Annotated in this window: 44 protein-coding genes and 2 tRNA genes (1 of these 46 running past the window's edge); 20 read left to right on the forward strand and 26 right to left on the reverse strand. The window is 46.3% G+C overall.

What is annotated here, in order from left to right:
- The first annotated feature begins 205 nt into the window (after positions 1-205).
- From QUA97_RS09195 to QUA97_RS09220, 6 genes are all read left to right on the forward strand, one after another.
- The gene (locus tag QUA97_RS09195) at positions 206-1372 is read left to right on the forward strand and encodes a pentapeptide repeat-containing protein (RefSeq protein ID WP_194065774.1); all 1167 of its coding nucleotides are present in this window, start codon (positions 206-208) and stop codon (positions 1370-1372) included.
- Between the two features lie 39 nt (positions 1373-1411).
- Positions 1412-1987: a Uma2 family endonuclease gene (locus QUA97_RS09200; RefSeq protein WP_194065773.1), complete on the forward strand. Its 576-nt coding sequence runs from the start codon at positions 1412-1414 to the stop codon at positions 1985-1987.
- Between the two features lie 81 nt (positions 1988-2068).
- Positions 2069-2707 (forward strand): Uma2 family endonuclease, encoded by a 639-nt coding sequence (locus QUA97_RS09205; protein ID WP_194065772.1) that lies wholly within the window; start codon positions 2069-2071, stop codon positions 2705-2707.
- A 128-nt stretch (positions 2708-2835) separates the two neighbouring features.
- Positions 2836-4029, forward strand: coding sequence for a pentapeptide repeat-containing protein (locus QUA97_RS09210; protein ID WP_194065771.1), 1194 nt, complete (start codon positions 2836-2838; stop codon positions 4027-4029).
- A 194-nt stretch (positions 4030-4223) separates the two neighbouring features.
- The gene (locus QUA97_RS09215; protein ID WP_333086890.1) at positions 4224-4427 is read left to right on the forward strand and encodes a hypothetical protein; all 204 of its coding nucleotides are present in this window, start codon (positions 4224-4226) and stop codon (positions 4425-4427) included.
- A 119-nt stretch (positions 4428-4546) separates the two neighbouring features.
- A complete protein-coding gene (locus QUA97_RS09220) occupies positions 4547-4789 on the forward strand; it encodes a type II toxin-antitoxin system RelE family toxin (RefSeq protein WP_333086889.1) in 243 nt (80 codons plus the stop codon).
- Positions 4790-4924: 135 nt separating this feature from the next.
- On the opposite strand, the gene dpdE is transcribed toward QUA97_RS09220, so the two are convergent.
- The 7 genes from dpdE to QUA97_RS09255 form a co-directional block, all read right to left on the reverse strand.
- On the reverse strand, positions 4925-8260 hold the full coding sequence (gene dpdE, locus QUA97_RS09225) for a protein DpdE (RefSeq protein ID WP_333194444.1): 3336 nt from the start codon (positions 8258-8260) through the stop codon (positions 4925-4927).
- A 138-nt stretch (positions 8261-8398) separates the two neighbouring features.
- Positions 8399-9055 (reverse strand): glutathione S-transferase, encoded by a 657-nt coding sequence (locus QUA97_RS09230; RefSeq protein ID WP_333194446.1) that lies wholly within the window; start codon positions 9053-9055, stop codon positions 8399-8401.
- A 502-nt stretch (positions 9056-9557) separates the two neighbouring features.
- Positions 9558-10502, reverse strand: a complete 945-nt coding sequence (gene trhO, locus QUA97_RS09235; protein ID WP_333194448.1) for an oxygen-dependent tRNA uridine(34) hydroxylase TrhO — start codon at positions 10500-10502, stop codon at positions 9558-9560.
- Between the two features lie 54 nt (positions 10503-10556).
- A tRNA-Gly gene (locus QUA97_RS09240) sits at positions 10557-10628 on the reverse strand.
- A gap of 269 nt (positions 10629-10897) precedes the next feature.
- Positions 10898-14245, reverse strand: a complete 3348-nt coding sequence (locus QUA97_RS09245) for a beta strand repeat-containing protein (RefSeq protein ID WP_333194450.1) — start codon at positions 14243-14245, stop codon at positions 10898-10900.
- 715 nt (positions 14246-14960) lie between these two features.
- Positions 14961-15257, reverse strand: coding sequence for a DUF2442 domain-containing protein (locus tag QUA97_RS09250; protein WP_194065764.1), 297 nt, complete (start codon positions 15255-15257; stop codon positions 14961-14963).
- A 16-nt stretch (positions 15258-15273) separates the two neighbouring features.
- Positions 15274-15522 carry a DUF4160 domain-containing protein gene (locus QUA97_RS09255; protein WP_194065763.1) on the reverse strand — a complete coding sequence of 83 codons (249 nt, stop codon included), beginning with the start codon at positions 15520-15522 and terminating at the stop codon, positions 15274-15276.
- 66 nt (positions 15523-15588) lie between these two features.
- Between QUA97_RS09255 and QUA97_RS09260 the strand changes: the two genes are divergently transcribed.
- Positions 15589-15720: a hypothetical protein gene (locus QUA97_RS09260; protein WP_255515782.1), complete on the forward strand. Its 132-nt coding sequence runs from the start codon at positions 15589-15591 to the stop codon at positions 15718-15720.
- Positions 15721-16103: 383 nt separating this feature from the next.
- Here QUA97_RS09260 and QUA97_RS09265 read toward each other — a convergent pair whose 3' ends face one another.
- Complete coding sequence (locus QUA97_RS09265; RefSeq protein WP_333194451.1) at positions 16104-19214, reverse strand: efflux RND transporter permease subunit; 3111 nt, start codon at positions 19212-19214, stop codon at positions 16104-16106.
- A 605-nt stretch (positions 19215-19819) separates the two neighbouring features.
- Positions 19820-21613, reverse strand: a complete 1794-nt coding sequence (locus tag QUA97_RS09270; RefSeq protein WP_194065761.1) for an efflux RND transporter periplasmic adaptor subunit — start codon at positions 21611-21613, stop codon at positions 19820-19822.
- A gap of 378 nt (positions 21614-21991) precedes the next feature.
- Here QUA97_RS09270 and QUA97_RS09275 point away from each other — a divergent pair, with 378 nt between their 5' ends.
- Positions 21992-23125 carry an AI-2E family transporter gene (locus QUA97_RS09275; protein ID WP_194065759.1) on the forward strand — a complete coding sequence of 378 codons (1134 nt, stop codon included), beginning with the start codon at positions 21992-21994 and terminating at the stop codon, positions 23123-23125.
- Between the two features lie 367 nt (positions 23126-23492).
- The gene (locus QUA97_RS09280; protein ID WP_194065758.1) at positions 23493-24560 is read left to right on the forward strand and encodes an ABC transporter permease; all 1068 of its coding nucleotides are present in this window, start codon (positions 23493-23495) and stop codon (positions 24558-24560) included.
- Between the two features lie 355 nt (positions 24561-24915).
- Here QUA97_RS09280 and QUA97_RS09285 read toward each other — a convergent pair whose 3' ends face one another.
- Positions 24916-28302, reverse strand: a complete 3387-nt coding sequence (locus QUA97_RS09285; RefSeq protein ID WP_370588906.1) for a PAS domain S-box protein — start codon at positions 28300-28302, stop codon at positions 24916-24918.
- 651 nt (positions 28303-28953) lie between these two features.
- Between QUA97_RS09285 and QUA97_RS09290 the strand changes: the two genes are divergently transcribed.
- From QUA97_RS09290 to QUA97_RS09315, 6 genes are all read left to right on the forward strand, one after another.
- Positions 28954-29298 carry a hypothetical protein gene (locus QUA97_RS09290; RefSeq protein ID WP_194010863.1) on the forward strand — a complete coding sequence of 115 codons (345 nt, stop codon included), beginning with the start codon at positions 28954-28956 and terminating at the stop codon, positions 29296-29298.
- Between the two features lie 411 nt (positions 29299-29709).
- A complete protein-coding gene (locus QUA97_RS09295) occupies positions 29710-30735 on the forward strand; it encodes an ABC transporter permease (protein ID WP_194065756.1) in 1026 nt (341 codons plus the stop codon).
- Between the two features lie 390 nt (positions 30736-31125).
- Positions 31126-31920: a hypothetical protein gene (locus tag QUA97_RS09300; protein ID WP_333194454.1), complete on the forward strand. Its 795-nt coding sequence runs from the start codon at positions 31126-31128 to the stop codon at positions 31918-31920.
- A gap of 107 nt (positions 31921-32027) precedes the next feature.
- Entirely contained in the window at positions 32028-33071 is a 1044-nt protein-coding gene (locus QUA97_RS09305) for a hypothetical protein (protein ID WP_194065754.1), read from the forward strand.
- 405 nt (positions 33072-33476) lie between these two features.
- On the forward strand, positions 33477-34250 hold the full coding sequence (locus QUA97_RS09310; RefSeq protein WP_194065753.1) for an ABC transporter permease: 774 nt from the start codon (positions 33477-33479) through the stop codon (positions 34248-34250).
- Between the two features lie 125 nt (positions 34251-34375).
- Positions 34376-35275: an ABC transporter ATP-binding protein gene (locus QUA97_RS09315; RefSeq protein WP_194065752.1), complete on the forward strand. Its 900-nt coding sequence runs from the start codon at positions 34376-34378 to the stop codon at positions 35273-35275.
- 238 nt (positions 35276-35513) lie between these two features.
- Here QUA97_RS09315 and QUA97_RS09320 read toward each other — a convergent pair whose 3' ends face one another.
- A complete protein-coding gene (locus QUA97_RS09320; protein WP_333194455.1) occupies positions 35514-36473 on the reverse strand; it encodes a GNAT family N-acetyltransferase in 960 nt (319 codons plus the stop codon).
- Between the two features lie 796 nt (positions 36474-37269).
- Between QUA97_RS09320 and pap the strand changes: the two genes are divergently transcribed.
- Both pap and QUA97_RS09330 read left to right on the forward strand, forming a co-directional pair.
- Positions 37270-38757, forward strand: coding sequence for a polyphosphate:AMP phosphotransferase (gene pap, locus QUA97_RS09325; protein WP_333194456.1), 1488 nt, complete (start codon positions 37270-37272; stop codon positions 38755-38757).
- 431 nt (positions 38758-39188) lie between these two features.
- Entirely contained in the window at positions 39189-40232 is a 1044-nt protein-coding gene (locus QUA97_RS09330) for a YdcF family protein (protein ID WP_228049704.1), read from the forward strand.
- On the opposite strand, the gene QUA97_RS09335 is transcribed toward QUA97_RS09330, so the two are convergent.
- Positions 40229-40576 (reverse strand): hypothetical protein, encoded by a 348-nt coding sequence (locus tag QUA97_RS09335; RefSeq protein WP_194065749.1) that lies wholly within the window; start codon positions 40574-40576, stop codon positions 40229-40231. The two genes, QUA97_RS09330 and QUA97_RS09335, sit on opposite strands and share 4 nt — an antisense overlap.
- A 669-nt stretch (positions 40577-41245) precedes the next feature.
- Here QUA97_RS09335 and QUA97_RS09340 point away from each other — a divergent pair.
- Complete coding sequence (locus QUA97_RS09340; RefSeq protein WP_333194457.1) at positions 41246-41884, forward strand: glutaminase; 639 nt, start codon at positions 41246-41248, stop codon at positions 41882-41884.
- Positions 41856-42170 carry a glutaminase gene (locus QUA97_RS09345; protein ID WP_333194458.1) on the forward strand — a complete coding sequence of 105 codons (315 nt, stop codon included), beginning with the start codon at positions 41856-41858 and terminating at the stop codon, positions 42168-42170. Before QUA97_RS09340 ends, QUA97_RS09345 begins: the two co-directional genes overlap by 29 nt.
- A 180-nt stretch (positions 42171-42350) precedes the next feature.
- On the opposite strand, the gene moeB is transcribed toward QUA97_RS09345, so the two are convergent.
- The 8 genes from moeB to QUA97_RS09385 form a co-directional block, all read right to left on the reverse strand.
- Entirely contained in the window at positions 42351-43523 is a 1173-nt protein-coding gene (gene moeB / locus QUA97_RS09350; protein WP_194065748.1) for a molybdopterin-synthase adenylyltransferase MoeB, read from the reverse strand.
- Positions 43524-43602: 79 nt separating this feature from the next.
- Positions 43603-44082, reverse strand: coding sequence for a M67 family metallopeptidase (locus tag QUA97_RS09355; RefSeq protein ID WP_194065747.1), 480 nt, complete (start codon positions 44080-44082; stop codon positions 43603-43605).
- Positions 44083-44401: 319 nt separating this feature from the next.
- The gene (locus tag QUA97_RS09360; RefSeq protein ID WP_194010874.1) at positions 44402-44629 is read right to left on the reverse strand and encodes an indolepyruvate ferredoxin oxidoreductase subunit alpha; all 228 of its coding nucleotides are present in this window, start codon (positions 44627-44629) and stop codon (positions 44402-44404) included.
- 265 nt (positions 44630-44894) lie between these two features.
- Positions 44895-46130 carry an ATP phosphoribosyltransferase regulatory subunit gene (locus tag QUA97_RS09365; RefSeq protein ID WP_194065746.1) on the reverse strand — a complete coding sequence of 412 codons (1236 nt, stop codon included), beginning with the start codon at positions 46128-46130 and terminating at the stop codon, positions 44895-44897.
- Positions 46131-46512: 382 nt separating this feature from the next.
- Complete coding sequence (locus QUA97_RS09370; RefSeq protein WP_194065745.1) at positions 46513-47490, reverse strand: J domain-containing protein; 978 nt, start codon at positions 47488-47490, stop codon at positions 46513-46515.
- 102 nt (positions 47491-47592) lie between these two features.
- Positions 47593-48408 carry an inositol monophosphatase family protein gene (locus QUA97_RS09375; protein ID WP_194065744.1) on the reverse strand — a complete coding sequence of 272 codons (816 nt, stop codon included), beginning with the start codon at positions 48406-48408 and terminating at the stop codon, positions 47593-47595.
- 406 nt (positions 48409-48814) lie between these two features.
- Positions 48815-49495: a thermonuclease family protein gene (locus QUA97_RS09380; RefSeq protein ID WP_333194459.1), complete on the reverse strand. Its 681-nt coding sequence runs from the start codon at positions 49493-49495 to the stop codon at positions 48815-48817.
- On the reverse strand, positions 49492-49860 hold the full coding sequence (locus tag QUA97_RS09385; protein WP_194012927.1) for a 2Fe-2S iron-sulfur cluster-binding protein: 369 nt from the start codon (positions 49858-49860) through the stop codon (positions 49492-49494). Before QUA97_RS09385 ends, QUA97_RS09380 begins: the two co-directional genes overlap by 4 nt.
- A gap of 214 nt (positions 49861-50074) precedes the next feature.
- On the opposite strand from QUA97_RS09385, the gene QUA97_RS09390 reads away from it, so the two are divergent.
- Positions 50075-50159, forward strand: a tRNA-Ser gene (locus tag QUA97_RS09390).
- Positions 50160-50356: 197 nt separating this feature from the next.
- Here the strand turns inward: QUA97_RS09390 and QUA97_RS09395 are convergent.
- The 6 genes from QUA97_RS09395 to QUA97_RS09420 form a co-directional block, all read right to left on the reverse strand.
- Complete coding sequence (locus QUA97_RS09395; RefSeq protein WP_333194460.1) at positions 50357-51586, reverse strand: HhoA/HhoB/HtrA family serine endopeptidase; 1230 nt, start codon at positions 51584-51586, stop codon at positions 50357-50359.
- 730 nt (positions 51587-52316) lie between these two features.
- Positions 52317-53399, reverse strand: coding sequence for an AI-2E family transporter (locus tag QUA97_RS09400; RefSeq protein ID WP_333194461.1), 1083 nt, complete (start codon positions 53397-53399; stop codon positions 52317-52319).
- Between the two features lie 263 nt (positions 53400-53662).
- On the reverse strand, positions 53663-54754 hold the full coding sequence (locus QUA97_RS09405; RefSeq protein ID WP_333194462.1) for a D-alanine--D-alanine ligase family protein: 1092 nt from the start codon (positions 54752-54754) through the stop codon (positions 53663-53665).
- Between the two features lie 120 nt (positions 54755-54874).
- The gene (locus QUA97_RS09410; RefSeq protein ID WP_333117442.1) at positions 54875-55276 is read right to left on the reverse strand and encodes a hypothetical protein; all 402 of its coding nucleotides are present in this window, start codon (positions 55274-55276) and stop codon (positions 54875-54877) included.
- A gap of 197 nt (positions 55277-55473) precedes the next feature.
- Positions 55474-56814, reverse strand: a complete 1341-nt coding sequence (miaB, locus tag QUA97_RS09415) for a tRNA (N6-isopentenyl adenosine(37)-C2)-methylthiotransferase MiaB (RefSeq protein WP_333194463.1) — start codon at positions 56812-56814, stop codon at positions 55474-55476.
- Between the two features lie 190 nt (positions 56815-57004).
- Positions 57005-57671, reverse strand: partial view of a DNA cytosine methyltransferase gene (locus tag QUA97_RS09420; protein ID WP_333194464.1) — the 3' portion only. Its footprint extends 476 nt past the window's final position; the window shows 667 of its 1143 coding nt (coding positions 477-1143); its start codon lies off the right edge, out of view; its stop codon occupies positions 57005-57007.

The following is a 57671-nucleotide window of genomic DNA, read 5'->3' on the forward strand; positions in this document are numbered from 1 at the left end:
TTATCATTATTACCCAATTATATTTATGCACAAAGGGGTATTGACAAAATCTACTCCTTTCTAACTTGTTACCAATGGGCAGAGCCTGGTAACGAGTAAATTCGGGCCAACTGTCAACTGTGGAACGCTTCAAGTAGATTAATATCAATTTGAGTAGGGACACGGCACTGCCGTGTCCCTACAGAAAATCATTTAGGATTGCTATATGAGCGAACAAGCTAGCGAGTTAATCAAGCAGGGGATTTCGCAGTATCAGGCGCGCCAATTTGAGGCGGCGCTGGATTCTTGGCAGGAAGCGCTGGCGCTGTATCGGGAAATTGACGATAAGCGGCGATCGGGTGCGGCGCTCGGTAATATGGGCGTAGCTTACGAAGCGCTCTTGAATTACGATCGGGCGATCGACTGTTACCAGCAGCATTTGGTGTTGGCGCGGGAAATTGGCGATCGCCGGGGCGAGGCGAATGCTTTGGGAAATTTGGGGAATGCTTGCTGTGCTTGCTCAGATTTTTTGGGTGCTATTGATTACCAGAAACAGCGTTTGGCGATCGCGCGGGAAACGGACGACTTTCGATCTGAGTTGGAAGCTTTGGAAAATTGGGCGCTGGCTTGTGATGCTAATGGCGATTTACCTGGTGCGATCGAATGTTATCAGCAGCAGTTGTCGATCGCGCGCGCCCACAGCGACGATCGCGTTGAGCGCAGCGCTCTCAAGAATTTGAAGATTGCTTACAAGTATTTAGCAAATTACGAGAAAGCCGACGAGTACCGACAGCAGCAATTGGCGATCGTGCGCGCACTGTTTTTAACCGATAAAAATAAGAGTTTTCTACAACTTGCAGAAACAGTTGGTTTGAATCCCATCGAGGATTTTGCCGGAGCTGATTTAAGCGGTTTTGACTTCCACTACGCTGATTTGAACGGCGCGGATTTGCGCGAAACCAACCTCCAAGGCGCAGATTTAACCTTAGCGGATCTCAGCGGTGCATTGCTGAGCGCTGCACTTTTAATTGATGCTAATTTGTGCAATGCTAATTTGCGGGATGCTGAACTCAGCAGCGCGAATTTAAGCCGTGCAGATTTGCGGACAAAGCTACCTAGGGCGAATTTGAGCGGTGCAAATTTAGTCGGCGCTAATTTGAGCAGCGCTTATTTACCGAATGCGATTTTAGTAAATGCAAATTTAACTGATGCTAATTTAAAAAATTCTGATTTGAGCGGCGTAGATTTGAGCGGTGCTGATTTAAAAGGTGCGGATTTGAGCCGCGCTGAATTAAAAAATGCGGTAGTAAAAAACACGAGGTTTTCTGGTTGTTTGGGGCTTTCGGAAGCCGTGAAAGTTGAGTTGAGAACCAGGGGCGGAATTTTCGAGTAAAATGGGAATGTTGGTAATTGTAGAGGGTAATTAAAAGCTATGAATGCCGTAACTGCAAAACGATTCTCCATCGCCGAATATCACCGTTTGGCAGAACTGGGTTTTTTTGAGTCTGATAACCGATTTGAATTGATTCGCGGAGAAATTATTAAAAAAGCTAAAAAAACTACGTTTCACTCGGCTTGTAACTCGCTATTTCTGGGAGAGTTGTGCCTGATGATGGCAAAAAGTGCCTGCGTGCGCGGTCAAGAACCGATTATCTTGTCTGATGATAGCGAACCGGAACCTGATATGGTGATTGCTCGAAATTGTTCTGATAATTATTTATCTTCTCACCCAAAAAGTGCTGATATTTTGTTGGTGGTTGAGGTTTCTGATTCGACTTTGAAGTACGATCGCAGAACTAAGCTATCTCTCTACGCTGAATCGGGAATTTCTGATTATTGGATATTTAATTTGGTAGATATTCAACTGGAAACCTACAGCGAACCTTATCAGAAACAAACAGGTAGTTTCGATTATCGAGTCAAACGAGTGGTTTTACCGAATGAGTTTGTGGTAATTCCCGGTTTTCCAGAGTTGTCTCTGGATTTATCTGCGGTATTTCCCGGCTAGGCTTCCTGCGATGATATAATGCAAAAGTGCGATGGCTGCTTCCTTAGCTTGCGCCTGCGAACTCTTCACCAAAGTAGCACTATGACCGCTCAAACTCTCGCCCCGCCCCAACAAATTGTCCAGCTATCGGGTATCAGTTGGCAAACCTACGAAAATTTGCTTGCCGAAATTGGCGATCGGCAAATTCGACTGACATACAATCGCGGCAATCTTGAAATTATGGTACCATCCCCAGAGCACGAACGTTTCAAAGAAGTATTGGGTCGATTTGTGGAGATCTTAGCTGAAGAATTAGATGTAAAAATTGAACCTCTTGGTTCTACCACATTTAAGCGTCCTGAACTTAGCGGTGCAGAACCGGATAAATGTTTTTACATCCAAAATCTGAGTGCAATTAAAGGCAAAAAAAGAATCGACATGGATCGAGATCCGCCACCGGATTTAGTGGTGGAAATTGATATTACCAGCCGTTCGGAAAATAGCTTGCAGGTTTATGCGGATTTGGGAGTGCCGGAAGTTTGGATTTATAATGGAACGCGGCTCAGAATCAACAGATTTGAAAATGGAGAATACGTTGATTGCGAGATCAGTTTAGCATTTCCCAGCTTGCCGATATTAGAGATAGTGAGATTTTTGGAACAAGCAGAAACAATGGATTATTTGGAATTAATTAAAGCATTTCGGACTTGGGTAAAAAGCCAAATTCAGGCAAACCAATGACTTGCCGATCGAATCAAACAAAATTTACAATTTAAACCCGCGAGAAAAATCTGTGTTGCGATCGATTAGAGATGATAAACTAATTTAAATATCAATTACAATCTGGCAGAGCCAGCACTTTTCCCGATATGCGATCGCTAGAGTCTCACAACAAATATCCAGATTGTTTGTGGATGCAATTAGAAGCAATTCCCGTGCGCTCCCTTGCAGCCCAAACCGAGCAGCTCCACATTCACTTGAGCCTCAATTTTAACGAACATTGGGAACCCCTGCTAGGCGGTCGCGTCAAATTTGGCTTGCAAAGCGGAACCCTCAAGCTCAATCTGGAAAACTGCGAAATTCCCGTAGCATCGCGTCAGTTAGTCGGTGATTTCATGCTGTCGCCAATTCAAAGCAGCACGCAAGTTTTATTTACGGAAAGTCCCGCGGTAGTTCTAGAAAGCGAAACTGCGGAAAAAACCAAAGAAAATCCTGGCACTTTGTGTCACGTTTCCACCCTAGGCGACGATACAACGCCTACTTGGATTTTTGCATTGGAGCGCGCTGATTCTGTATTAAAAGGTTTGCTAAAAAGTGTTAGAATAGCAGAATTGACAGCCCAACCATTGCGAATTGCTGCGACTTTTGAAGTGGCCAAAGAAGATATTTATATCACAGATGCGGAGGGTTTGTGGCCCCACGATATTACGCCAAATCAACATTCGGTTTTAGAAAGAATCTTGACTATATATTTGCAAGCAAATAAACTCCAACCTGCTCTGAGTTGGGCGCTATTGTCCTACAATTTGCCTGCGGTAGAACAGCCCGAGGTGGAAATTTTCCCGGAAGCTGAAGCTAAATTGCAAGAAATGGTCGATCGCATCATCTCTGCTGAAACCGACAATTTTACAGAGTTGGCAAAAATCGCCAATCTCAATCCAGCACGAGATTTCGCGGGCGCTAACTTGCGCGGAACTACTTTGAATACAGTTGATTTTAGCAGTGCAAAGCTCCAGGGAACAAACTTCCGAGGTGCAAACCTCAGCGATGCCGATTTCAGCGATGCCAACCTGCAAAATGCCAAATTCGGCGGTGCAGATTTGAGCGGCGCTTTCTTAGGAAATGCCGATTTGAGCCGCGCCGATTTGTACCGCGCCAGTCTGGCTTTAGCAAACCTCAGCGGTGCCGATTTGAGCCGCGCCAATTTGCTCGAAGTGAACTTAACAAATACTAATTTCAGCGGTACGAATGTCGAGTCAGCAAGGTTTGGGAATAACTCAGGACTTGCGGAGGATGTGAAGTTGAATTTACAGCAGGGGGGAGCGATTTTTGAGGATGTTTAGTTCCTAAGTGCGAGAAGCCTTTCATCCATCCGCATCCCTCGTGGCACGGGCATCCCGCCTGTGCGATGGCTTCAAAAAAATCCCGTGAAGCGTAGCTATCCCGTAGGGAATCGACCATCATCAAACCTTGTAAAAAAAATCCCAGTTAAAATAGAACCATCATTTCCTATCAACTCATCTCCACATAAAAGTATATGAAGATAGAAGATTATCCACTTGCCCAAAAATTGATATTAGATGCTGAAGGCAACATTAGTCAAGTCATTCTAGATTATACCGACTATAAGTATTTATTAGAAGCTATCGAAGATAGAGGACTTCTGTTAGCTATGCGGGAAGTAAAAAATGAAAAGCCGTTAAATTTAGGGGAAGCACTTGCAGAACTGGAAACAGAATGAAAGTAGAATATCTGCCCAGTTTTTTGAAGGATTTATATCATTTCCGGTAACACCGGAATGATGTTGACTGTTGACTGTTGACTGTTGACTCGAATTTATTATTCCGATAAAGAGAGGATTTGATTTTAAAAGCTCTTAAAAGTACGCCTGCTTTTGTGCAAATCAAGGAATTTGCTTTTGTGGAAATTGCCAATGTTAATGATTTACAGACAATAGTTAACTTAAAAAAATTGAAAGGCGATGATAATGCGGATCGGTTTCGGGTTGGCGACTATCGAATAGGTTTTTATTTTGATGGCGAAACAGTTACTTTTGTAAGAGTTCTTCACCAGAAAGATATTTATCGCTACTTTCCACCCTAAAGCTGTTTTCAAGAAACAATTTGATTCAATAAAGATCGATCGCCCTTTTATCCCTATCCGTCCATCCTAGCACGGGCAAGATACCCGTGCTTCCGAATCAGGTCAAAAAGAGCGATCGCACTCCACCCAAACAAGCTATCCTTCTTCCTTCTCCTTAACAGGCGCGCGCCCAGAAATTACAATAAATCCCACCGACTCAAGGGTCATCTGCGGGCGGCGAATTCCCGCTAAAACCGCTTCACTCAACGCACTTTCGGTACTGATTTCATCACCCAAAACCGATTCTAAAAGTTGTTCCGATTTAGAAAGTCGATTCAATCGCAATTGCAATTGATTCACCCGGTTTTTGAGTTGGATTGCAGCACTGACAGCAGAATTATTGCACATTTTCACAAAAGCCTCGCGCCCTCGCAGCAATTCCTCGGATACCACCCGGCTTTTTTGACAAAAATCATCCCATTCCAACGGATCGACAAAACTGTCAATCAGCGAAGTACGATTTTTAGACAAATTATAATCCCGATCCGGGCCGCCTTTGCCTTTATAACCCCGCTGCAAAATCTGCAGAACTTCCGCATCTTCCACCAGAGACATCTGCTCGCTGCGAGCGTCTACAAACACAGTTTCAAAAGTTGGGATAAACAGAGCATCAGCGCGCCGCTGCAAAGCTTTCAAGTTGTAATTGTCGATGCTTTGTGCTTGCAAAACTAGAGCCGCAGGTTCCACATCAGTCTGGATAGAATAATTAAATTGGAAGCCGAACCACTCCATCCCTTCCGCAGCATCCCAACTTTGATCGTGCCGCCACATCGCAAAAGCTTGACCCCGATCGTCCCAGCGAATGTAAGAGCCAAGCGCATCGATCAATCCTTCTCCGATGCGGTAAAGAACGACATCGTTATTTTGATGAGCAATGCGGCGATTGTAACTACCGTACTGCTGACAATAAGGAATCAATCGAGTTCTCAAATCATTTGAAGGAATCAAGGTTTTTTGAGTGGGTTGATAGCGCATCAACCCTGATACTGTCGGATGTTCGATTTGTTTGAAGTGGAGAGCTTGACAAAGCCAACCTTCCGTCGCCCGCTGCATTTCTTTATGGCGGTCGTCGCAGTTTTCGAGGGATTCAAAATACTGAGATGCGCTGTCTTCTAGAGTGTCAATTTCATCGAGAACGTACTGTTCGTCGATTTTTGTTTTCTCTTGGGCGATTTGATTTTTGATTGATTCAATTTCGCTTGACAAGCCCTTTGCTCCCTCAGCAAACAACTTTGCTTCAAGTTCTAGCTGTTTTTGTTTGGCATAAAACTGAAGGCTGGCGATCGATTTGTTGAAGATATCGAAGCCGTCTTTTAAGACTTGAAACCAAGCTTCGTGGGGACTTTCTGGCAGATCCGGGCCTGCAAACAAACAAAATTGTACTCCCATTTTGCTGCCAATGCGATCGACTCTGCCGAGTCTTTGTTCTAGCTGGTTGGGAAACCACGGTAAATCGAAGTGAATTAACCAATCGGTTATTTGCAGGTTTACGCCTGTTTCTGCCGATCGATCGCAGACTAAGATAAAACAATGCGGCTCAGTCTTAAACCGATGCAGACTAGCCTCAACATCATCCGCAGACTTGCCGCTATCGTGGCTGGCGATCGCCTTTTTACCAAATATTTTACCTAAGTTTTCCGCAATCTCTTGACAAGTTGCCGTAAAACTGGTAAAAATTACAATCTTCGGGAAACGCTCGCCCGGAATTGGCCGTTTAATTTGCTGTTGAATTCTCGATAGCAAATCGCGAGAATTGTTGTGATACTCGCGCGGAACCTTCAAAGCAACTGCCAGAAATCGGAGAATGGCGATTCGTAACAAACTGAGTCGATCGAGTCCTTCCTGGGGCTTTTCCAGGGTATTGAGCAAGGTTTCCAGCATTTCCCTTTCTTCGGGAAACAGCGCTGTTTTGGTCAAAATTGCCGTGTCATTTTGTCCGAAGTCGCGATCGAGTTCTGGAGTCGATTTTTTCTGCAAACGAGCTTTGACAACCCGTTCTAAAACACTCAGCCAAGTACCAGAAGCGCGGAAAAACAGCAGAAAAATTCTCTGATATTCGCTCGACTTGGGAGCGACTGTGCGCCATTTATCGAGTACGGTTTGAATTTCCGACCACTGTTCATCATTCAGATCGTACTCAGTTTTGGGGACAGCATCTCGATCGAAAATCACATCTTCCACCGCATCCCGGCGGTTGCGAAGGATGCGGCGGTGGAGGCGGTAGGTATTGCTAACGTGAGTGCGAATAGTTCGGACAAGGCGAGATTGTTCGGCTGTTTCTGCGGTTTTCAAACAAGTTTCTAACTCGTTTACCAATCCCAGCAAATAATCATCTTTCGCAAACAGAGTGCGGAGTTGAGCTATTTTTGTTTGCAAAACAGCAGGCTTGGCTGTTTCTCGGAAATCTAGCAAGGCGCGACCGATTTCCTGACGGTTCTCCACTCTTTCTTTGAAACTCTCTAGGTCATCTAGACGGTAAGTAGTCGGGTCTAGCAAGTGCAGCATCGTGAGAAAATCTTGCTCGTGACCGATAACTGGCGTTGCAGATAATAACAATAAGTTATGGCTTTTTTGAGCGAGTTGCTGACATAGTTCAAAGGATTGTTGCTGATTGCGATCGCCCGAATTAGCCATTGCGGCCAGTTCCTGCGCTTCATCCACAATCAGAAAATCCAGGTTGGCGTTGCGGCTAATTTGATTGATTTCGCTAATAGCAACAAGCTGCACTCGGTCAGCAAAATGAGACAAATAGAATTTATTTTCTAACTCTTGTCGCCACTGTTCGAGCAAATATTTGGGAACCAGCACTACAGCGCGTCCGTTGGGATCGTCGAGTAGGAATTGGCGGAGAATTGTCCCGGCTTCTACGGTTTTCCCGAGTCCTGCTTCGTCTGCTAACAAATAGCGCACGATCGGGTCTTCTAGGACGCGCCGGACGACTTCAACTTGGTGCGGATAGAGCTCTATGTTAGCAGAAATTAATCCGGTCATGCCGCGGCTGACGGCGCGCTGTTCGATCGCAGATTGCACAAATGCCAATCGGCGATCGTGAAAATACGGTGTTTCTTGGCCTTTGACTGCTAAAATATCGATCGGATCGGCGATCGGGATATTGCAGCGGACGTAAAGTTCGGTTTCGACAGCTTGCAAACTTTGGCTGTCGGGGAGGTCAATTTCGTATTCTAATTTATCTTCATCCCAATCATAAATTCGCCCGATTATCCACCTTTCCTGAGTGTTACTCCAGAGGTAGCAGCGGGTTTGTCGCTGAAGTCTAGCTTCTTGTAGCAAACCCAACGCTATAGTTTTGCGGAAGCGGTTTTTTACTGAGCAAAAATATTCAATTACGGCATCGGTAGACGATACCTCGACAACTTTTCCGATTCCCAAATCGTTTTTGGGCGATCGAACTAACGAACCAACATCAATCATAATTTCAGCCTGACAATACTCACTAGAATACACTAACGCCTGAGCGACAAAAATAACATTAGTTTAGGTTCGCAGTCAGGACTTTAGTCCTCTCTTGGATGCGGACTAAAGTCCTCACTACAAACGGTTGATAGGTAATTACGATCGCCCAAAAACAACGCCGGCATTGCCAGATTCCCATTTCGGGTATTTGTGCATAATACTAGCGTAGATTTCCGAGTCTGTAAAGGCGGCTAACCAAGCTTCTAGCTGATACCAAGGCTGTTCGTTGAACCAATTTTTATCGGTATGAGCGAATTGACGAACAAAAGGTGCGATCGCGCGATCGGCCAATGCTACATTATTACCATACAAATATTCAGTTGCGTTTAACTTTGCATTGAGTTTTTCCAGATATACAGCAGCTTCATCTCGATGTACTTTAGCCTCAACATCAGCATAACGTTCCGGGTATTTATAACGGTCGAGATGATATTTAAAACCACTATCAAATTCAGCAATTAATGCTAGCATTTCTGCAACAGTACCTTGTTCTGGAATCAACCATTTTTCAGGATCGTGTTGTTCTAATGCCCACAACATGATATCAATACTTTCATCCAGTACCCGCCCGTCAACATCAATCAATATCGGTACAGTACCCTTGGGCGATACATCTAACATTTCTTGTGGCTTGTCTCGCAAAACAACTTCCCGCAACTCGCACACCCGATTGCTAACCATCAGCGCCAAGCGCGCGCGCATAGCATAGGGACAGCGGCGGAAAGAATACAAAATTGGGTAGTCAGTAGTCATTAGTCAGTAGTCATTAGTCAGTAGTCAGTAGTCAGTAGTCAGTAGTCATTAGTCAGTAGTCAGTAGTCAGTAGTCAGTAGTCAGTAGTCATTAGTCATTAGTCATTAGTCATTAGTCATTAGTCATTAGTCATTAGTCATTAGTCAGTAGTCATTAGTCATTAGTCATTAGTCATTAGTCATTAGTCTTCAGGAAGAATGAAGGCTTTAGAGTCATAAATCGGGTTTCTTGCTATATTTTACCGCCCAACCAGAGTTTTCAGAGAAACCCGGTTTCTTTCATAAACGCGCTAATACTAATTGAGTCAGAAACCGGGTTTCTTTCGAGATTTTACGCCGCCCAACCAGAGTTTTCAGAGAAACCCGGTTTCTTTCAGCTTAGTGTTAATACTAATTAATCTATAGCGGTTCAATCGCGTGGTGAGGTATGCCCTATGCCCTATGCCCCATGCCCCATGCCCTATGCCCTATCCCGGATAGTACCTCATCTTTCGCTAGAAAATCTATATCCCATTATCAACTTTTTCCTTAACATCATAGCGCGCGCCAATATGTGTTTGATTGCGGCTTTTAGCAAGCTCAATCTGACGCTGCCGTTCAGATAAGCCTTGTTTTTTGGTTTCAGTTTTCGAGTCATGACAATGAGGACAACTTACACCAACTACAAATAATTCAGAAGCTTTATCTTCCTGACTAATCGGGTGACGACAACCGCGACAAAGTTCGTAGTTACCAGGCTTTAACTCATGAACAACAGAAACCCGTTCATCAAAGACAAAACATTCACCTTCCCAACGACTTTCTGCTGCAGGCACCGTTTCCAAATATTTTAAAATTCCGCCTTCGAGATGATAGACTTCATTAAAACCTTGAGAACGCAAAAAAGCAGTAGATTTTTCGCAGCGAATACCGCCTGTGCAAAACATTGCTACCTTGGGTTTTTCGCGCAAAGCAGCTTCTTTGAGCGCCCATTCGGGCAAGTCGGAAAAGCTTTTTGTTTGGGGATTAATAGCGCCTGCAAAAGTACCCATAGATACCTCGAAGTCGTTGCGTACATCAACCACCACAACATCAGGATCGTCAAGTAGCTGATTCCACTCATCGGGTTTGACATATTTGCCAGCCATGAGAGATGGATTAATATCAGGTATTCCCATCGTGACGATTTCGCGTTTTAAGCGGATTTTTAGGCGGTAAAACGGGGCTTTTTCGGAAAAAGATTCTTTGTGAACCAAATCAGCAAAACGCGCGTCACAGCGCAAGAATGCGAGGACTGCGCGCACGCCTTCTGACGAACCGGCGATCGTCCCGTTGATGCCTTCTGCAGCCAACAAGATAGTGCCTTTGACGTTGTGGTTGTTGCAACAATCGAGTAGCGGTGCTTTGAGGTCGGCAAAATCCGACAGTTCAACGAACTTATATAATGCAGCGGTTAAGAATTTAGCCATAAATTGAATCGATCGCACTAATTAATTTTCATAGAACTATGAAAATTCAGTTAAAGCGGGCGGTGGGGCTCGAACCCACGACGTCCAGCATGGGAAGCTGACATTCTACCACTGAATTACGCCCGCGCTTAGTCTATTGTACCTGCTTTTACTTTTGAGTTATTGCGGTCAAAAATGACTAGAGAAACATTATACAACAATTTTGCGATTCTGAGTCAACTATTTTGAGAATTAAGTTTCGGTGCCCGATCGCCCATCCAAACAAAAAAAGTCCTGCACCAAGGGCAGGACTTATACTTCTAGTTTTGAACCCGCGCCAGCGGACATTGTATAAACGCGGTTTCAACCGCCGGGGCTATTGGACAATCGATCGCCCGATCGATCGCCCTCAACCGTTAAACAAAGCGCAAAGAACTGCTGTCAAGGCCAAAGCCAGAAACAGGTTGGACGATCGCGATTAACTCATCCGCACCCCCAGTCTTCTTGAAAATAGCAGCACCCTCGGGCAATCCAGCCGGAGAAGCGCCGATCCTGTAGGTGCTGGGAGCGCCTTGAAGTTGGATGATATCGTTACTGGGGTTGTAGCCGACAATCAAAGCGTAGTCGCCAGCGCCAGTGCTGCTATCGATGCCGTCGCTGTAGTAGAACTCTGTGGCATTTCCCAGCAAGAAAGTATCGCTACCTTCAGCGCCAATCAGCGTATCGACTTCGCCGCGTCCGGGATTAGCACCGGTATAGTCAACACCAACCAAGATGTCGTTACCTTTTGTGCTGTAGAGGAAATCGTTGCCGCTACCGCCAAACAAGACATCATTATTTTCACCGCCGTACAGAGTATCGCTACCCTCGCCGCCGAGTAAAGTATTGTTGCCGAGTTCGCCGCCGAGGACATCGTTACCAGCGCCGCCAAATATCAAATCGTCAGATTTGCCGCCCAATGCGGTATCTGCACCGTCGCCACCGACAAGGGTGTCGTTGCCGAGGTTGCCAAACAAGAGGTCGTTGCCAGCATCGCCGAATAAGCCGTCATCGCCTTTGCCGCCAAATACGATGTCGTCGCCGCCATTGCCTCCTACGGTGTCATTTCCAGCGTTGCCATACAAGATATTGTTGGCTTCGCTGCCACCGATCGCGTCGTTGCCGCTGGTGCCCAAAACCTGTGGCAATTCGCTTGGTGCGGGCCTGTTGGTGAATGTGGGTGCGATCGGCTGTGCGATCGACAGTGCAGTCGCGGGCGTGAAAGGTGGAGGTGTTGGTGTGGGTGTGTTTGTGCCCGGTGTGGGTGTGTTTGTGCCCGGTGTTGGTGTGGCTGCCGGTGTTGGTCTTATAGGAATAGGAATAGGCGTTGTCCCTGGAGTTGGGGTTGTCGCTGGTGTGGGCGTTGTCGCTGGTGTGGGCGTTGTCGCTGGAGTTGGGGTTGTCGCTGGTGTGGGCGTCGTCGCTGGTGTTGGGGTTGTCGCGGCCAGGATATCGGCACCCGATAAATTACCCACAGTTTCGATGAAGCCAGCACCTTGGACAGTCGGCGATGCACCGAAGAAGTCTAAAATCACAACGTCCTTAGCAGGGTCAGCGATTCCGTCTTGGTTGATGTCGATCAGCAAGCTAGTACCTTGTCGGCCCAAGCCTGTACTTCCCGATGACGGCGACAGCGACAGCGTAGTGCTGGTACTGATCTCGTCGTTAAAATTCACAAAGTCTAAGCGATTGCTCCCGCCAGTATCCTGAATTTGAAGTTGACTCTGCCCGTTCGCCCGCAACAAATAGCGATCGTTACCTGCACCGCCTCGCAGCACACTCCCACTGATAAATCCAGCGAGCGTATCATCGCCCGCACCGCCTTCTAAGGTGCTATTAAAACCACCACTGAGATAGTCATTGCCCGCACCGCCATCCAAGGTGCTAGGCCCAGAGCTGAAAAGGGTGTCGTCTCCCTCGCCGCCGGCCAGGCTACCGATTGCATCCAGAAAATCATTGCCCGCACCGCCATCGAGGGTGTCAGTGCCATTGAAGCCACCAATCAGGGAATCATTGCCCGCACCTCCACTGAGGCTGTCATTTCCATCACCGCCTAGCAAAGTATCGTTGCCTTCTAAGCCCGCGATGGTGTCGTTGCCTGCTAAGCCTGAGATGTTGTCATCGGCTGAAGTGCCTGTCAGGTTGTCATCGTTTGGTGTTCCGGTGAGCGCATTAGTTCCGGGTGCCGCCGTAGCCTCCGTTAAATTAGCAGCCAGGATATCGGCACCCGATAAATTACCCACAGTTTCAATGAAGCCAGCACCCGCGACAGTCGGCGATGCGCCGAAAAAGTCTAAAATCACAACGTCATCGGTAGCCCTGATGATGCCGTCTTTGTTGGTGTCGATGGCTAAACTCGTGCCTTGGCGGCTCAATCCCAAAGTGCCCGATGAAAGCGACAGCGACAGCGCAGTGCTGGTGTTGATCTCGCTGTCAAAATCAGTAAAGTCTAGGCGATTGCTCCCGCCAGTATCCTGAATTTGAAGTTGACTCTGCCCGTTCGCCCGCAACAAATAGCGATCGTTACCTGCACCGCCTCGCAGCACACTCCCACTGATAAATCCAGCGAGCGTATCATCGCCCGCACCGCCTTCTAAGGTGCTATTAAAACCACCACTGAGATAGTCATTGCCCGCACCGCCATCGACCGTGCTAAACCCAGAGTCGAACAGGGTGTCGTCTCCATCGCCGCCGGCCAGGCTACCGCCACCATTCAGAAAGTCATTGCCCGCACCGCCATCAAGGGTGTCAGTGCCACTGAAGCCACCAATCAGGGAATCATTTCCGCCACCTCCACTGAGGCTGTCATTTCCATCACCGCCTAGCAAAGTATCGTTGCCTTCTAAGCCCGCGATGGTGTCGTTGCCTGCTAAGCCTGAGATGTTGTCATCGGCTGAGGTGCCTGTCAGGTTGTCATCGTTTGGTGTTCCGGTGAGCGCATTAGTTCCGGGTGCCGCCGTAGCCTCAGTGAGATTAGCAGCCAGAATATCGGCACCAGTGAGGTTGCCCACAGTTTCAATGAAGCCAGCACCCGCGACAGTTGGGGATGCGCCGAAAAAGTCTAAAATCACAACGTCATCGGTAGCCCTGATGATGCCGTCTTTGTTGGTGTCGATGGCTAAACTCGTGCCTTGGCGGCTCAATCCCAAAGTGCCCGATGACAGCGACAGCGACAGCGCAGTGCTGGTGTTGATCTCGCTGTCAAAATCAGTAAAGTCTAGGCGATTGCTCCCGCCAGTATCCTGAATTTGAAGTTGACTCTGCCCGTTCGCCCGCAACAAATAGCGATCGTTACCTGCACCGCCTCGCAGCACACTCCCACTGATAAATCCAGCGAGCGTATCATCGCCCGCACCGCCTTCTAAGGTGCTATTAAAACCACCACTGAGATAGTCATTGCCCGCACCGCCATCGACCGTGCTAAACCCAGAGTCGAACAGGGTGTCGTCTCCATCGCCGCCGGCCAGGCTACCGCTTGCATCTAGAAAGTCATTGCCCGCACCGCCATCGATGGTGTCAGTGCCACTGCTACCAGTGCCACTGCCACCAAGGAGGGAGTCATTGCCCGCACCTCCACTGAGGTTGTCGTCTCCTCCACCGCCAGACAAAGTATCATTGCCGTCTAAGCCCGCGATGGTGTCGTTGCCTTCTAAGCCTGTGATGTTGTCATCATCTGGGGTGCCTGTCAGGTTGTCGTTTGAGGATGTACCAGTTAATACTGCCAATGTTTTTTTCCTGCTTACGATAAACAGGTGGGGGCTAATTTTGAGATTAAGCGCCACACCTTACTTATCTATCAGGGGTTTTCCTCAAAAATTATGCAAATTGTCAAAGTTTTTTTTGCGAGATTTTTTTTATTTTATTTGCGCCAAAAGATGTTATAGTTACTACCTTCATATTTGAGCGATCGCCAAAATCTGTATCTACGCACCGATCGATTAACTGAATTAAACAACGAAATGCCGCTCGCGACACCGCAGTCGGACACCGCAGTGCTTTTTCCATACCGGGAGGATATTGTAGGTTATTGTGGCCATACGCAGGGCGATTCCCTACGGGATAACTTCGCTTCACGGCTTTTTGGTATAGTAGAATTGTGACTGTAATGTCGATCGCAATCTCACAGAAACCGACACCAAACAACTGATATCGCCGACAGAATACTTTCTCAATTTTGCCACAGATAATATTGATTCTCTGCCTTCACAATCTGGTTAAATGATAGGGAGTAGGTTTTAAGGATCGAAAACTTCATAACTTAAACACCTCCTAAAGTCCTCTCTCCTGTAAGTTACGATATCAAAGGAAGCACAGCCTCGCCTATCTGCATTACCAGGCTCTTCCTGGTAACGAGCAATCGCTTAAGTTATTAAATTTTCATTCCTGATATCGAGATGTGCGCGATCGAAAATTCGATCGCCCAACATCAGGCATTGTTTCTCAGTGAGCAACACTATGTATAGATTCAATATATTGCTCAATTTCCTCATCCGTCAAACTAATTCCATTCTGCCAAAGTTCATATTCACTGAGATCGATGTCCTCATTCCAAACCAGCCCATAACCACCAGGTTCAATTCTAAAGTTTCTGAAAAACCCAGGATTGCGTAAGTCCGAAAACATTGGATTATCTAATAATTTAGAAATGTCATATTTTCTGATTTCTGAATTGGTAAATTTAACAATCAAGGTGCTATCATCAATAGCTTTAGCCGAAACAATGCGCTCAGGTTTCATAAAAAAAAAATCACAGTTATTTTAACGGTGGAAGTTTACTAAATTCTTGGCTGTTCCACATATCCAGCAGTTCTTTTTGGTACAGCGCAGCCCATTCTAATACCAGCTTTTGGGCCCGATTCGGTAAATCTCCTTCAATAATCTCTAAAGACTCAATGGCTATCAAAGCATTGTACTCACCGTAAACTGCGTGAAAATGAGGAGGTGCGTGATCCCCAAAGAAAATTTTGATGATGATTCCGTAAAATCGTGCAACTTCTGGCATAAAGCTTCTCTAAACGACTAGATAAGGATTATTGTAACCAAGTTCAGGGCCCAATGAGATTTGAGATTGAAGGAATTTCTAGCGAATGTCGATCGCAATATCACAGAAACCGACGCCAAACAACTGATATCGCCGACAGAATACTTTCTCAATTTTGCCACAGATCATATTGATTCTCTGGCTCCACAATCTGGTTAAATGATAGGGAGTAGGTTTTAAGGATCGAAAACTTCATAACTTAAACACCTCCTAAAGTCCTCTCTCTTTTAACTTGTCAGATCAAAGGAGACTCTTCCTGGTAACGAACAAATTGCTGAGGCTCGATCGGCTTTAGAACATAGAGCCTCCGACTCTGCATTACCAGGCAGAACCTGGTAACGAACACAACGAGCAAAACCAGTCTTTTGTCCCTTAACATGAGCCTCTCGATACCCCCTAACCCGACTTAAGAAAGCGGGAAAAGAGTCTTGTCAAAGTCCCCCGACTATCCGGGGAATTTAGGGGAATTTGGCTACTGCTAAAAGCGAAATTTCTCAGGGATTTAAGGCTTAAATTCACAGCTTCTAGGCTGTACCATTTCCCTAGCCAGAGAACTTCGATCGCCCTTGACGTTTTTTCTTCCCCCGCACCAAATTAAAAATCCAGATTTGCACACCATCCATATAAGTAAACACCACCGGAATCACCACCAAAGTCAACAGCGTGGAAGTCATCAAACCGCCAATTACCGCCATCGCCATCGGGCTGCGAACCTGAGAACCAGCGCCAATTCCCAGCGCAATCGGTACCATCCCAGCAATCATCGCAATAGTTGTCATCAAAATCGGCCGCAACCGCGCTATTCCAGAATCCAGCGTCGCCTCATACGTCGGTTCGCCTTCCTTCTGATTCATAATCGCGTAATCCACTAACAAAATCGAATTCTTCGTCACAATTCCCATCAGCAACACCACCCCAATCAAAGCGTACAAACCGAGGGATTTTTGTCCCACCAAAAGTCCCAGCAGCGCGCCACCGAGAGACAAAGGTAAGGCCGCCATAATTGTGATCGGATGCAGGAAATTTGCAAACAGCAACACCAACACACCATAAATAAACAATACCGCCGTTCCCAGAGCCCCCGCAAAACCGCTGAAAATATCCTGCATCACCTTGGCATCACCCGAAGATTCCTGTTCCACACCGGGAGGTAAAGGATTCATTGCAGGCAGTTTCTTTACCGCCGCCGAAGCTTCTCCTAAAGTCGTACCCTGCAACAAATTGCCCTCTACAGATACTTGACGGGCTCTGTCGTAGCGATCGATCTGAGAAGGCCCGCTACCCAAAGCAATATCCGCCACCGCCCTCAACGGCACCAAAGTATTATTTTTTCCCGGTACTTGCAGGTTCTTAATTGTTTCGATATCGCTGCGAAACTGCGGCGCTAACATCACATGAATTGGAATTTGTCTGTCAGCTAAATCAAATTTAGCCAGATTTGAATCAACATCTCCAATTGTTGCCAGAGATGCAGTGCGAGCAATTTGTTGCACCGATACACCCTGATCCGCCGCCCTAATTGGATCGGGTTTTACCAAAATCTCCGGCTTCACTAAACTCGCGCTCGATTCTACCTCAATCAGCCCTGGAACTTGCTTCATTTGTTGCGTCAGAGATGCCGCAGTTTTGGTTAAAGCTTCCGCATTTTCGCTCTTGAGGACGATCGACATTTGCTTCCTACCGCCCACACGTCCTTGAGCAAAACTCAGCCGCACGCCCGGAACATCCCGCAGTTTCGGCCGCATTTCCTCCTCAAACTTCTGTTGTCCGATCCGTTGATCTGCCGGCTTTAATTTCACGTACAGACTGGCTGAATTTACGCCACCCGCGCCCCCTCCGCCGCCACCCGCGCCCCCGGAGACAGTCGGAGCGCCTTCAGTCTCCAAAACGCTATCTACGGCTGGGTGGGCGAGCAATAATTTAGTTGCTTCCTGCACTGCTAAATCTGTCTGCTGCAAGGTGGAACCGGGGGGTAATTCGATCGAGACAGTAGAAAGTCCGGTATCATCGCGATCGATAAACCCTGTCGGAATGAAAGGTATTAATTGAACGCTGCCGAAAAACAAAGCAATTCCTAAAATTAGGACGATCGCCCGATGCTTCAGCGCCCAAGTCAAAAGCCGGCGGTACTGATAAGAAAGTTGGTCTTTTTTGAGTTCCTCATGATGCCCTTTCTCCTTAAACAAATAAGCCGCCATCATCGGAGTCACGGTTCTAGCTACTAACAGCGAAAATAACACCGATGCCGAAACCGTCACCCCAAAAGGCCGAAAAAACTGACCCGGAATTCCCGGCATAAAAGCCACCGGTGCAAATACCGAAACAATTGTCATCGTCGTAGCAACGACAGCTAAACCAATTTCAGCCGAAGCATCCAAAGCAGCTTGATAAGCCGTTTTCCCCATCCCGACGTGCCGTTCGATATTTTCAATTTCGACGATCGCATCATCAACTAATATGCCAACCACCAGCGACAGCGCCAACAAAGTCATGCTGTTAAGCGTATATCCCACCATCCTCAGCACAGCAAAAGTAGGAATTACCGACAGCGGCAAAGCCACAGCAGCAATCAAAGTTGCCCGCCAATCCCGCAGAAAAATAAAAATAGTAATAATCGCTAAAGCCGCCCCCAAAATTAAAGCATCCACAGAAGCTTGATAAGAATCTCGGATGTGATCTGCTAAGGTATAAATAAGTTCCAGCTTCACATCCGGCGGCAAAGTTGTTTCCATTGTCTTGACAGCTTCCCGCACTGCTTCTTCCACAGTCACGAGAGTGCTGCCGGTGCTGCGGAGGATAGAAAAAGCCACCACGGGTTTGTTGTTTAGCCGCGCGCCCTGACGCGCTTCTGCATAGCCTTCGTCAACTTTTCCCAAACTAGAAAGCGGCACAAAACCGCCTTTGGGCAAAGTAATTTGATAAGCTTTCAACTGTTCGATAGTTTTGGCACTGCCGAGGGTGCGGACTGTTTGCTCGGAATTGCCGATTTCAGTTCTACCACCGGGAAGATTGATATTGAAATTGCGAATTTGGTCGTTAACTTGGGTAGCTGTAATGCCGAGACTTTGCAGTAATTCCGGGTTCAAATCAACTCGAACATCCTTGTCTCTGCCTCCGATTCGCTGCACTTGAGCGACACCTTTAACGGATAGGAGGACGCGGCTGATGTTTTGGTCGATTAATTCGCTTAACTGTTCTACGGTTTGGCGATCGGAAACCACGGCGTAGGACATAATGGAACTACCCGCAAATTCCACCCGCTTGACAACGGGATCATTAATATCTTGCGGCAAGTTTTGGCGAATTTGGGCGATCGCATTTCGGACATCATTCGTAGCGCGATCGCTATTTGTACCCAACAAAAAGTTAACTGTCGTATTAGAAGAACCATCATTAACAGTAGAAATAATGTGGTCAATATTCCCCAAGCCCGCCACAGCATCTTCTACTTTTTTCGTAACTTGAGATTCAAGTTCTGCTGGATCTGCCCCCGGTTGGCTGACAGATATCGAAACAGAAGGGATATCGATATTAGGTGAATCATCAATGCCTAAAACGGGAAATGATACCAAACCCCCGATTGTCAGAATTAAGAATAGAACAATCGTGGGGACTGGCTGTTTGATCGACCAAGCCGAAATATTGAAAGACATAATGGGAAGAAGGGAAGAAGGGAAGAAGTCAGTAGTCAGTAGTCAGTAGTTGTTAGTTATTGGTTATTGGTTGTTGGTTGTTGGTTGTTGGTTGTTGGTTGTTGGTTGTTGGTTATTGGTTGTTGGTTGTTGGTTATTGGTTATTAGTTATTGGTTATTAGTTATTGGTTATTAGTTATTGGTTATTAGTTATTGGTTATTAGGTGTTTAATGTTGGTTATTTAATGTTAGTTGTTGGTTGTTGGTTATTGGTTGTTGGTTATTGGTTATTAGTTATTAGTTATTGGTTATTAGTTGTTGGTTATTGGTTATTAGTGCTGTCCCTTCCCCCGAGCTTTCTGTCCAACGTCATCAGGAAGAAGGAATAATTCCCTTCGGCGAAGCTGAGCGGGTGAAAAGAAGGAATAAGGAATAAGGAAGAAAGAAGAAACTAATTAACTAATCGTAGGGTGCGTCAGGGATAAAGTTAATCAGCAATCTCTGAGAAAACATTTAGCCTTGATGCACCCTACAACCACTCACTAATAACGTTCGCGATCGCACTAATGACTAATGACTAATGACTACTGACTAATGACTACTGACAACTGACTACTGACAACTGACTACTGACTAACAACTTTTACCCGATCGCCATCCTTCAGATAACCAGCCCCAGCAATAACCACGCGATCGCCCGCTTTCAACCCTTTTTTAATCTCAACCTGAGCTTTCGTCAAATCGCCAACCGCCCCTCCAGTAATCTCCCCAACTACCACTTTCTGAGCCTGCACCTTGTCCTCGCCCACAAGTTTGTAAACAATAGAACTGCCGTCAGACTGCGGTAAAATAGCCTTAGCAGGAACTTTCAAACCTTGCTCCGTCGCCGTCGAAATCGAAGCGCGCAAAAACATTCCCGATCGCAAAAAATCGCTTGGCGGCAAATCAATTTTCACCGTAGCTTGGCGATTTTGCGGGTCAACTAACGGCGAAATCTCTCGCACAATTCCCGACAACTTAATCCGCTTGTCAGAATCTGAAGTAATCTGCACGGCTGTTCCCGGCTGCACTTGCGAAATCTGAGTTTCCGGCACTTTCAATTGCAGTTCTAGCTTGTTTCCGCGAATAATCGAAAATAGTTTTTGACTCCCCGAAGAAACATCCCCAACACGACCAATTCTTTCAGCAACAATACCGCTGTCCGGTGCTCGGACGATCGTTTGTGAAAGTTGAGTTTCTAACTGTTGGATTTGGGCATCATTGCTGCGGACACTTGCTGCGTTGTTCCCCACATTTGCTCTAGCGCTGCTGACAGTTGCGGCCGCCGTATTCACCTTAGCGCGGGCACTGCTGAGGGCCGCTTGCGCCGTACTGATATTAGCTTCGCCATTAGCTACTTTAGCTTTAGCCGATCGCACTTCTTCCGCTGCTTTGTTCTGTTCTTCCAAAGCTTTATTCAAATCAGCCTTAGCTTTGTTCACATCTTGAAGAGCAGTTTCTTGCTGGGTTTTGCGCTGTTCCAAATCTTGTTGGCTGATTACTCCCTGCGCCGCCAAATTGGAAAAACGCTCTACATCTCTTTGAGCTTGAGTTAATTTAGCCTCGGCCGAAGCAATTCCCGCTTTAGCTTGATTCACGCCAGCTTTAGCTTGTTCGACACCTGCTTGGGCTTGGCCGACACCGGTTTTAACTTGCGCTAAGTCAGCAACGGCTTTTTCCACGCCAGCTTGAGCCTGTTCGACACCGGCTTGGGCTTCTTTTTGGCTTGATTGAGCTTGCTGCACCTGAGCTTGCGCTTGGTCTACTGTAGAATCGGCCGATTGTCCTTTAGCCACCGCTGCGGCAATTTGCGATCGCACCACCGAATCATCCAAAATCGCCATTACCTGATTTTTTTCTACCGCATCCCCTTCCTTCACCAAAACCTGTTGGATTTGCAAGCCGTTGGCTTGCGGCAATACCGGCAGCAAATCGTAGGGGGCCACAGTCCCCGTCGCTTCGAGAGTTTTAGCCACATCGGCCGATTTCACAGGCGCGACTGTCACCGTTTGGGCCGCCGTCTGTTGAGCAGCCGCTGGGGCTGTAGCGGCCGGTTTCGCGCTCTTCTGGCCAGCAGTCAAGTGTACCGCTAGCAGAGTTGCAGCTACGCCAATCCCCGCGCCCGCCAACACCGTCGGCCACCTGATTTTTTTGCTGGGCCCAATTTCCGGCTCTTCTGGTTCCTCAAGTTCTGATTGTTCCCCATCTTCTGGAACTTCTAGGGATCTTTCTCGTTCATCTTCCTCACCAGAAAAGTGCCAGCTAGATCGGTCTGAAACTCCACTTTCAGGCCCATCGGCTATTGAATTTTTGTCGCGCCCGCTTTGCACGGGGAGAAGCGGTTGCTTTTCTTCCGCTTCTGAAAAAACTTGATTGGTCACTTTAGTTCCTCCCGCCGGTTTGAGCCCTTGATTTTTTCAATTGTAAAGAAAGATTGCAATTTTTATATTTAGTTTATTTTAGCCGAGGGCGCTAGTAATGTCGCGTCCTCCTTTTGGGTGAGTGTGAGGCGATTTCACTTGACGGCTGGCCGATCGCCGGAGAGTTGCGATCGACATTTAATTCGCCCAGGGTTCCTCGCCGAGTATTATTAGCGTGATTTGGAGCCTGCGGGCGATCGGGCCAGCCCTGTCTGTAGCAAAACAATTTTCTCGTCACCAACTGATCCTCACAGAATTAAGCCTAATTTTGAACGAATTATTGCTAAAATCAGGCACATCGGCTAAAAAGTTGTACCAGTTTAATTGACAAAAATCATAATGAACAGTGTTTTTTCTCCCGTCCAACAGTTGCTAATTACTTGGTTGCTAGTGCTAGTAACGGGATGGTTTACCCTAACTGCGATCAGTTATGTTGGGGAACTGGTCAGCATTTTAGTGACAGCCGGACTGATTGCATTCTTATTAAATTATGCAGTAGCAAGACTTCAAGTATTTTTGCCGCGGGGAGTAGCTGCTGCGCTCGTTTATTTAGTTGCGGGTTTGCTAGTATTAGTAATTGGTTTAACTATTGTACCGCCTGTGTTCACCCAAGCGAGTCAGTTAGGGGTAAGGTTCCCGGACTTGCTGGAGTCGGCGCGGCAGCAGTTAGGTGAATTTCAAACATGGAGTGCCGATCGCAATTTGCCCTTCGACGTGCAAATATTGGAGCAGCAGTTATCGGCGAAAGTACAGGAGCAAGTACAGGCGATCGCAAGTACAAGTTTAGGTTTAGTCGTAGGTACTTTTAACTGGTTTATCGACTTAATCTTTATCCTGGTAATTTCATTTTATATGCTCTTAGACGGTAAAAGAGTGTGGCAGGGTTTGACCAGTATTTTTTCCCCAGATATTCGCTATGTGTTAACCGAAACTTTGCAGCGAAACCTCCAACGATTTGTATCGGGACAGTTGCTGCTGGGACTATTTATGGCGATCGGACTAACTCTCGCTTTTTCGTGGCTGCAAGTTCCGTTTTTTCTGTTGTTTGCCGTGTTTATCGGATTGATGGAAATAATTCCGTTTATCGGAGCGACGCTTGGAATTGGAGCGGTTACTATAATTGTAGCATTTATCGATTGGTGGCTGGCGCTGCAAGTGTTGGCAGTGGCGATCGGTCTCCAGCAAATCAAAGACAATTTAGTCGCCCCCCGAATCATGGGGAATCTCACCGGATTGAGCCCAGTAATTATTTTCACAGCTTTACTCTTAGGAGGTAGAGTAGGAGGATTGTTAGGAGTTATCCTGGCCATTCCCCTAACTGGCGTTGTCAAAAGTATAGTAGAAATCTTACTCAATCCCAAATTGCCTCCGCAAACAGGCTCGTTTTTCTACAACCCTTTTAACGGCGAGGAATTGAGTCAAACAACGGATCGTGAAACTCAACTAATTTTGGTTCCAGATGAAGAAAAATAGTCTAAGGTTCGCAGTAAAAAATTCTGTCCGTAAAGTTTTTATCAGTCACGAATTCAGCCCTTGCTACTGATTTATTTAAGAAGGACTTGCATTCCGAACGATCGAACCTTTTAAGCAAAACTTGCTCGTTACCAGGCTCTACCTGGTAATGCAGATTCGGAGGCTCTGCATCTCTTTCTCTTTACCTCCCTGCTTCTGAAAACATAGGATTTGGGCAGATGTTTAAGTTATAAAATCTTCGTTTCTTAAGAAGCACTAAAGTCCTGACTACGAACTTTTCAATAAGCCCTAAAATCCTGACTACGAACCTTTTAAAAGGACTAAAGTCCTCACTACGAACCAACTTAAAATCTCAAACCTAAAACTTATGAAATGGTGGCAAAATCTTAGGCAAAATCCTCTGGCTCGACTGGGAGCAGTGGTATTGTTGTTTTTTTATACAGTCGCATTTTTTGCCGAATTTGTGGCCCCCTACGACCCCTACGACTCTCAATTAAACGGTTCATTGTTGCCGCCGACTCAGATTCATTTAAGCACCAAAGACGGGCGATTTATCGGGCCTCACGTTTATCCGACCACTCAGGGCCCAGTAGACGTGAATACGGGCGCTCGCGAGCTAATTGTAGACTGGCAAAAACCCTCTGCTGTCGGTTTGTTTGTCAAAGGTTCTCCCTATAAGTTTTTAGGGATTTTACCTTTAAATATCCACTTGTTTGGAACTACCGGCCAAGCCAAAATCAATATTTTAGGCACAGATGAACAAGCTCGCGATCAATTCAGCCGCCTAGTACACGGTAGCCGAATTAGCCTCAGCATCGGTTTAGTTGGTATAGCAATTTCTTTCCCCTTGGGATTGTTAATCGGAGGAATATCCGGTTATTTCGGCAGTTGGATTGACAGTATTTTAATGCGATTCGCCGAAGTATTGATGACGATTCCCGGACTTTATTTATTAGTAGCCCTAGCAGCAGTCCTCCCTCCCGGATTAACAAGTGCTCAGCGATTTATATTGATTGTGCTGATTACTTCATTTATCAGTTGGGCGAGTTTAGCACGGGTAATTCGCGGTCAGGTACTGTCAATAAAACAGCGAGAATTCGTACAGGCGGCGCGGGCTATGGGTGCGAATCCAATTTATATTATTGTCCGCCACGTTTTGCCACAAACTGCAACCTATGTTATTATTTCTGCTACTTTGTCGGTTCCGGGTTTTATTGTGGCGGAGTCGGTTTTGAGTTTAATTGGTTTGGGAATTCAACAACCCGATCCTTCTTGGGGAAATTTGCTATCTCTGTCTACAAATGCCTCAATTTTAGTGTTGCAGCCTTGGTTAGTTTGGCCTCCGGCGACACTGATTATTTTGACAGTTTTGGCGTTCAATTTATTGGGGGATGGGTTGCGGGATGCTCTCGATCCGAGAAGCATTCAAAGGTAATGGGTAATGGGTAATGGGTAATTAAGAATTAACCTATTTGTAGGGCGAGCTCACCAAAATTTATATCATCAAATCCCAGAACTGAAAAACCCACCTCCGCCCCAAGAATGAATCGAAATAATCTCAATTCTCAAGGTTGATGTAGATAATTCGCGGTGTGGGGGCGGGTTTATTAATATTTGGGATGTGAAGGAAAGATTGTTGGTGAACGCGCCCTACGGAATTATATTAATGACCACTAACCACTAACCACTAACCAATAACCACTAACCACTAACCAATAACCAATAACCAATAACCAATAACCAATAACCAATAACCAATAACCAATAACCAATAACCAATAACCAATTATTTAAGTATTGAGAGGTAAGCGGATGGTAAAAGTAGAACCAACGCCGACTTGACTGTTTACTGAAATATTGCCGCCCATCATTAAGCAAAAACGCTGGCTGATTGCTAGTCCCAAACCTGTACCGCCGTACTTGCGTGTGGTAGAAGCGTCTGCTTGGGTAAAGGGTTGGAAAATGTGCTGCAATTGGTCTTGATTCATTCCAATTCCTGTATCTGTACAATTAAAAACTAAAAATTCTTTAGAGGAGTTTGATTGGGCAGAATTTTCTGCCGTTTCAGAACGGTTTTCTGCTATCGCTTCGCTGTTGTTGCGGGCGTTTTCTCGGCTGGCGGTGAGGGTAATTGTACCGTTTTGAGTGAATTTGGCAGCATTGCTTAGCAAATTTAATAAAATCTGCCGCACTTTGGTAATGTCACCGTACATACTGCCAAGATTGGTAATTTCTTGTAAGTTTAAAGTGTTATTATTTTTTTCGATTAGTGGGGTGGCGGTGTCGGCTACTTCTTCGATCAAGGCGGCGATGTCGAAGGTTTCTAAGTAAAGATCCATGCGGCCGGCTTCGATTTTAGAAATATCGAGAATGTCGTTAATTAGTGACAGCAAGTGTCGGCCGGATGTGCGGATTTTGTCTAAATCTGGGGTTATTTCGTCATAGCCCAATTCTTCGGTTTCTTCTTGCAGCATTTCGCTATATCCGATGATGGCATTGAGGGGTGTTCGCAGTTCGTGGCTCATGTTTGCTAAAAATGCGCTTTTTGCGGTGGAGGCGGCTTCGGCTGCTTCTAGGGCGACTTGCAAGGCGTTTTCAAAGACTTTGCGATCGCTAATATCCTCGACGCTGCCTTCGTAGTAGAGTACCTCACCGTCGGCGCTGCACACTGCGCGGGCGCTTTCAGAAATCCAAATTATGCTGCCGTCAACGCGGTAAACTTCTGACTCAAATCCTGATATTTGTCCGCATTCTTGCATCACTTGCATAAACTTCTGGCGCTGCTTAGGATTGACGTAAGCTTGCTGTCTGATGTTTGTGAGATTTGATGTCAATTCTTCGGGAGTTGCGTAGCCGTAGATGCGGGCTAAAGCTGGGTTGACGCTCAAGAATCGGCCTTCTGGGGTTGTTTGAAAAATGCCTTCGACTGCGTTTTCAAAGATGCTGCGGTATTTTTGTTCTGCTTGACGCAGTGCGTTTTGTGTTCGATCGCGATCGCTAGCTTCGATCGCCAATGATACCAAATCTGCCAGGGAAGCAGCAAAATTTTGCTCTTCTACTGTCCAGTGGCGAACACTTCCCACCTGTTCGATACAGATAACTCCGACTGTTTGGCCTCCCAGTCGCACTGGCGCATCTAAGGTGGATGTGATGCCGTTTTCGGCAAAGTAAGATGTCGCTAATTCTCTAGTTCTGATATCTGAGAGAGCGTTGTCGGCTGCGATCGTCCGGTCTTCTTCCAAAGCTTTAAAATAAGCTGGATAGTCTGCTGCAGCGATTTCCACACCCTGGGAGTGCTGCTGGTTGCTGCACCAAAATTGGTCGAGACATTGCAGTTTCGAGCGGCCCTCATCGTACAACCAAGCTCCTGCTCCTTCTGCATTTAAGGTACGAGCCGCAGCTTCAGTGATTTGCCTCAAAGCTACTTGCAAATTGCCTCGATATAGCACTTTATTTCTGGCTAATTCTACCAAAACTGTATTTTGTGTGAGCAATTGTTTTTGTCTCATCCGCCGCAGCGATTCGGCTCGCTTCTTTTCGGTAATGTCGCGGGCTACCAAAATTACGGATGTTTCTGACAGCGGCGAAATGCTGGCGGCAAAACAAACTTCGCGTTCATCAATGGTTAAATCGTACTCGATACTGATAGTTTGCTGAGTCTCTAAAGCTGCTCGGATATGGCTGGTAAAATTGTCGGCTGTAGCTTGCGGAAACATTTCTCCGATAGTTTTGCCCACTAATTCTTCGGCTGGTTTGTATAGCAGAGACATATTTGTGGGCGCGATTTTCAAGTAGCGGCCGGTGGAGTCCAAAACTATAATTAATTCGTTCATGGCTGCAAACAAAGCCCGCAATTCTGCTTCGGTGGCTTCGAGCTCGGCAGTCCGCTCTGCTACTCGCTGTTCTAAATTGGAGTTGGTTTGTTCTAGGGCGACAAAAGACGATCGCAATTGTCTGGCCATCTGGTTGAAAGACTGAGCTAAAAGACCGAGTTCGTTGATGCCTTTGACTTCGACTTCGCCGTCTAATTCCGAGGATGTGAAGTCGGAGGATTCGGACATTTTTGTTAATGCTTTGGAAGCTTCTAGCAATCGGGTAATCGGTTGGACAACCCAGCGAGAGGTGAAGATTCCCAGGGCGATCGCCAATATGAAGGCAAAAAAGCACAATAAGATAGTTGTGCGAGTGTTGGCGTTAATTTGCTCCATAAAGTCTGCTTCCGGGATGACCACTACGATCAGCCAATCGAGGCCGCGGCCGTCTTGCAGGGGAGCGACCGTAATGAATTGACGTTTGCCGTCTAAATCGAAGGTAAACTGTCCTTGGCTGCTAATTTGTGTAAAACTGCCAAATTGTTTTTGCAAGTATGTGGATGCCGATCGAATGAGCAAATTTTTGCTTTGTGTCGCCAACAGCCGTTTTTGTCCGTCTTTGGTTGTGACAAAGGGCAGTTCGTCCGTGGAACTGGCGACTATTTCCCCGCTGCGTTCGATCGCAAAAACTTGTCCCGACGGGCTAATTTTGATTCTTTTGAGAAAATCGCTGATTTGAGAAAGAGTCAAGTCAATTGCCAGAACCCCTTGCAGGCTGCCCGTTTGGTTGTAGATGGGCATCACCGGCGTAATCCCCAGAACTGGCGCTGCAGTGAAGACGTAGATCGGAGACCAACTGGCTTTTCCTGACTGTTTGGCAGCTTGATACCACGGTCTTGTACGGGGGTCGTAGGGGGCGGTTTTAATTAGCTCTGTGCGATTTCCCTGGCTGTCGAGGCGATAAATTTGGCGGTTGGGAGCGGTTGATTCGTCTCTGATGTATACTAAGTCTTCGGCTTCGCGTTTGAGCAAGAGGAATTTGCCCTGTTCGTCGCCGTAGTAAATGGTTGTAGTTCGATCGCTCAGCTTGGTCTGGTTCCACAAATAGCGCTCTAAATTGGGGAAATCTTCCGGGTTTAAGTTTCCCGAAGCGATCGCAGCAGTATTCATTTGCAGAAACAGGTGAGACACATCCCCAAAACTGCGGAAATTTTCTTTCGTCCGGGCTGCGACTTCCAAGCTCAACCTAGTAGCAAGGTTATTGACGGTTTTCTGGCTGTTGCGAAACGACAGCCATCCCGTTACGCCGACTGCTACGGAGATTTGTACCACCAGGGGTATCAACAAAACTAGGCTCAGTGACATCTTGGGCGAGCTTTTCATCAGACAACACTGCTCAGACTTTTCAATAACATCAATATTCTTGCACTTACCAGGTTTGCGTATCGTTTATCGATTAAAAGATGCCCTAGATATTATAAATTATCAAGTTGCACACCAATAGTGAAGTGCCGTGGCCTGCCGCTCAAAACTTGGTTGAGGTTTCAACAGCTACTGTAAAAAATTATAATATTAATTGTGCCACTACTTGTGTGAATGCGCCGATCGCGATCGGGGACACGGTGCCCAAAACTCACACCCGATCAAACATAATACAACTGCAGGCAAGCTTTGATCCCTTAATTGATCGATCGGTCCCAATTATTATTTAACCTCAAACCTCAAATTGTCTAAAATCTACAATTCTCTCATTTTCTCCGGGTGCCGAACGCCAGCCTTGTCCCTGCTGAATAAAAAATTGATTCTAAATTTTTCTACCAAGCCATCACAAATGTAAGTTATTTGACAATCCCCTGTTAAAAAATTTGCTATTAATAAAATAAGGGGGCCAAATCCCGATCGCGCCAAAAGAGGTTGAACAGTAGACAGTAGACTGTTGACAGTTGACAAACGGACGATCGCTTGCGCCCCGCTCCGCTACGACCTTTTAGCAAAACAATACTTCTGGAGGATGACATGAACTATACATTTGAAATCCTGGGCGTATCTCCAACTTTATCATTTTTTAACCAGCAGCAGGAATTGCTGCAACAACAGCAACCGTCCGGTGTAGAATACTTGGGAAACCGGAAGTGCACTCTCGACTCCTTTGTGGCATCCGTAGAGATAGTTTCTCCCTATCGCGGCTGGGATGTCGATCGAGTCGTAGACACCGTAATTAGTTTCTGGTTTCACAACTCCGAGAGCATCCAGTATTGGAAGGACAGGTTGCAGGATGCCGGCAGCGAAAACTTGTTAGTCGCCAGAGTAGGCGACATCAAGTCTTTACAAGCCGCATTTGAATCGCTGCTGGGCGAATAGGAAAATTGGTCATTAGTCATTAGTCATTAGTCATTAGTTGTTGGTTGGCTGTTATTGGTAATTAATTATTGGTTAGTTGTTATTGGTTGTTGGTTAGTTGTTATTAGTTAGTTATTGGTTATTGGTTATTGGTTGGCTGTTATTGGTTGCTAGTTATTAGTGATTCCCTATCGAACGTCTAACGTCATCAGAGGAAAGAAAGGAACCATGCTAAATTACCAACTTCTAATAACAACTAACGACTGACAACTAACAATTAACAACCAGTAGCTAATAACCCACAAGCAACAACGACAACCAATAACTAATAACCCACCAACAACGACAATCAATAACCAACAACTAACCAATGACCAATAACAACTAACAACTAACAACTAACCAATAACCAATAACAACTAACCAAATATTATGTCTCGTTCAAAAGCCCTGCAATCTTATATTTTTGTCCGCCTACTCCTAGCACCGCTAATGTTGTGGACAATCACCACAGCAGTATTTTTGCTGCTGCGGGCCACTCCGGGCGACCCCATCGATGCAATTCTCGGTTCGCGAGCTCCCGCCGCCGCCAAAGCAGCAATGCGAACCCAACTAGGCCTCGATGCACCCCTGTGGGAACAATATCTTAAATACATGAAAGACTTGTTGGGCTTCGACTTGGGAACCTCCATCACCACTCGCGGACAAACCGTCTGGCAAATTATCGGAGATTATTTCCCCGCTACAGTGGAATTAGCAGTGTGTAGCATGGCCATAGCTTTAATTGTCGGTATCAGTATCGGTTCCCTCGCAGCATCCCGCCCCAACACTATTTTCGATGCAGCAGGCCGTTTGTTTGGCATTATCACTTACTCGCTGCCGGCTTTTTGGGCTGGCATGGTTTTGCAGTTGATTTTCGCGGTGCAGTTGGGCTGGTTTCCCTTGGGAACCCGCTTTCCCGTCACATTAAGAGCCCCCCAAAGCTACACGGGACTTTACACTGTAGACAGTCTCCTGAGCGCTAACCCGGGTCAGTTTCTCACCAGTTTGCATTATTTGGCACTTCCGAGTTTGACGCTGGGCATTCTTTTGAGCGGCATTTTTGAGCGAATTGTCAGGGTGAATCTCAAGCAAACTTTGCAAGCAGATTATGTGGAAGCAGCTAGAGCTCGCGGCATTCCTGAATTTCAGATTTTATGGGCTCACGCTCTGAAAAATGCGCTAATTCCGGTGATTACTGTCTTAGGATTGACTTTTGCTGCACTGTTGGGCGGCGCTATTTTAACCGAGGTTACTTTTTCGTGGCCGGGGCTGGCAAATCGCCTTTACGAAGCGATTAGTTTGCGGGATTATCCAACTGTTCAAGGTATTGTGGTATTTTTTGCTGGGATTGTGGTAATTGCTAGCATTGTAATTGATGTTTTGAATGCTTACATCGATCCGCGCATTCGGTACTAAATAGTCAGTTGTTAGTTGTCAGTGGTCAGTGGTTAGTTGTTAGTTGTTAGTTGTCATACCAAATCCGGGTTTTGGATACCCTTTATGAACCAGTCGGCGCAGGCCGACTTTGTTTCTGTAGACGCGGTTTCAACCGCCGGATCATGTTGATCAACCAGTCGGCCTGCGCCGACTTTGTTTGACTCTTCCGCGTTTCAACCGCCGGATCATCTTTGTTTGACTTTCTGGCGGTTTGAACCGCCGAATCATTTTTCTGCGTGCGCCAAATGTTGCAGCCAAAATGAGCCGCCTAAGAAAGAGCGATCGAAAATATCGGCTTTTAGACTCAGGACACTTTGCAGTTTATCGGCAATACTAGAGCAATAAAAAGCAAAATTTGAGGAAAAGCTGATGAAATTATTACAAATAACAGTCGCTCTATCGGCTGCTTTAACCCCACTAATGGCTGAAGCTGCCTTTAGCCGCCCGATGGTGGACGCAGGCAACTTTCCCAGAGCCTCAAACCCCCGAGTAGACGTGCCGGTTTGCTTCATCGAAACCCCAAGCGGTACAACTTTTGATTTAGTCAGATTGTGCGGCACCAACGCCGAGCCCCAAAAAACGGCTCCCGCCGCCGGCAACCCCGCCAATGCTCCTGCAAACAACCGCAACGTAAGTAATCCGGCTGCAGCCCCGAACCCCAACAGCGTCACGAGAGATGCTGTGGGCACTCCCATAACTACTCCTGGGAGTGCCAATCCCGCCAATCCCGCCAATCCCGCCAATCCCGCCAATCCCGCCAATCCCGCCAATCCCGCCAATCCCAACAATCTCAATCCGGGAACTTCGCCCAATCCCGCCAATCCCAACAATCTCAATCCGGGAACTTCGCCCAATCCCAACAATCCCAACAATCTCAATCCGGGAACTTCGCCCAATCCCGCCAATCCCAACAATCTCAATCCGGGAACTTCGCCCAATCCCGCCAATCCCAACAATCTCAATCCGGGAACTTCGCCGAATACCACTCCCAATAATCTCAATCCGGGAACTTCGCCGAATATCACTCCCAGTAATCTCAATCCTGGAACTTCGCCGAATACCACTCCCAGTAATCTCAATCCGGGAACTTCGCCGAATATCACTCCCCGGAGCAACAATTTGTCTCCAAACGGTGGAAATGGCAATGGCACGGGCACTTTTTGAACTGCCTGGGATGAGTTAAGCTAAGACATTGAAGTGCCGATTCCCTACCCTTCGGGAACGCTTCGCGAACAGGATAGCTTCGCTTCACGCGCTTGAGGATACCTATTGTGTCAAACTTAGTTCAACGCTTAGAAATAACTGCTCACCCGCAACTGGAAAAATCCCTTGGTTATCGAGGAGATAGCCGCTGGGTAGCCTGGGGTTGGGAACCAGACATCGACCAAATTATTTCCAGCGACGGCAAAACAGTCGGCACCGGCAATAATATGGCTTGGCTGGTGTTTTTGCAGCACGATTTAGTTCAGCCTGCTGTACGAGAATACAACTTCGGTGAGGGCGATCGCTACTGGCTGCTTTTAGACAGAGAAACTAGAATTCTCTACGCCGGCGAAGAGAAAGCAGTGCAGAATCTGCTCGAACAGCCGGAAAGTTTAGCTTTGTTAGCTTGTCTCGATGGCGGCCAGAGTTCGCTACCAAACCCTGAAACGTGGCAGCAAACGCTATCTAAACTAACCGCCAAAAAAGCCTTTCGCAACCTGACAAACGCCATTCCTTTCGGCATCGCAGCCGCTTTGATAGGTGCTTTAGGAGTCGGAACCGGACTCTGGGTTGTCCCGGCGGTGCAACAGAAACTAGCCGAAAAAACAACTTTTATTTCCCCAATTAGTTCTAGCGCCAACTGCGGGATTGGCGGTTCCGACGATTTTTCATCTTATGTCGGTTCGTCAAAGGGAAATAAAGAGCTTCACTTAATCGGGGTTTACGAAGCAAATGCCGCTCACGGGAACGGAAAAAGAGCGAAAAGCACTATTGAAGTCAAAGTAGAACGCCGAAACAAGCCAATAATTCTTGCACTTTCTGCCTACGAACCGATTAACTGGAACCTGAATGTAGAACCCGGAGCAGTTATCGAGAAAATCATTGTTAACGGATACCACAACCAAACTGTTTCTGGAGTTTCTGGAATTCCCATAGAAGAGCACAGTTACGAAGAAACCGGAGAGCATATCGGCAACTTTATCTACAAGTGGAATGCTACTCCTGAAAGTAGCGAAAATGACTCTCTAGTCACCAAATTGGAACAGATAAACCGCACAAGTTTAACTTCTTTTCAAGGATGCTATCGAGGTACGAACTTTAGTATTAAATGAGCGCAGCGACAGAAAGTGAAGAGTTAAAACCGAGTCCGATTGAATCAAAAAACCCGCGCGGGCGGGTTTTTTATTAATATTTAAAATTATTGATCTTTATATGGTAAAATATCGTGTCCGGTTGATTGCCGTAACAAAAATGATTGGTTAGTAGTGCGGACTAAAGTCTGCACTACGAAGCAGTTTTATCGTTTTTAATATACCGGACGCGATATAATATGCCGTGGTGTCGTTATCAATTGTCATATAATGTCAGGTAAATTTAACACCATCAATAAGGTTTGTAGTGAGGACTTTAGTCCTTCTTGATGCGGACTAAAGTCCTCACTACGAACCCTTTTGATTGTAAGTTTTTTTTCTGGCTCACTATCAATTTCTAGTTCTAACAATGCTAATAAAAACTCTATGAAATACTGGTACGAAACCCTCGCAGTAGCGCAGCGAATTTTAATTGAATTGGGAAGACGGCGGCGCAGCTTAGTATTGTGGAGTATTTTCCCAATTTCTATCTTGCTAATTAACGCTTTAATTTTAAAAGAACGGGCTAATCTCACTACAGACAAAGCCTTTGAAAGTGCCGCACCTGCAAGTTTAGTAGGAGCGGCTTTATTTTTTAGCTGTCTCGGCGGCAGCGTAGCAACGGTGGTTTCAGAGCGAGAACAGCACACTCTCAAACGCTTGTTTATTTCCCCCTTGAGCGGCACTTCTTACTTTTTAGGAATTTTTCTGGCTCACAGTTGTATCGGCATCGGTCAGGTAATCTTAGTATATGCGATCGCCTCTTTTTTCGGAGCACAATTTCAAGGCTCTATTCTATTAGGATGCGCGATTATTTTACTGAGTATTATATCTTACGTAGGAGTCGGCTTTATTCTCGGCACGCAGTTTGCGAGGCGCACTGAAGATGTCAACTCGCTAGTAGCGGCTTTCGGCGTTCCTTTGTTAATTTTAGGAGGGGCATTTTTGCCTGCTTCGCTTTTTCCCCAAACTCTGCTGGATATCGCCCAGTACAATCCAATTTATCACATGAACGAAGCGCTGATGGGTGTATGGGCTGGCGGCAAAGATTTTGCTGATATTGAATCGCACTTCTGGTTTTTGTTTATTTTTGCTATTTTAATGCTCGGAGGCGGATGGATGTCTTATCGGCGGATGTTGAGAGTGGAAAGAAGACTTTAAGTAAGACCGAAGAAACCGGGTTTTTTACTGAATTTGTGGGCGAAAGCGCTGTATTTGTCGTAAAAAACCCGGTTTCTAGCTAACTCTGTGCGATCGTACTATTAAACTTAAGGAGATGTAAAATTTTGCTGCAAATAGAAAAGCTCAATAAATCCTACGGCCGGCGTTCAGTACTTAAAGATTTAACACTGCACATTCAAACTGGAGAAATTTACGGTTTGCTCGGGCCAAACGGGGCGGGAAAAACTACAACTATCAATATTTTATGCAGTTTGCTAAATGCTGACAGCGGCAAAGTTTCTATCAATGGCGAACCTGTTTCGGAGTCTACTAAATTGTTAATAGGTGTAGCGCCACAGGAAAATTTGCTTTACAAAAGCCTTAGCTGCGAAGAAAATCTCAATTTTTTTGCTCAAATTTACGCTTTAGACCGGAAGCAGCGCCGCTATCAAGTTGAACAATGTTTAAAGGCTGTAAATTTGACTGATAGAGCTCAAAGTCCGGTGGAAACTTTGAGCGGAGGGATGCAGCGCCGTTTGAATATTGCGGTGGCTTTGGTACACCAGCCTAAATTAGTAATTTTAGATGAACCGACAACGGGTTTAGATATTGAGGCTCGTTATGAAATCTGGGAGTTGATTCAGCGCTTGCAATCGGAAGGTATTACAATTTTGCTGACTACTCATTTGTTGGATGAGGCTGAGCGTTTGTGTCAAAGAATTGGAATTTTAAAGAATGGTAGTATTGTGGCTGAGGGCAGTTTGGAGGAGTTGCAAAAACTGATTCCGGCTCAGGAAATTATTGTTGTTAAAACTGCGGAGGAAGAAAAGGCGATCGCCCGCGCTGCAAAATACGGTTTCATTCCCCGCCGCTACGGTAGCGATTTGGCTTTTTGGCTGCCGGAACGTTTGGAATTAAAAGAGATTATTTTGCTTTTTGATGGGATTTCTATTTATTCGATCGCTCGGTATCCGGTGCGTTTAGAACATATTTATGTCGAGGTGACGAAACAAAGCGAACAATGACACAGACAAGGGAGGATTGGCCCGCACTATCCACGAACCCTACAAAATTGTTCGCGCCGAGATAGCCAAAGCATCTGCATTACCAGGCTCTTCCTGGTAACTGTTGACTGTTGACTGTTGACTGTTGACTGTTAAGAGGGCGGGCCCGCACCATCCACCGCCCCTACTGACTGTTGACTGTTGACTGTTGACTCGATTTTATTATTCCGATGCAACCGGAATTGATATAAGTATCAGTTTAGACGGCTTTTGCCCACGATTGCCAAGTTTCCATCGGGCGGAAACCGACTGATTTATAAAGCTTTGTCGCGCCTGTCAAACTGTCAGCATCGACGCTGAGTTTAGCGGTATTTGCACCCGCTGCTTTTAAGGTGTGCAATCCAGCTAACAACATTGCTTTTCCTAAACCCATTTTCCGAAAGTCGCGCCGCGTTCCCAATAATTCAATCCAGCCGTCTTTTGTGCCGCTGCGGGGGTTTTTTTGGGGTTTGATTTGACAGTCGCAGAAAGCTGCAAATTTACGATCGCCCGAAACAGCAATTAAATCTAATTCCGGCTGATAATTTTCGTCTTGCATCCAGTAGCGCACGATTTCGGCAGTTAAATCGTGGTGGTTCCAGTGATCGATAAATGACTGGTTGAACATTTCTACCCAGGGTTGGATGTCTTGTTCTCCCGATACGTGTGTCAGCGCAAAGTCTGCGGGAAATTCGGGTGTGGGAATGGGTTCGGCGAGCGATCGCGCCATTGTGAGAAAATAGCGATCGACTTCAAAGCCCTGTTTCTCTAACAGTAGCATCAGATCGGTTTTATCCTCACGGCTGTAGGTGTGCAATTTTGCGGGCAAATTGCATTTTTTTCCTACTTCGCCCAGGCGTGTTTCTCCCCATTTAATTATGTCTTTTTCTAAGCCTTCACCCCGTACATTTGGATGCACGTAAAACCAGAGACAAGCTTCTATTTCATCGGTGGAATCTGGCATATCTAACAGTGCCAAACCGATGAGTTTGCAGTTACCGTCTTCCCACAATTGGACATCGCGGGCTTTGTCGAGTTGGGGGGCGTCAAGGATCAGCTTTAGTTCAGTTGCTGAAACTTCTTCGCCTAGTCGATCGACTGTTTCGCAATCATCTATTAAATTTGCGATCGCGCGCCAGTCACTTTCGCCCTTATAGGAGCGTGTTGTCAAGATATTCATAAAAAACTTACAATCCGTAATTTCGGAATGTTCCTGTTAATCGGTATTGGCAAATGAGTAGAGTAATTCTGACATTTTGCACAAATGTCAGTAACAGTCAAGATGGCTGTTCCACAAAAAATCTATTTAGGATGTAAGAGGCCAGAAAGCCTGTTACACAATAAATCAATGTTTTTTTGGGGCTGCAGCAGTCCGCACCTCAACTGATTTTATTATTAGAGAATGATGTTGATAAAACTCATAAACCTGTTTATATCACCCAGGCTTTCAGGTTTTATCTCATAGCGCAATCATAAAAATTGGTTAGCCCATTTGGGCAGTTTTTTTTATTGAAGTCTGTGGTTAGAGGAACGCCCAACCTTTGCAAGCAGCGTCCTCGAAGTTATCAAAGCTGGTGCTTAAGTAACTGTTGTTTAAATAAATTTAATGCAGCTAAGTAAAGAAGTTTTCACCCCCACCGGGTAGTTGATTTTTACTTTTGCTCTATCTTACAACAAATCCTCTTTCAAGAATTTGTTGCTGCTTCTTTTAACTCACCCGATCGGGGGAGGGGAACAGTTGAAGTTCTTAAAAAGTTCCCTAAGTCAACTATAACCGCTCAGGTTTTTTTTGGCAACTTCGATCTGAGGGGAGTTTTGTTAGTATTAGCCCGATCCTGGTTGAGACGGCAGAAGCAGCGCGCTTTGAAGCGTTCGTAAGTATAGTTTTGATAACTTTTTGCCAGACTTGAAGATTTAACTTTATCCGAACGTTAAACTGACGTTAAACTGCTTTCTGGGATTTGTGTGAGGTAAATATGCTTGACAACCTCGATTTAGATATTTCGCTGGATAAAGAAACCTATGAGACCAAAATCGAAGTTTTAATGCAGCAGTTGCGATCGCTCCAACAAACCTGCTGGGAAAAAAAAATGCCCGTAATCATCGTACTCGAAGGCTGGGCCGCTGCGGGCAAAGGCGCACTCGTCAAAAAAATGGTGGGTTACATGGACCCGCGCGGCTTTACCGTTCACCCGATTTGGCCGCCGTCAGAGGCAGAAATGGACTATCCTTTTCTGTGGCGGTTTTGGCAGAAACTCCCAGCCCGCGGTCGGATTGGCTTTTTTTATCACAGTTGGTACACTCATCTTTTAGAAGACCGGTTGTTCGAGAGAGTCTCCGAGGCCGAAGTACCGACAATCATCAGACAAATCAACGCCTTCGAGCGAATGATGGTAAACGACGGCGTGGCAATTGCCAAATTTTGGATTCATCTGAGCAAAAAAGAACTCAAACATCGGCTCAAAAAACTAGAAGACGATACTTTACAAGCTTGGCGAGTGCGGCCGGAAGATTGGAAACAAGCCAAAAAATATCAAGAATACAGAACTTTGGCCGAAGAAATGATAACTCAAACCGGCACGGGCCCGGCACCTTGGACGCTAGTAGAGGGCGACTGTCAGCGCTGGGCGAGAGTCAAAGTTTTAACGCAAATGGCAGCCAAAATTACAGAAGCCCTAGACAGACTCCCCACACAATCTGCACCAGTTCCACTGCCGCCTCAAGAAAGGTTGCAACCCACCGAACCAGACTTGCTCGCCCAAGTAGATTTAACTCTATCCTTGTCGCCAGACGAATACAAACACGAACTTCGCGAAGCACAAACGAGTTTTGGCGAACTGCAACAAAGCATCCACGAAAAGGAAATCCCCGTTTTAGTGCTGTTTGAAGGTTGGGATGCGGCCGGTAAAGGAGGTGCGATCAAACGTTTGACGGACATCCTAGACCCCCGCAGTTACTCCGTCAATGCCTTTGCTGCGCCGACGGACGAAGAAAAAGCTCACCACTATCTCTGGCGCTTCTGGCGGGAGTTGCCGACTGCTGGTAAAATCAGCATTTACGATCGCAGTTGGTATGGTAGAGTGCTCGTCGAACGAGTCGAAGGATTTGCCACCGAACTCGAATGGCGTCGAGCTTACCAGGAAATCAACGAATTTGAGGAGCAACTCACCAGTTTCGGTTGTGTCTTAGTTAAATTCTGGCTGCACATCAGTCCCGACGAGGAACTAAAGCGGTTTACAGACCGACAAAATAATCCATTTAAACAATACAAACTCACTCAAGAAGATTGGCGGAATCGAGAAAAGTGGAATTATTATGAAGTGGCGGTAAATCAAATGATTCAGCGCACCAGCACGCCGACAGCTCCCTGGACGCTAATTGCGGCCGATAACAAGTATTATGCTCGTGTTAAAGTAATTCAAACGGTAACGCAGGCAATTCGGAATCAACTGAAACGCCTATAAATTGGGATTGGTAAATGGGTAACAGATAATGGGAAAATAGCAGGCAGCAGAAAGCAGGCTGGAATTACCAATTTTACAGGCTGCTGGCTCGCTCCATTAGCAATTACCAATCAACCATTACCAATTATCAATTACCAATTAACTCTCAGCAATCTGTAACCCGCCCCAAAACGGGTACCGTGTCCCGACTATCTTGTTTGGAGATCCTAACATTTTAGAGCGAAGTGCCAGCTCCCAGATTTATCTGTGGAGTCCATCTAAAATCTAAAATTATTCAATTCTTCAATCGATTGACTGGAAGTAGCGGGCTTGCAGCCTGCAACCAATAGTTGAGAGCTGAGGGGAATCGAACCTTTCTGAGAAATGCGATCGGACTGGGTTATTGGCAAAAATTAAAAACCACCGATACCAGTATTTCCTCGCGCAGCTAAATGCGCGATCGTTTCCAGACTTCCGTACTAATTTATGAAGACACAGAATATTGCAAGATGCCAGAACTTTTAGCTCGCATTCTATTTCTATTCCTCCTCTTCTCACTGATCAAATCGTGGTGGGATCAATCAGGAGGCAAAGACAATCCGTTAATAGACAGGCTGCGCGTTTTGCTGCTGATCAGCCTTTTGTTCCTGGCTTTTTTCGCGCCAGACACGCCAGTCGGAGCAGCGATTTTCGGCCTCATAGCCTTCTTCTTTAAGCCGCTGGGTTTTTCGATCACCCTGCTGGTGATTGCATCGGCGCTGATCACCAACGGGGGCATCCGCAACCCGGCACCGAGAATGATCCTGGCAGCACTGCTAGTTTTGATCCTTTCGAGTATGCCAGTTGTCGCTTACTGGTTCGCCGATCAAGCTGAACGGGATGCGGCTGCTCGCACAGTTTGCTGCGACGAAACAGCAGCGGCGATCGTCCTCCTCGGTAAGGGAACGACTAACGGCCACACCGCCAACCAAGAAGCGATTCAAATGGCAGAGACAGGCAATCGCCTGCCCTACGCTGCCGTTTTGTACAAAAAACAATTAGCACCTTTGGTGATTGTTACCGCCGCGCCCAGAGCAGATTTACAGAATTCTACTGGCGAAGCTAAGGATATCAAGACTTTGCTGGCCACCAACATGGGCGTGCCGCGCACCAGTATCGTTCTCGACGATAACGGCCGCAACATACGCACCAGCGCCGAGGAAGTGAGAAAAATCCTCGACAGCCGCGGCGTTGGGCGTAAAGTAATCCTGGTAACATCTGCGATTCAGATGCGCCGTGCCAGCCTAGCTTTTGCAAATATGGGTATCCAGGTGATTCCCAGAGCTACCGACTTCTACACTTACCAGCCCGTGTCAGGAGGGAAATCGAGACTGCGCTTAGACGCGGCAGATTTTCTGCCTAATGCAGAAGCTTTGGTAACTACGACGCGAGTATTCGATGAATATTTCGGGTCTTTTTATTACTATATGCGTGGCTGGCAGGCTCCCAGAGCCTAAAGTGGCGAGTTGCTGGTGTTTTTCTGAGGCAACAGCGACTGCTCCCCAGATTGGTTTAACATCTCCTGAGAATGACGCCTTTGTGGGGAGCTGTAATTTCTGAGTCCTGCGGGGTCGCCGACGGCAAAGTTGGCAGTTAACAAGAACACGACCCAAAATATAGGCGCTTCCCACTCGGATTTTTTAGGGGCTGGCGCTTCTGGGGATTTGATAGATGAAACGTTGATTTTGATGTCTAATAAGCCCTCGATTTCTTTGCCTTTGAGAACTCCGTCTTTGCACACGCCCTTAAAAGTCAGGGGAGCGGGTTTTGGTGCTTCTTCTGCTTTTGCTGCTTCTGGCATTGTTTGATCCTGGTTTTGGTGAATCGGGTTGGGTAATCATTCTTAAAGGTTCGGGGGTTTTCCGGGCCGGATTCCGCGAACTCTTTCTGAGTTAAGTTAAATATGCACCCCGCCCCTGGCTGGGGATTAAACAGAAGAACCTGAAGGCGTTTCAAGTTACTGCTGGTTGGTTGTGGGTCACAGCGCTGTCAGCCAAGCTGCTTATTATATATCTGGGTGAAAGAGAGGTTTTTATGCAAAGACAGATTTTTTCTCAAAAATTGTCAATAAATTTATTATCTCCGCGCCGATGAAAATGTCAATACGCTTACAGCAGAGTTTGCTTGGGATCGCGTAAGTAACCGTGTTTCTGGCAATACCTCAAGTGGCGTAATTATTTTAAGAAACTGATTTCTGGCTGAGATAATTTTTATTTTGATAGTTTCAATATAAGATTGGAAATGACAGACTGCATAAGGGTTTAAAGTTTGCCTGCAGTTGCATTGTTTTTTTGAAACTGGTATCGAAAGCGCGATCGGACTGTTAATCTAAAATCTCAAACGATCCAAATGTAGGTGATGAAGTTTGACAATACATAGGTGTTTCCCGATCGAGCGCAACGGATCTTTCGCTGGCTGCTGTGATAGCTTTACACTCTGCGGTTTATTTGCGCCTACGGACTAATCGACAGTGAAAAAATCCACTAGCAAACTATCTTCCCTGCAACCAGAACAACTGGCCGCTTGGGCAAAAGAGGCAATTAATCGCAGTAAATCCGGTCAAGTCCCCGCATACGTACCTCTGCTTGCAGAACCCGAAAGAGAATGGTTTGCCGTGCAAATTCGGGCAATTGACGGTAACATTTTGAGCTGGGGCAGCATTGCTAAAACATTCCCGCTGATGAGCGCAGTCAAGCCTTTGGTGCTGCTTTATTTGCTGTGCGAATTGGGCGAAAAAACGGTTTTTGACTGCGTGGGCTGCGATCCTTCGGAAATGCCTTTCAATTCGCTGACTCAACTGGAAATAGATGGAGGAAAGCCGAGAAATCCGATGATTAATAGCGGGGCGATCGCCCTAGCGTCTCTGATTCCCGGTAACAATGCTGTGGCGCGCTGTCAAAACTTGCGAACTTGGCTGAACCAACAAGCAAACAGTCAGTTATTTGTTGACGAGTTAATGCTGGATTCAGTCAATCAAAAGCGGAATCAAAATAATCGGGAGCTCGCCTTAGCAATGCTCAAATTTGGTTATCTGCAAAACGCCGAAAATAGCCTTAGCAACCTACAATCGAGTTTGTTGTTTGTCGGGAACTGTGGAGGATTTGGCTAAGCTGGGAATGGTGTTGGTAAAGAGTGACGAAGCACTTTGGGAAAACTGCCGCACTGTCAAAGCGCTGATGGCTACTTGCGGTTTGTATGAAGCATCCGGTCGTTTTGCGCTGCGGGTGGGACTGCCGGCCAAGTCGGGAGTTAGCGGGGCAATGCTTTCGGTAATTCCGGGCGAAGGTGCGATCGGCTGTTACAGTCCGCCCCTAGATCGGGAGGGAAATTCTGTCGGCGGCTTATTTCTATTGAAACAAATAGCTAAAGCTTTGCGACTGAGCGTATTTGATTAAATAAGATTGCTGTTGAATTGCTCTTAATTTCCTTGAGTTATGGCGGGGAAATATTTGGCTATCTGGGATTGGGGATTTGGAAGGTCGATCGACCTTCTCATATCATATCCGATCGATTACCATCACAAAAACGGTTCGCAGTGGGGCGGGCAAATTACCCGCCCCACAACAAGATTGAGCTTAATATTGAGGAACAGACGAATCTACTTCTTGACTCCAAGCATTAATCCCGCCCTTAACATTAATCCCCTCAATTCCCGCTTCCTTCAAAAGGCCCAAGGCCTTCGCAGAACGCCCGCCCATTTTGCAGTGTGCAATCAAGCGATGCCCGTTCAACAATTCCTTGACTTTTGCAACACCTTCGCCGTGTTCGATATCTGGTAAAGGCACCAAAACTGACCCAGGAATTTGAGCAATTTGATACTCGTTGGGATTGCGAACATCCAACAGTACAAAATCCTTCGCACCGCTATCGATTAACTTTTTAAGTTCGGTGACAGTCATCTCAGGAATTTGCTGTTGTTCTTGCGCTTCCTGGGCTTTAGCTTGAGGAATGCCGCAGAATTGTTCGTAATCGATTAATTTTTCAATTACGGGGCGCACTGGATTCGGTCGCAGTTTCAATTCGCGGAATGTCATTTCTAGGGCATTGTAAAGCAACAATCTGCCGCTCAAGGTTGTGCCTTGACCCAAGATAATTTTGATAGCTTCCGTTGCTTGGATAGAACCGATAATGCCGCACAAAACGCCTAAAACGCCACCTTCGGCACAGGAAGGAACCATCCCTGGAGGGGGGGGTTCGGGGTACAAATCGCGGTAATTTGGGCCGCCTTGGTAGTTGAAAACTGTGGCTTGTCCTTCAAATCGGAAGATGGAACCGTAGATGTTGGGTTTGTTTAACAGGACTGCAACGTCGTTCATCAAATAGCGAGTCGGGAAGTTGTCCGTGCCGTCGATGATGATATCGTAGGGAGTGGCAATGGCGATCGCATTTTCGGAACTAACGTGAGTCTCGTACAAATCAACTTGACAAAAAGGATTAATTTCTAAAATCCGATTTTTCGCCGACTCAATCTTCAGTTTCCCAACCCAAGAAGTGCCGTGGATTACTTGGCGCTGCAAGTTGGAATGGTCTACAACATCAAAGTCTACAATCCCAATGCGGCCAACACCAGCGGCTGCTAAATACAGCAACAGCGGCGAACCGAGTCCTCCCGTACCGATGCAGAGTACGCTGGCTGCTTTGAGGCGCTTCTGCCCTTCCAATCCAACTTCTGGGAGGATGAGGTGGCGAGAGTAGCGTTCGTATTCTTGTTTGTTGAGCTGGATCTCGTCCAGATTAGGATTTAGCATGATATTCTGTTATAGGCCGATTTTGAATTATATCCTATCTAAATTTTTCGCATTTTTGCGTGTTTGTTATTTTTACTAACTATTTCTTAATCTGAGTCGGTTCGACTGCGACAATTTCCTCTGCTTGAAAGTAGCCCTCGGAGTCGAGACTCCAACTGCGGAGGTCTTGTGAACTGCCTTGTCGGACGGACACTATGATGTATGAGTATTGGGCCCATGCCAATGTGCGATCGCACTCCGAGGGCACTGCCGGACAATCCGTGTGAGAATGGTATATGCCGATGATGTCTAAATTGCGATCGCGCGCGTGTTTCATCGCCCGCAACATATCTTCAGGTCTAATAGCATATCTGCGTTGTTCTGTCAATTCTTTTTGTTCTGGCCAATTCTCTTCAGCTTCGGCACTCCAAGCGTTGTCAGTCGGCACAACTTCTACTACAGTTTTCACACTTTTTGCGATCGTACCTAACAATAAACCGCAGCATTCTTCTGGATAAGCGCTTTCGCCGTGGGTGCGGATTGATAACAGGTGTTCGGGGGTAAGTGCGATTTTTTGCATTTTATTTTAGGCTTTTTTTTAATGAACCGCGAAGGCGCTAAGGACGCGAAGGAAGAGAGGAGAAGGGAAGAGAAGGAGTTGATGTAAGTGTGTGTATAATTCGTGAATCTATGGTGGGCAGTGCACACCCTATCGGTTTATCTATGTGTACAATGTACGCATAATTTGTAACTGTAGGGTGTGCACTCCACGCCTTATATCAAATCCGGTAGCATCGTCCTGTATTCATATCTCTATTCTCTCTCTGTGTCCTCTGTGTTCTAGCGCCGGTTAAATCACCTGACGATGCAACGGTCAACGATATTACGGGTGATTGCTATCAAGTTGGTGTTTGCTGCAATTCGGGCCGTTCGTCTGGGACGATCGCATTTTCGACTGGACAGACTTGCAAACAAATGCCGCAGTCTATGCAGGTATCAAAATCAATCCAATACCAATCGGTTCCTTTGACGTTTTTGCCAGGGCCTGGGTGAATGCAAGCTACCGGACAAGCGCCGACACAATCAGCTACTCCCTCGCAAATATTTGTAACGATAGTGTGTGCCATGTTTCTATTTTAGATTTTAGTTTTTAGTTTTTAGATTTGACATTATATCATGTCTGTCTAATTACAACAATACAATTGGTTCGTTGTGATGACTTTGGTCAAGATGGTTTTTGGCTGACTAAAGTCCTCACTACGAACCTGTTTTTTGCGGACTCAAGTCCGCACTATGAACCTGTTTTTTGCGGACTCAAGTCCGCACTACTAACCGTCTTTGTTATAACTAATTGGGGGGACGTGATGTTAGGAGTTAGCTTGACAATCGAGCTTAGTTTACTGTTTCAATTGTTGCAGCGCCTTCGGCATTTATCCAGGCAATTTGACCAATTCTACGATCGCGCGCGTATTCCCTGGCCGCCTCTTCGTTTTCCCTATTCTCTAAATCTATCTCTACCCGGATTGGGGGACTGGACTCTCTGAGTTTGCGGGCATAATCAAAGGCTGCTGCGGCTGCTTCAGGAGTTTGAGGCACGATCAACCATTCGCTGGCTGGTGTCTCTGCGGGCAATTGACCCTCTGTTAGCAATACTTGGTGCAAATCTTCGATATTCAGACAAAACCCGATGCCGGGGGAGTTTTGGCCTTGGGGATCGAAGAGTCCCAACAGTCGATCGTACCGCCCGCCTTGTCCTAAAACTCGCTGTCCGCTTTTGCTGCTGCTGACAACTTCAAACACTATTCCAGTGTAGTAGTCAAATGTTTGAATTAAACTCAAATCGAGGTGGATGTGAGATTTTAAATTGGGGATTTTGGCTTGACATTTTTCCAGCAGTTCGATCGCACTTTTGAGTTCATTTAATGCGGCTTGCTGCGCTACATCTAAATCCAGCTTCGCCACAATCTCCAATACATCTTCTGGGCGGCCGCGCAGGTCAAACAACAGCAGAGCTCTTTCTCGCAATTCGTCAGAAAGCGGCAAGGTTTCCAAGGCTATTCGATCGAGATTGGCGATCGCGTGGCGCACTTTTTGCCGCAGGTTTGGCGCAAACGGTTCTAGCAATGTTGCTGTCAAGCCCGCTTCTCCCAGCACCAAATGCCAGTCATCAATTTCTAGGTTTTGCAAGCACTCAGACAGCAGCAGCAGCACTTCCGCATCCGCAACGCTTCCCCCCGCGCCGAGGAGTTCTACCCCGGCTTGATAGAACTCCTGTTGCCCGCCGGAACCCGTATCTGTTCCTTTGCGGAAGACGTTGGCGTTGTAGTAGAGGCGCTGGGGCTGCCAGCGCGTCCCGGACATCCGCATCGCAGCCGCCCTGGCGATGGATGCTGTCAATTCTGGCCGCAAGCCGAGTTCTCCATCTTCGGCATCTTGGAGTTGAATTAAGGTCGATCGGTCGATCGCGCCCCCAGCCATCAATGTCTCCAGCCTTTCTAGAGTAGAGGTAATAATCCGGTGATAGCCCCAGCGGTGAAACACCTGCTGCAAGCGCCGTTCGATCGAAATTTTTTGAGCAACGTCAAGGGGCAATAAATCTCTTGCACCGGATGGGGGTTGGTGAACCATATCAATTTTAGAGTTTAGACTTTAGATTTTTAGATTGGGCTTAGAAGCTTAGCTTTAGGGACGGTGTTAAAGTCGAACGTGGCAAGCCTAACATTCGACTTTAACAAATTAAGGTGTCATATCGATTTTAGATTTGAGATTTTAGATTGGGCTTAGAAGCTTAGCTTTAGGGGACGGTGTTAAAGTCGAAGCAGGCAAGCTTAACCCTCGACTTTAACAAATTAAGGCGTGATGGCGTTGTGGTTTGCATGGGAATAATCATTTTCCCCGTCAGTGCGATCGGATGTGATATCACCAACTCTTGATGCTTTTGAGCAAGATCGCTTCACTGCTGAGCAGTTTACCAATTTCTAAATATTCCTGACTCACAACTCACAATTTCTCACTTCTTCTTCCCGCTAAACAAACTTGCAAAAAATCCTGGTTTGTCATCACCTTTTTTGGCTTTTGAGGCAGCTTGTTCGAGCTTTTTCTTAACCTCCAAAGCCGTCGGTTCTTCAGGATTTGATGCCAAAGCTTTGTTCATCTCAAGTTTCGCCATTGTCGCTTGATTTTGTTCGAGGTAACACATTGCTAACATAGCGTGAGCCTTGCTGTGTTTTGGATCGCGCTTCAGGGCTTCTCTCAACTCCAAACTTGCTTTAGCGTAATTTTTGCTGTCCATAAATCCTTGAGCTCGGCGGCAAGATCCGTCAGCCACCGAGTCTACTGGGGCTCTGGGTGGCGGAGGTGGCGCTGGGGTTGCTGCTGCTGGGGTTGCTGCTGCTGGGGGTGTTGCTGCTGGTTTTGTTGCTGCTGGTTTTGCTGCTGCTGGTTTTGTTGCGGTGTTAGTTGGTGGGGTTGCTGTTTTTGTGGGCGAACTGGTTCCATCCCCACCGCCAAGCCGTTCTTTTCGCAGCAAATAAACCATGTTTAGTTCGCTAATTTGAGCGATCGCCTCTTGCGTTTCCTCAACAGATTCGTACTGCTTGAGAGCTAGTTTACCCACTGCTGTTTTGTAAGCTTCTTCCAAATTTTTAGCGGTAGTTAACTCTTTAGCTGCGGCACTTTCGATGTGCATTTTTCCTTGTTCTTTAAGGACACGCTTACCAATGGCTGCTAACAGCAAGCTGTATTCTTTGCGATCGCTTTCTTTGGAGAATTTATTGTAGGCCGGATTGACCACTTTTGACAAAAATTGGTTGGCCCAATCTTTATCGGCTTGGCTTTCAAAAGAGCAAGTATCCGAATGCAAGCGGCGGGCAATTTTCATGTAGCGCTTGCGGATGTCGTTAAACTCGGCGTCTAAAGGAACTCCCAAAATTGCGTGCTGATCTGTAAAATCGTACTTGAACAACCCTTTTGTCATTTCAAAAGACATAACTTTTACTCTCGCTTTCCTGGCTTTTCACTATCCTTTAATGTAACTTGACTTAAGGGGTTGTGACCCCCGTATTACCCCCGATCCCTTGCTGTCGAAACGCTACTTCCATGAAGATAAGGGAGGAACTGACAGCAGTGCACCGCTTAGTTCGGCGTGTATTTTGCCGTTGGTGGCCAAAACTCGACCAGAGTTCATCTCAAAGGCACCGCCATCATAGGCTGTAACTTGACCTCCGGCTTCGGAGACGATGAGTACGCCGGCTGCTACGTCCCAAGGGGAGAGTCCCCGTTCCCAGTATCCGTCCAATCGCCCGCAGGCTGTATGTGCTAGGTCTAGGGCTGCGGAACCGCTGCGCCGCACGCCTTGGGTGAGGTGGGTGAGGTGACAGAATTCGGCATAGTTATTATCTGCTGTGGAGCGCCGGTCGTAGGCAAAGCCGGTCACTAGCAAGCTGTTTCTCAATTCTGAGCTTTGCGAAACTGCGATCGCCCGCCGGTTGCAAGTCGCCCCCAATCCTTTGCCAGCCCGAAACAATTCGTTATGAGAAGGGTCGTAAATTACGCCGATTTGTGGTATGCCGTCGATTAAAAGTCCGATCGACACAGCATAAAAAGGATATTGGTGAGCATAATTGGTTGTACCGTCCAAAGGGTCGATCGCCCACAGGTATTTGCTAGCTGCATTCCCTAATGAACCCGATTCTTCCGCGAGGATGGCGTGTTCGGGTACGTGGCGGCCGAGAATTTCTAAGATGACGGCTTCTGAGGCTTTGTCGGCTTCTGTGACCAAATCGCCCGATCGGCCTTTTTCTTGAATATTTTCTAATTTACCGCAGAAAGATTGCAGGACGGCACCGGCGGCTAGGGCTGCTTCGGTTGCTATTTCTAAGTAGTTTTGCAGTTGATTGTTTGTCATTTGTTAGTTGTTGCTTCTTAGTTGTTATTTGTTATTTGTCATTTGTTAGTTGGTGCTTCTTAGTTGTTATTTGTTATTTGTTAGTTGTTAGTTGTGAGTTGTGAGTTGTTGGTTGTTATTAGTCATGTTTTGCTGTCCCTGCCGAGCTTTCCGTCCAACGTCATCAGGAAGAAGGAAATCATTGCTCATGAGTTATTAGTAATAACTGAAGAGCTTTTAGTCTGTGACTAATCACCATTTGCCGATCGCCAATAACTAATAGCTAACCAATAACCAATAACCAATAACCAATAACCAATAACCAATAACCAATAACCAATAACCAATAACCAATAACCAATAACTACTGACAACTAACAACTGACTACTGACAACTGACTACTGACTACTGACTACTGACTACTGACTACTGATTTTGTTGACGAAATTCTGCGGGAGTTTGGCGCAAAGCTCGTTCTGGATTCCACAGGCCTTTACCCATGAGTCTCGCCCATTCTTGAGCGTTTAGGAGTCGCTGTTGATATTTCGTGTTGCGCGATCGCCCTGATGCCAAAACATAACCTTCTTTGACTAGCTGTTCGTTGAGCAAAATTCCATCTTGCCACAAGTAGGCTAGTTTGCGATCGAACTGGTCTTTCTCTTCGATGTCTGATTCTAACAATACCTGTTTTCCCCCAATTAGCTGTTCTAATCTTTGTTTGGCTGCTTCTCCCCAAGGCTGCTGTTGAAAATCTGGTGCATCAATACCAATCAGTCTGATTTGTTCTAATAAGGCGATTTTGTCGGCTGTGCTGATAACTTCGATTGTTTGCCCGCTGAGGATTCTTTCTACTTTGGCGATCGTACCTTGGGGCATTTCAGGTTTCTGGCAGCTAGCTAACAACACGCAAAGGGCGATCGCAAATAACCGATAAAGCAGCATTATTAATTGGGAATTGGTAATTGGCAATTGGCAATTGAGGGAAGCTACACTTTGGCGGGGAAAATAAAAGTTTTCTGTTTCGTAATAAATTTTCCCTTGTAGTGCTGTCTCGCCCGCGATCGGCTCGCTCTGGTATAATTCCGCAGTTACCGGATTTGAGATCATTCTTCATCCAAGGGCAAACCAACTCTAACCTTACCTTTACCGAAATAGCGACCGAATTGCAATTCATAAACTTCGTCTTCGTCCTGCGTCTCTACCTCAATGTTAGAACGGGGATAGCAGACGCACAGCAAAGCATAACCTTCTTTTTGCAGTTCCACAGAAAGCCCCATTGCTTCAGGCTGGTGCAGTTCCCCCGACTTGACGCGCACCGCACAGGCGGTACAAGCGCCGTTGCGACAGGAAAAAGGCAATTCTACTCCTTGGTTTTCCGCGCTTTGGAGGATGTAGCGGTCTTCGGGTACTCGCACTGTGTGGCGATCGCCTGTCTGTCTGTTATGAATTTTAATGGTGTAAGAACGAGTCATGGAATTTTAGATTTTAGATTTTAGATTTTAGATTCGGGTTGGGCAGGCAAAATCCTTGATATCAATGGGTTTGCGCTACGGCGAGGAGAATTCTATCCGCCCCGCGTGACACCCTACCCACATTAAACAACAAATTTATGCCCTTACCCCTTCCCAAATCAGATTTGTTCTGCTAAGATAGTTTAGCTGTGGCTAAATGAATAAATTTAGCCCTGGAGAGGTGGCCGAGCGGTTGAAGGCGCACGCCTGGAAAGTGTGTTTAGGGCAACTTAACGAGGGTTCGAATCCCTCCCTCTCCGTTTATAGCCTTTGTCAAAAAGGTAAGTTACAGGTTGAGATTACAGATTGGGGGATTGATGGATTGAGCGATCGATCCGTCAATCCCTTATCTTTTGCCAGAAATTTTATAAACCCGTCCCCGCCCCACGAAAAAACTTAAAAGTTAAGCCAGAGAAGTAAAATCCCTGGCTTAACTTAACCTGAAATATCAACAATTCTACTGCTTCATATCCGCCGGAAAAGCACCAGCTTTCACCGCCACAGTCACCGGTTGCCCGCCGCGACTCAACTCAAGCTGCATATCAGTGCCTACTTTACTTTTTTCGACAATTTGCTGTACGCTGCCAGCATCGCTGACTTCTGAACCGTTGATTTTTTTAATCACATCGGCAACGCGAACTCCAGCTTTTGATGCCGGAGAATCTTTCGCAACTCCCAGAACTAACACGCCTTTATCGTCAGTCAGCTTCAATTTAGGGTTGGGATTTTTATTGAATTGTGCCTTGATTTCGGGAGTAATGCTCAACATCCGAACGCCGAGATAAGGATGTTCGGCTTTTCCGGTACTTACTAATTGGTCGGCAATTTGTTGCGCCCGATCGATCGGAATCGCAAAACCCAATCCTTGGGCACCTTGAATAATCGCCGTATTCATGCCAATAACTTGACCGCGTTGGTTCAGCAACGGGCCGCCCGAGTTACCCGGATTGATGGCCGCATCGGTTTGAATAAAGCTGACGCGCTTGTCGGGAACGCCGACATCGGCGCTAGAACGGCCTGTAGCGCTAATAATCCCCACAGTCACGGTATTGTCCAAACCGAGGGGATTGCCGATCGCGATCGCCCATTCTCCCGGCAGTAACTCTTCAGATTTGCCCAAACTCACCACAGGCAAATTGTTAGCTTCAATTTTCACAACAGCCACATCAGTAACAGTATCTACCCCTAAAACTTTGCCCACAAATTCGCGACCGTCCTTCAGTTTTACCGTCACCGTATCCGCGCCGTCAACAACGTGAGCATTAGTCAAAATGCGACCGTCGGAACCAAAAATAAAACCCGAACCGGAGCCTCGTTCTACCCGATTTCCCTGCGGTACCTGAGAGTCTGGCCCGAAAAAGCGGCGGAAAAACGGATCGTTCAAAACATCAGGCTGTTGGGTTTTCACCGTGCGAGAAGAATCGATTCGCACCACTGCAGGCCCGACCTCCTGCACCACTTTACTCACAAAATTCGAGTCTTGAGAAGGCAGTATATTTGCCGGGAATCCTGAGATTGGCGATGCAGCATTTGCAGGTTCAGCTTTGATGGCGTTAGAAGAGCCGGGAAGTGAAGAAGTTAGGGCATTGCAGCCGACAGTTGCGGTGGAGCCGATCAAAATTAGAGATAAAAAAGCAAGTTTTTTGGGTAGAGAAAACTTGCGAGAAAGCTGAGTTTGATTAGGCATATTTTTGCTTGACATAGTATTGATATGGTGGGAGAATGGACGAGAGTTATAATTATCGTTTTGCATTTCTAGCACTACCCTGTAATTAACTTACAACTCAATGCTCTAGAATTTTAATTCAAGCATTTGTTAGATCTACTTGCCTGGTAGGGTTTACCCTACAGAGTAGGGTAGAAACCGGACTTACCCGGCTAATGGCTGATTGCTGTTTGCAAGGGCGATCTTTTGTCAGCACTGGCCAATTGCCACCTAAATGCAGTAATAGATACTACAGTAGCCACTCCGCATATTCCGCATTTTCTGGGAAATTTTTATACAATCAGTTCTATTATCTTCGCAGCACCGGACTCAAGTCTTCAGAATTTTATGAAGACCAAAGTTTGATGCTGCAAACTCGATCGCGTTATTTTACTGGATGCAATCTCATATCGCGTCCGGTAGGTCGATCGCGATCGGATTGGTTCGTAGTGCAGACGACCGTCCGCTCAATATAATGCACTCTCCTCCGCACTACGAACCATTTTTGTTATAGTAATCGACCGGATGCGATATCATTACCAATTCTGCCATCTCAAATCTTCGATCTAAAATATCAAATAAGTAGGTAGACAAAATTAATTACACAATATCATTGCTCCCGATCTCGAAGCGTAATGAAGCAATCGCTTCGGTTGGAATTGCGTCGCTCCGCTCGCAATGACTGCAAATATTTTTGTCCACCTACTTAGTATTATGGCTCCATAGGTTCAATAGCATTAACCTCATCAATTTCCATCGACTTGTGCCTAGAAATTTCCCAAGCATCAACAGCATTCTTGATAAAACCTGCCATCGGCACCGCAACTATCAAACCTGCTAATCCCGCAACTTTCACCCCTATTAGCAGCGACACTAAAATCCACACAGGATTCAAGCCGATAAAACCGCCTAATAACCGAGGAGCGACCCCGCTTTCAATGACTTGATCGATTATGGTAGCAACAGCTAAAACTGTGACACCAAGCCAAAAGTTGTTTAATGTAATCAGCAAACTGACAATGCAAATACTAAAAGGTGCCCCGAAGGGAATCATCGTCATTACACCCACACCCAAACCGAACAGCAAGCCGAAGGGAACTCGTAAAATTAAAAAAGCCACAGTCATCGATAGTCCCATCAAACCCGCCAAAGTTGCTTGGCCGACAAAGTAGTTGTGGAAACTTCGCGCCAGCAACAGCCGCAATTGCAAGCTCAGTTTGGAAGGTAGCCACTTAAATAATCCTTCCCACAGGCGATCGCCGTGCAAGAGCAAGTAAAATGTCAGGACTATTGTCAGCAGAAAATTCACCGCACTGTCTGCCGCACCCAAACCAAATTTGAGGATTTCGCCCGTGAGAAACTGCAATTGAGCTGAAAGTCGATCGTTCAATTGAGCAGTTAAACTGGTAATATCAATGCGGAGATTTCGATTTTCCACCCACTTGTTAAATGCTTCAATCTGTTGCGTCCCAGAAACTATCCAAGTTGGCAGCCTCGTGGCGAGTTCAGTGACTTGATTGAGCAAAATAGGAGCCAGAGTGATAGTTAAAACCACTAATATCAGTAAAGTCAAAAACAATACCGACAAAACTGCCCGATCGCGCTTCAAACCATATCTGCGGAGAAAGCGCACCGGATAGTCTAGCAAAAAAGAGAACACTGTAGCGACTACCAAAACGGTAATCAGGGCCCGAAAATATTCAAAAACCAGCAGCGCTAACCAGCAGTTGAGTACCGTTAGCGGAAAGAACAATCCGTAAGTCCACCAATGCGACAGTTGAGTGAAACGTCTCATCTAAGTTAACCCAGTTAAAATTGGAGATGCCTGATGCGAGATTGACACTGCTATTCGCGGTTCTGGGTCAACCATTTTATGTTGAATTTATTTATACCAGCCTGCAGAAAATCATCAGTTGCTCGACCAGCCGCAGAAATTGAGCTGCTGGCAGGCATTGCCTGCCAGAACCATCTTATATCGTTTCCGCTAGTATGGATATATTACCTGCGGAATAACTTACTTTTTGCTGTTGCTACCAAAACAGGATAGCGACTCGCGATTCAACATTTTTTCCCGTGCCGTTCGAGAGCTAATTGAATTAAACAATCTACTAATTCTGGAAAAGGAATGCCGTCCGCCGCCCACATTTGAGGATACATACTGGTAGCTGTAAAACCTGGGAAAGTATTAATTTCATTAATCAAAACTTCTCCCGTCGATTCAATGTAGAAAAAATCTACTCGCGCTAAACCGGCTGCGTCTACAGCCAAAAACGCTTGTACTGCCATTTCTTGAATTTGCGAGGCGATCGCATCGCTAACTTTTGCCGGGATTGAGCAATCGGACTGTCCCTCAGCATATTTAGTTTCATAGTCGTAGAAATCGCTTTTAAAAGTAATTTCTCCCACCGTAGAAGCTTTTGGGTTGTCATTGCCCAAAACCGCACATTCTAACTCTCTAGCCACCACACCCGCTTCCACAATTATCCGCCTGTCGTAGCTGGCAGCGCTGTCGAGGGCCGCTTCTAATTCAGCGCGCGATCGAGCCTTAGAAATTCCCACAGACGAACCCAAATTCGCGGGTTTTACAAAGCAAGGATAGCCCAAACTTTCCTCAATTTTGTCGCACAGTTTGGGGAAAACGCAAGGATTAGACCAAATGTCGGAACGGTTGACAGCGACATATTTTACCTGTGGCAAACCAACTTGAGCAAAAGCCATTTTCATCGCAATTTTATCCATTCCCAGCGCCGATCCCAAAACCCCGGAACCGACAAAAGGAATTTGCAATAATTTAAGCAACCCTTGCACCGTACCGTCTTCACCGTTGGGCCCGTGCAAAACCGGGAACCAAACATCTACGGAATTAAAATTAGGAAATTGCGGCTGTGGAGAAGACAAAGCAGAGTTTTCGGGTTCTCCTTGTGCTGTTTGCGACTCTATTTCCAGAGATTTTCCTGTTTCTAAAACTTGTTGTGGTGTCGCGCCCGAAAGCCAGCGGCCGTCTTTTTGGATGTAAAAGGGCAGAATTTCGTATTTAGAGGCATTTGCATCAGCAGCGAGGGCGCGGGCGATCGCCCGCGCCGAACTAATCGAAACTTCATGTTCGCCCGATCGCCCGCCGAAGAGTAACCCGATCCGCATCTTCGTCATTTTTCAATACTCCCGGTACTTTTTGACAAATATACACGCACTTAGCGCAGCTAGGCCAGGAAGTATGAGACAGCAAGTGAGAATCGAGGGTAAGGAAACTTGGGCTATTATCAGCTATAGCTACTCCGGCTGTATAGGTTTCACAAAACTGCTGCGAGCCCGAACAAAACAATTACTCGGCCCGCCGACGCCCTCACTTTTTGCCACAAAAAACCAAGGTTTATGTCGATCGTCATACAAAACCCCCAATCCGCTAGGGCCGAGATAGATTTCAAAATTCTGCCCTTGTTTCAAAGTACCAACAACAGGCCAACTGCCAATATTTAAATCTATCTTGCTCCCCGGATCTTCAATTTCCCGAATCGAATGAGTTCCCATGCGACAGTTGAGACCGTTCGGGTCAGAATCTACCACTTCCCAATATTGGTGCGAAGTTCTTGTATATTCTCCGTCTTCGTTTGGCTGCGGCAAATCTGCTTGGGAAGCAGACTGTTGTTCGTCAAATTCTGAACTTTGTGTCATGAACTTAAACCCTCTTTTCTTAATATAAATTAACTCAATTTAACCCTCCGCCACCAAACAAGGTTCGTAGTGAGGACTTTAGTCTGCATCCATAACAAGGACTCGCATTCCGAGCGATCGAACTAATCTTTCTGTAAGGTGCTTGCGGGCGCACCCTACAACATAATAGAGGTTTTTGGGAAGTTTTGTCAAAGCCCTTATAACATTTCCCCAGTCAAACTAAAAGCGCGAATATCTGTAATTTTAACCCCCACAATTTTACCAGCCAACTGTGCAATATCGCCTTTAAAAAAAGTGAGGCGATTGCCGCGAGTGCGTCCCATCACCTGACTTGAATCCTTAAGATTCTGAACTTCCACCAAAACCTCCTCAGTGCGTCCGAAATAGCGCTGCGATCGTTCCATCGCCGTTGTTGTGACTACATGATTGATTCGTTGCAGGCGATCGGCCTTCACCTCCTCACTCAACTGATTTTCCCACAAAGCAGCCGGCGTTCCCGGACGAGGCGAATAAGCCGCCGTATTCACCAAATCAAAACCAACATCTTCGATCAACTTCAGAGTCTTCTCAAACTGCGCCTCCGTCTCCCCAGGAAAACCCACAATCGCATCAGCAGTAATCGAAGCATCCGGCATATAACCGCGAATCATATCAACAATGCGGCGGTACTTCTCCTGAGTATAACCCCGCGACATCGCCTTCAAAATATCATTATCTCCAGACTGAAAAGGCACGTGAAAATGTTCGCAAACCTGCGGCAACTCCGCACAAGCCTTAATCAATCTTTCATTAAAATAGCGCGGGTGGCTAGTAGCAAATCTGAGGCGATCGACCCCAGGAACATCCTGCACAAAATAAAGCAAATCCGTCAAAGTATGCTGGTTGCTGCCATCCGGTTTCGTCCCCGGCAAATCGCGCCCGTAAGCATCAATATTCTGCCCCAACAAAGTCACTTCCTTGTAACCTTGACGGCCCAACTCCTCTATTTCCGCCCGAATAGCCTCCGGCATTCGTGACTGTTCAACCCCGCGAACATTCGGCACAACACAATAAGTGCAGCGTTCATTGCAGCCATAAATTACATTCACCCAAGCAGTCACCTTACTATCACGACGAGGCTTAGTAATATCCTCCATAATCTCAACAGCTTCAGTCGCCACAACTTGATTTCCCTGAAAAACTTCTTCCAGCAAATCTTCAAGTCGGTTAGCGTGTTGTGGCCCCATTACTAAGTCCAATTCCGGCACTCTGCGAAGCAGCGCTTCACCTTCCTGCTGCGCCACGCATCCAGCCACAACTAAAGTCAAACCAGGTTCTTTGCGCTTGCGATGAGCCTGCCTTCCCAGGTTAGAATAAACTCTTTGTTCGGCATTGTCGCGAATCGTGCAAGTATTGTAGAGAATCAAGCTAGCGTCGTTAGGGTCTTCCGAAAACTCAAAGCCCATATTTTCCAGAATGCCGGCCATCCGTTCCGAGTCGGCTTTATTCATCTGGCATCCGAAAGTAGTGATGTGATAGCGGCGGGGTTTAACAGTCATGGCGAATTGCAGGCAAATAAAAAATCTAGGTTTTCAAGCTCAACCAACTATTATAACACTTTTGTGGATAATATCATCTCCAGTTAATTCACCGTTTGTAGGGAAAACTTTAGTCCTCTCTTTTTCTGAGGACTAAAGTTTTCACTACAAACCGAATTAGCGAGGATCATTTTGATAAGCGACTATCTATTTATTTGGAATATAAAAAATGTAAAATTGTTTTAGCAATTCCTTGGGAAGCTAAGTAAGGAACTCCATTCCCTACCGTTTTAAACATATTAGTTAAAGTCATATTTTCTGGCAGTGCAAACTCTTTTGGCAGAGACTGAATAGCCAGTGTTTCTGCAACAGAAAGCCTGCGAACTTTGTAGGGGTGCAAGTGAACTTCGTTATTGCCGTAACAAGCAGTAGGCGAATAACGCCACCGGTGCAAACGCTTGTAAGATTTTTTAGAATCATCTCCCTCATCGACAGCAGCAAATCTTTTAATTCCCGCTCTTGGTTGAAAATAGTGTTGGGCATTAGGATGGTTGGCAACATCATTTTTTTGCAACCAAAACTGTACTGTTAAATCTTTGGGAATGCCATCAGGGCAAGGCAAAAAACTATCACCGACAAAGGCATTTATTTCAGGCCAAGAACAAGCAAAAACTTCAGATTTTGGATATAATATCTGATTCGACCAAGGAAATAAATTTTCAGGCAACATCGGGCTATTTTTATCTAAATAAATACCCATATTTTTAACAATATCTTTTTGGAAACCGATTAAAATAATTCTGTCTCTATCTTGCGGGACACCGTATTCGATCGCATTTATTAACCTTTCCACAAAAACATATCCAGAATCAGCCAAC

The organism is Microcoleus sp. CZ3-B2 (genome assembly GCF_036705055.1).
Lineage (GTDB): Bacteria > Cyanobacteriota > Cyanobacteriia > Cyanobacteriales > Microcoleaceae > Microcoleus.

Coding starts and splice junctions, on each gene's coding strand:
- QUA97_RS09410 (WP_333117442.1), bottom strand. CDS start 55,276: ATGACACAAAGTTCAGAATTTGACGAACAACAGTCTGCTTCCCAAGCA.
- dpdE (WP_333194444.1), bottom strand. CDS start 8,260: ATGATTGATGTTGGTTCGTTAGTTCGATCGCCCAAAAACGATTTGGGA.
- QUA97_RS09205 (WP_194065772.1), top strand. CDS start 2,069: ATGACCGCTCAAACTCTCGCCCCGCCCCAACAAATTGTCCAGCTATCG.
- QUA97_RS09385 (WP_194012927.1), bottom strand. CDS start 49,860: ATGACTCGTTCTTACACCATTAAAATTCATAACAGACAGACAGGCGAT.
- miaB (WP_333194463.1), bottom strand. CDS start 56,814: ATGACTGTTAAACCCCGCCGCTATCACATCACTACTTTCGGATGCCAG.
- QUA97_RS09380 (WP_333194459.1), bottom strand. CDS start 49,495: ATGATCTCAAATCCGGTAACTGCGGAATTATACCAGAGCGAGCCGATC.
- QUA97_RS09300 (WP_333194454.1), top strand. CDS start 31,126: ATGAAATTATTACAAATAACAGTCGCTCTATCGGCTGCTTTAACCCCA.
- QUA97_RS09285 (WP_370588906.1), bottom strand. CDS start 28,302: ATGTCACTGAGCCTAGTTTTGTTGATACCCCTGGTGGTACAAATCTCC.
- QUA97_RS09355 (WP_194065747.1), bottom strand. CDS start 44,082: ATGCAAAAAATCGCACTTACCCCCGAACACCTGTTATCAATCCGCACC.
- QUA97_RS09370 (WP_194065745.1), bottom strand. CDS start 47,490: ATGTCTTTTGAAATGACAAAAGGGTTGTTCAAGTACGATTTTACAGAT.
- QUA97_RS09290 (WP_194010863.1), top strand. CDS start 28,954: ATGAACTATACATTTGAAATCCTGGGCGTATCTCCAACTTTATCATTT.
- QUA97_RS09375 (WP_194065744.1), bottom strand. CDS start 48,408: ATGACAAACAATCAACTGCAAAACTACTTAGAAATAGCAACCGAAGCA.
- QUA97_RS09250 (WP_194065764.1), bottom strand. CDS start 15,257: ATGAAACCTGAGCGCATTGTTTCGGCTAAAGCTATTGATGATAGCACC.
- trhO (WP_333194448.1), bottom strand. CDS start 10,502: ATGGCTAAATTCTTAACCGCTGCATTATATAAGTTCGTTGAACTGTCG.
- moeB (WP_194065748.1), bottom strand. CDS start 43,523: ATGCTAAATCCTAATCTGGACGAGATCCAGCTCAACAAACAAGAATAC.
- QUA97_RS09335 (WP_194065749.1), bottom strand. CDS start 40,576: ATGCCAGAAGCAGCAAAAGCAGAAGAAGCACCAAAACCCGCTCCCCTG.
- QUA97_RS09395 (WP_333194460.1), bottom strand. CDS start 51,586: ATGCCTAATCAAACTCAGCTTTCTCGCAAGTTTTCTCTACCCAAAAAA.
- QUA97_RS09400 (WP_333194461.1), bottom strand. CDS start 53,399: ATGAGACGTTTCACTCAACTGTCGCATTGGTGGACTTACGGATTGTTC.
- QUA97_RS09295 (WP_194065756.1), top strand. CDS start 29,710: ATGTCTCGTTCAAAAGCCCTGCAATCTTATATTTTTGTCCGCCTACTC.
- QUA97_RS09365 (WP_194065746.1), bottom strand. CDS start 46,130: ATGGTTCACCAACCCCCATCCGGTGCAAGAGATTTATTGCCCCTTGAC.
- QUA97_RS09210 (WP_194065771.1), top strand. CDS start 2,836: ATGCGATCGCTAGAGTCTCACAACAAATATCCAGATTGTTTGTGGATG.
- pap (WP_333194456.1), top strand. CDS start 37,270: ATGCTTGACAACCTCGATTTAGATATTTCGCTGGATAAAGAAACCTAT.
- QUA97_RS09195 (WP_194065774.1), top strand. CDS start 206: ATGAGCGAACAAGCTAGCGAGTTAATCAAGCAGGGGATTTCGCAGTAT.
- QUA97_RS09280 (WP_194065758.1), top strand. CDS start 23,493: ATGAAATGGTGGCAAAATCTTAGGCAAAATCCTCTGGCTCGACTGGGA.
- QUA97_RS09310 (WP_194065753.1), top strand. CDS start 33,477: ATGAAATACTGGTACGAAACCCTCGCAGTAGCGCAGCGAATTTTAATT.
- QUA97_RS09275 (WP_194065759.1), top strand. CDS start 21,992: ATGAACAGTGTTTTTTCTCCCGTCCAACAGTTGCTAATTACTTGGTTG.
- QUA97_RS09405 (WP_333194462.1), bottom strand. CDS start 54,754: ATGACGAAGATGCGGATCGGGTTACTCTTCGGCGGGCGATCGGGCGAA.
- QUA97_RS09320 (WP_333194455.1), bottom strand. CDS start 36,473: ATGAATATCTTGACAACACGCTCCTATAAGGGCGAAAGTGACTGGCGC.
- QUA97_RS09360 (WP_194010874.1), bottom strand. CDS start 44,629: ATGGCACACACTATCGTTACAAATATTTGCGAGGGAGTAGCTGATTGT.
- QUA97_RS09230 (WP_333194446.1), bottom strand. CDS start 9,055: ATGACTACTGACTACCCAATTTTGTATTCTTTCCGCCGCTGTCCCTAT.
- QUA97_RS09255 (WP_194065763.1), bottom strand. CDS start 15,522: ATGCCAGAAGTTGCACGATTTTACGGAATCATCATCAAAATTTTCTTT.
- QUA97_RS09215 (WP_333086890.1), top strand. CDS start 4,224: ATGAAGATAGAAGATTATCCACTTGCCCAAAAATTGATATTAGATGCT.
- QUA97_RS09330 (WP_228049704.1), top strand. CDS start 39,189: ATGCGCGATCGTTTCCAGACTTCCGTACTAATTTATGAAGACACAGAA.
- QUA97_RS09265 (WP_333194451.1), bottom strand. CDS start 19,214: ATGTCTTTCAATATTTCGGCTTGGTCGATCAAACAGCCAGTCCCCACG.
- QUA97_RS09200 (WP_194065773.1), top strand. CDS start 1,412: ATGAATGCCGTAACTGCAAAACGATTCTCCATCGCCGAATATCACCGT.